At 68.7% G+C, this 55,072-nt stretch carries 54 protein-coding genes and 1 tRNA gene (2 of these 55 running past the window's edge); 19 read left to right on the plus strand and 36 right to left on the minus strand.

The window, feature by feature from the left end:
- The 19 genes from AC27L4_RS29590 to pdxY all read right to left on the minus strand — a co-directional run.
- Window positions 1–325, minus strand: partial view of an IS701 family transposase gene (locus AC27L4_RS29590; protein ID WP_487146215.1) — the start only. It extends 1,091 nt beyond the left edge of the window; the window shows 325 of its 1,416 coding nt (coding positions 1–325); its start codon is at window positions 323–325; the stop codon falls past the left edge of the window.
- A 172-nt stretch (window positions 326–497) separates the two neighbouring features.
- Entirely contained in the window at window positions 498–1,613 is a 1,116-nt protein-coding gene (locus tag AC27L4_RS29595) for a branched-chain amino acid ABC transporter substrate-binding protein (RefSeq protein ID WP_487146216.1), read from the minus strand.
- Between the two features lie 144 nt (window positions 1,614–1,757).
- A complete protein-coding gene (locus tag AC27L4_RS29600; protein ID WP_487146217.1) occupies window positions 1,758–2,105 on the minus strand; it encodes a DUF6867 family protein in 348 nt (115 codons plus the stop codon).
- Window positions 2,105–2,842, minus strand: a complete 738-nt coding sequence (locus AC27L4_RS29605) for an ABC transporter ATP-binding protein (RefSeq protein WP_487146218.1) — start codon at window positions 2,840–2,842, stop codon at window positions 2,105–2,107. The genes AC27L4_RS29600 and AC27L4_RS29605 overlap by 1 nt, the downstream gene beginning before the upstream one ends.
- Window positions 2,839–3,753: an ABC transporter ATP-binding protein gene (locus AC27L4_RS29610; protein ID WP_487146219.1), complete on the minus strand. Its 915-nt coding sequence runs from the start codon at window positions 3,751–3,753 to the stop codon at window positions 2,839–2,841. Before AC27L4_RS29610 ends, AC27L4_RS29605 begins: the two co-directional genes overlap by 4 nt.
- Complete coding sequence (gene livM / locus AC27L4_RS29615) at window positions 3,750–5,273, minus strand: high-affinity branched-chain amino acid ABC transporter permease LivM (RefSeq protein ID WP_487146220.1); 1,524 nt, start codon at window positions 5,271–5,273, stop codon at window positions 3,750–3,752. The genes AC27L4_RS29610 and livM overlap by 4 nt, the downstream gene beginning before the upstream one ends.
- Before the next feature lies 1 nt (window position 5,274).
- Window positions 5,275–6,192, minus strand: a complete 918-nt coding sequence (locus AC27L4_RS29620; RefSeq protein WP_487146389.1) for a branched-chain amino acid ABC transporter permease — start codon at window positions 6,190–6,192, stop codon at window positions 5,275–5,277.
- A 595-nt stretch (window positions 6,193–6,787) separates the two neighbouring features.
- On the minus strand, window positions 6,788–8,416 hold the full coding sequence (locus AC27L4_RS29625) for an NTP transferase domain-containing protein (protein ID WP_487146221.1): 1,629 nt from the start codon (window positions 8,414–8,416) through the stop codon (window positions 6,788–6,790).
- Window positions 8,417–8,419: 3 nt separating this feature from the next.
- Window positions 8,420–9,124: an XdhC family protein gene (locus tag AC27L4_RS29630; protein WP_487146222.1), complete on the minus strand. Its 705-nt coding sequence runs from the start codon at window positions 9,122–9,124 to the stop codon at window positions 8,420–8,422.
- Window positions 9,125–9,127: 3 nt separating this feature from the next.
- The gene (locus tag AC27L4_RS29635) at window positions 9,128–9,454 is read right to left on the minus strand and encodes an XdhC family protein (RefSeq protein WP_487146223.1); all 327 of its coding nucleotides are present in this window, start codon (window positions 9,452–9,454) and stop codon (window positions 9,128–9,130) included.
- Window positions 9,455–9,489: 35 nt separating this feature from the next.
- Window positions 9,490–10,695 (minus strand): vWA domain-containing protein, encoded by a 1,206-nt coding sequence (locus AC27L4_RS29640; protein WP_487146224.1) that lies wholly within the window; start codon window positions 10,693–10,695, stop codon window positions 9,490–9,492.
- A complete protein-coding gene (locus tag AC27L4_RS29645) occupies window positions 10,695–11,618 on the minus strand; it encodes an AAA family ATPase (RefSeq protein ID WP_487146225.1) in 924 nt (307 codons plus the stop codon). The genes AC27L4_RS29640 and AC27L4_RS29645 overlap by 1 nt, the downstream gene beginning before the upstream one ends.
- 6 nt (window positions 11,619–11,624) lie before the next feature.
- Window positions 11,625–12,404: an O-acetyl-ADP-ribose deacetylase gene (locus AC27L4_RS29650; RefSeq protein WP_487146226.1), complete on the minus strand. Its 780-nt coding sequence runs from the start codon at window positions 12,402–12,404 to the stop codon at window positions 11,625–11,627.
- Window positions 12,405–12,420: 16 nt separating this feature from the next.
- Window positions 12,421–13,218, minus strand: coding sequence for an FAD binding domain-containing protein (locus AC27L4_RS29655; protein WP_487146227.1), 798 nt, complete (start codon window positions 13,216–13,218; stop codon window positions 12,421–12,423).
- Between the two features lie 92 nt (window positions 13,219–13,310).
- Window positions 13,311–15,680: a xanthine dehydrogenase family protein molybdopterin-binding subunit gene (locus tag AC27L4_RS29660; RefSeq protein WP_487146228.1), complete on the minus strand. Its 2,370-nt coding sequence runs from the start codon at window positions 15,678–15,680 to the stop codon at window positions 13,311–13,313.
- A gap of 67 nt (window positions 15,681–15,747) precedes the next feature.
- Entirely contained in the window at window positions 15,748–16,242 is a 495-nt protein-coding gene (locus AC27L4_RS29665) for a (2Fe-2S)-binding protein (protein WP_487146229.1), read from the minus strand.
- 293 nt (window positions 16,243–16,535) lie between these two features.
- On the minus strand, window positions 16,536–17,243 hold the full coding sequence (locus tag AC27L4_RS29670; RefSeq protein ID WP_487146230.1) for an NUDIX hydrolase: 708 nt from the start codon (window positions 17,241–17,243) through the stop codon (window positions 16,536–16,538).
- On the minus strand, window positions 17,236–18,192 hold the full coding sequence (locus tag AC27L4_RS29675; protein WP_487146231.1) for a PhzF family phenazine biosynthesis protein: 957 nt from the start codon (window positions 18,190–18,192) through the stop codon (window positions 17,236–17,238). Before AC27L4_RS29675 ends, AC27L4_RS29670 begins: the two co-directional genes overlap by 8 nt.
- 23 nt (window positions 18,193–18,215) lie before the next feature.
- Window positions 18,216–19,064 carry a pyridoxal kinase PdxY gene (gene pdxY, locus AC27L4_RS29680; RefSeq protein WP_487146232.1) on the minus strand — a complete coding sequence of 283 codons (849 nt, stop codon included), beginning with the start codon at window positions 19,062–19,064 and terminating at the stop codon, window positions 18,216–18,218.
- A gap of 210 nt (window positions 19,065–19,274) precedes the next feature.
- Here pdxY and AC27L4_RS29685 point away from each other — a divergent pair, with 210 nt between their 5' ends.
- Window positions 19,275–20,291: a S1C family serine protease gene (locus AC27L4_RS29685; RefSeq protein WP_487146233.1), complete on the plus strand. Its 1,017-nt coding sequence runs from the start codon at window positions 19,275–19,277 to the stop codon at window positions 20,289–20,291.
- An 11-nt stretch (window positions 20,292–20,302) separates the two neighbouring features.
- Here the strand turns inward: AC27L4_RS29685 and AC27L4_RS29690 are convergent, their stop codons facing one another.
- The 6 genes from AC27L4_RS29690 to AC27L4_RS29715 all read right to left on the minus strand — a co-directional run bounded on the left by AC27L4_RS29690 (window position 20,303) and on the right by AC27L4_RS29715 (window position 28,249).
- A complete protein-coding gene (locus AC27L4_RS29690; protein WP_487146234.1) occupies window positions 20,303–21,808 on the minus strand; it encodes a calcium-binding protein in 1,506 nt (501 codons plus the stop codon).
- A gap of 211 nt (window positions 21,809–22,019) precedes the next feature.
- Entirely contained in the window at window positions 22,020–22,352 is a 333-nt protein-coding gene (locus AC27L4_RS29695; protein ID WP_487146235.1) for a rhodanese-like domain-containing protein, read from the minus strand.
- A gap of 256 nt (window positions 22,353–22,608) precedes the next feature.
- Window positions 22,609–23,406 (minus strand): 5-deoxy-glucuronate isomerase, encoded by a 798-nt coding sequence (gene iolB / locus AC27L4_RS29700; protein ID WP_487146236.1) that lies wholly within the window; start codon window positions 23,404–23,406, stop codon window positions 22,609–22,611.
- 68 nt (window positions 23,407–23,474) lie between these two features.
- Window positions 23,475–24,359, minus strand: coding sequence for a myo-inosose-2 dehydratase (iolE, locus tag AC27L4_RS29705; RefSeq protein ID WP_487146237.1), 885 nt, complete (start codon window positions 24,357–24,359; stop codon window positions 23,475–23,477).
- Between the two features lie 56 nt (window positions 24,360–24,415).
- Entirely contained in the window at window positions 24,416–26,263 is a 1,848-nt protein-coding gene (iolD, locus tag AC27L4_RS29710) for a 3D-(3,5/4)-trihydroxycyclohexane-1,2-dione acylhydrolase (decyclizing) (protein WP_487146238.1), read from the minus strand.
- 69 nt (window positions 26,264–26,332) lie between these two features.
- Window positions 26,333–28,249: a bifunctional 5-dehydro-2-deoxygluconokinase/5-dehydro-2-deoxyphosphogluconate aldolase gene (locus AC27L4_RS29715; RefSeq protein WP_487146239.1), complete on the minus strand. Its 1,917-nt coding sequence runs from the start codon at window positions 28,247–28,249 to the stop codon at window positions 26,333–26,335.
- Window positions 28,250–28,556: 307 nt separating this feature from the next.
- Between AC27L4_RS29715 and iolG the strand changes: the two genes are divergently transcribed.
- Window positions 28,557–29,543 carry an inositol 2-dehydrogenase gene (iolG, locus tag AC27L4_RS29720; protein WP_487146240.1) on the plus strand — a complete coding sequence of 329 codons (987 nt, stop codon included), beginning with the start codon at window positions 28,557–28,559 and terminating at the stop codon, window positions 29,541–29,543.
- A 69-nt stretch (window positions 29,544–29,612) separates the two neighbouring features.
- On the opposite strand, the gene AC27L4_RS29725 is transcribed toward iolG, so the two are convergent.
- Together AC27L4_RS29725 and AC27L4_RS29730 are read right to left on the minus strand one after the other, a co-directional pair.
- Window positions 29,613–30,197, minus strand: a complete 585-nt coding sequence (locus AC27L4_RS29725) for a PRC-barrel domain-containing protein (RefSeq protein WP_487146241.1) — start codon at window positions 30,195–30,197, stop codon at window positions 29,613–29,615.
- A 115-nt stretch (window positions 30,198–30,312) separates the two neighbouring features.
- On the minus strand, window positions 30,313–31,158 hold the full coding sequence (locus tag AC27L4_RS29730) for a MurR/RpiR family transcriptional regulator (RefSeq protein ID WP_487146242.1): 846 nt from the start codon (window positions 31,156–31,158) through the stop codon (window positions 30,313–30,315).
- Window positions 31,159–31,550: 392 nt separating this feature from the next.
- Here AC27L4_RS29730 and AC27L4_RS29735 point away from each other — a divergent pair, with 392 nt between their 5' ends.
- From AC27L4_RS29735 to AC27L4_RS29745, 3 genes are all read left to right on the plus strand, one after another.
- The gene (locus tag AC27L4_RS29735; protein WP_487146243.1) at window positions 31,551–32,489 is read left to right on the plus strand and encodes a sugar ABC transporter substrate-binding protein; all 939 of its coding nucleotides are present in this window, start codon (window positions 31,551–31,553) and stop codon (window positions 32,487–32,489) included.
- 283 nt (window positions 32,490–32,772) lie between these two features.
- Window positions 32,773–33,909: an ABC transporter permease gene (locus AC27L4_RS29740; RefSeq protein ID WP_487146244.1), complete on the plus strand. Its 1,137-nt coding sequence runs from the start codon at window positions 32,773–32,775 to the stop codon at window positions 33,907–33,909.
- 2 nt (window positions 33,910–33,911) lie between these two features.
- Complete coding sequence (locus AC27L4_RS29745) at window positions 33,912–34,724, plus strand: ATP-binding cassette domain-containing protein (protein WP_487146245.1); 813 nt, start codon at window positions 33,912–33,914, stop codon at window positions 34,722–34,724.
- A gap of 22 nt (window positions 34,725–34,746) precedes the next feature.
- On the opposite strand, the gene AC27L4_RS29750 is transcribed toward AC27L4_RS29745, so the two are convergent.
- On the minus strand, window positions 34,747–34,905 hold the full coding sequence (locus AC27L4_RS29750; RefSeq protein ID WP_487146246.1) for a DUF1127 domain-containing protein: 159 nt from the start codon (window positions 34,903–34,905) through the stop codon (window positions 34,747–34,749).
- A 147-nt stretch (window positions 34,906–35,052) separates the two neighbouring features.
- On the opposite strand from AC27L4_RS29750, the gene AC27L4_RS29755 reads away from it, so the two are divergent.
- Window positions 35,053–36,177 (plus strand): Gfo/Idh/MocA family protein, encoded by a 1,125-nt coding sequence (locus AC27L4_RS29755; protein WP_487146247.1) that lies wholly within the window; start codon window positions 35,053–35,055, stop codon window positions 36,175–36,177.
- A gap of 192 nt (window positions 36,178–36,369) precedes the next feature.
- Here AC27L4_RS29755 and AC27L4_RS29760 read toward each other — a convergent pair whose 3' ends face one another.
- Window positions 36,370–37,392, minus strand: a complete 1,023-nt coding sequence (locus AC27L4_RS29760) for a substrate-binding domain-containing protein (RefSeq protein ID WP_487146248.1) — start codon at window positions 37,390–37,392, stop codon at window positions 36,370–36,372.
- A 408-nt stretch (window positions 37,393–37,800) separates the two neighbouring features.
- On the opposite strand from AC27L4_RS29760, the gene AC27L4_RS29765 reads away from it, so the two are divergent.
- From AC27L4_RS29765 to AC27L4_RS29790, 6 genes are all read left to right on the plus strand, one after another.
- Window positions 37,801–39,060, plus strand: a complete 1,260-nt coding sequence (locus AC27L4_RS29765) for an ABC transporter substrate-binding protein (protein WP_487146249.1) — start codon at window positions 37,801–37,803, stop codon at window positions 39,058–39,060.
- A gap of 213 nt (window positions 39,061–39,273) precedes the next feature.
- Window positions 39,274–40,197: a carbohydrate ABC transporter permease gene (locus tag AC27L4_RS29770; RefSeq protein ID WP_487146250.1), complete on the plus strand. Its 924-nt coding sequence runs from the start codon at window positions 39,274–39,276 to the stop codon at window positions 40,195–40,197.
- Window positions 40,197–41,030 carry a carbohydrate ABC transporter permease gene (locus AC27L4_RS29775; RefSeq protein ID WP_487146251.1) on the plus strand — a complete coding sequence of 278 codons (834 nt, stop codon included), beginning with the start codon at window positions 40,197–40,199 and terminating at the stop codon, window positions 41,028–41,030. Before AC27L4_RS29770 ends, AC27L4_RS29775 begins: the two co-directional genes overlap by 1 nt.
- A 4-nt stretch (window positions 41,031–41,034) precedes the next feature.
- Window positions 41,035–42,123 (plus strand): ABC transporter ATP-binding protein, encoded by a 1,089-nt coding sequence (locus tag AC27L4_RS29780; protein WP_487146252.1) that lies wholly within the window; start codon window positions 41,035–41,037, stop codon window positions 42,121–42,123.
- Window positions 42,124–42,280: 157 nt separating this feature from the next.
- The gene (locus AC27L4_RS29785; protein ID WP_487146253.1) at window positions 42,281–43,066 is read left to right on the plus strand and encodes a ThuA domain-containing protein; all 786 of its coding nucleotides are present in this window, start codon (window positions 42,281–42,283) and stop codon (window positions 43,064–43,066) included.
- A gap of 90 nt (window positions 43,067–43,156) precedes the next feature.
- The gene (locus AC27L4_RS29790; protein WP_487146254.1) at window positions 43,157–44,215 is read left to right on the plus strand and encodes a Gfo/Idh/MocA family protein; all 1,059 of its coding nucleotides are present in this window, start codon (window positions 43,157–43,159) and stop codon (window positions 44,213–44,215) included.
- Between the two features lie 17 nt (window positions 44,216–44,232).
- Here AC27L4_RS29790 and AC27L4_RS29795 read toward each other — a convergent pair whose 3' ends face one another.
- From AC27L4_RS29795 to AC27L4_RS29805, 3 genes are all read right to left on the minus strand, one after another.
- Window positions 44,233–44,508, minus strand: coding sequence for a helix-turn-helix domain-containing protein (locus tag AC27L4_RS29795; RefSeq protein WP_487146255.1), 276 nt, complete (start codon window positions 44,506–44,508; stop codon window positions 44,233–44,235).
- A 62-nt stretch (window positions 44,509–44,570) separates the two neighbouring features.
- On the minus strand, window positions 44,571–45,131 hold the full coding sequence (locus AC27L4_RS29800; protein WP_487146256.1) for a DUF4337 domain-containing protein: 561 nt from the start codon (window positions 45,129–45,131) through the stop codon (window positions 44,571–44,573).
- Between the two features lie 168 nt (window positions 45,132–45,299).
- The gene (locus AC27L4_RS29805; protein WP_487146257.1) at window positions 45,300–45,782 is read right to left on the minus strand and encodes a hypothetical protein; all 483 of its coding nucleotides are present in this window, start codon (window positions 45,780–45,782) and stop codon (window positions 45,300–45,302) included.
- A gap of 304 nt (window positions 45,783–46,086) precedes the next feature.
- Between AC27L4_RS29805 and AC27L4_RS29810 the strand changes: the two genes are divergently transcribed.
- A tRNA-Lys gene (locus AC27L4_RS29810) sits at window positions 46,087–46,162 on the plus strand.
- 248 nt (window positions 46,163–46,410) lie between these two features.
- On the opposite strand, the gene AC27L4_RS29815 is transcribed toward AC27L4_RS29810, so the two are convergent.
- On the minus strand, window positions 46,411–47,427 hold the full coding sequence (locus AC27L4_RS29815; RefSeq protein WP_487146258.1) for a M23 family metallopeptidase: 1,017 nt from the start codon (window positions 47,425–47,427) through the stop codon (window positions 46,411–46,413).
- Window positions 47,428–47,525: 98 nt separating this feature from the next.
- Between AC27L4_RS29815 and AC27L4_RS29820 the strand changes: the two genes are divergently transcribed.
- Window positions 47,526–48,602 (plus strand): LLM class flavin-dependent oxidoreductase, encoded by a 1,077-nt coding sequence (locus AC27L4_RS29820; RefSeq protein WP_487146259.1) that lies wholly within the window; start codon window positions 47,526–47,528, stop codon window positions 48,600–48,602.
- A 9-nt stretch (window positions 48,603–48,611) separates the two neighbouring features.
- Here the strand turns inward: AC27L4_RS29820 and AC27L4_RS29825 are convergent, their stop codons facing one another.
- Both AC27L4_RS29825 and AC27L4_RS29830 read right to left on the minus strand, forming a co-directional pair.
- On the minus strand, window positions 48,612–48,923 hold the full coding sequence (locus AC27L4_RS29825; RefSeq protein ID WP_487146260.1) for a hypothetical protein: 312 nt from the start codon (window positions 48,921–48,923) through the stop codon (window positions 48,612–48,614).
- 1 nt (window position 48,924) lies between these two features.
- On the minus strand, window positions 48,925–49,449 hold the full coding sequence (locus tag AC27L4_RS29830) for a hypothetical protein (RefSeq protein ID WP_487146261.1): 525 nt from the start codon (window positions 49,447–49,449) through the stop codon (window positions 48,925–48,927).
- 260 nt (window positions 49,450–49,709) lie between these two features.
- On the opposite strand from AC27L4_RS29830, the gene AC27L4_RS29835 reads away from it, so the two are divergent.
- On the plus strand, window positions 49,710–50,063 hold the full coding sequence (locus tag AC27L4_RS29835; RefSeq protein ID WP_487146262.1) for a hypothetical protein: 354 nt from the start codon (window positions 49,710–49,712) through the stop codon (window positions 50,061–50,063).
- A 95-nt stretch (window positions 50,064–50,158) separates the two neighbouring features.
- Here AC27L4_RS29835 and AC27L4_RS29840 read toward each other — a convergent pair whose 3' ends face one another.
- Window positions 50,159–51,292 (minus strand): iron-containing alcohol dehydrogenase, encoded by a 1,134-nt coding sequence (locus tag AC27L4_RS29840; protein ID WP_487146263.1) that lies wholly within the window; start codon window positions 51,290–51,292, stop codon window positions 50,159–50,161.
- Window positions 51,293–51,554: 262 nt separating this feature from the next.
- Between AC27L4_RS29840 and fabD the strand changes: the two genes are divergently transcribed.
- The 4 genes from fabD to fabF all read left to right on the plus strand — a co-directional run.
- Window positions 51,555–52,499 carry an ACP S-malonyltransferase gene (fabD, locus tag AC27L4_RS29845; protein WP_487146264.1) on the plus strand — a complete coding sequence of 315 codons (945 nt, stop codon included), beginning with the start codon at window positions 51,555–51,557 and terminating at the stop codon, window positions 52,497–52,499.
- A gap of 23 nt (window positions 52,500–52,522) precedes the next feature.
- Window positions 52,523–53,260, plus strand: a complete 738-nt coding sequence (gene fabG / locus AC27L4_RS29850; RefSeq protein ID WP_487146266.1) for a 3-oxoacyl-[acyl-carrier-protein] reductase — start codon at window positions 52,523–52,525, stop codon at window positions 53,258–53,260.
- 360 nt (window positions 53,261–53,620) lie between these two features.
- The gene (locus tag AC27L4_RS29855) at window positions 53,621–53,857 is read left to right on the plus strand and encodes an acyl carrier protein (RefSeq protein ID WP_307269346.1); all 237 of its coding nucleotides are present in this window, start codon (window positions 53,621–53,623) and stop codon (window positions 53,855–53,857) included.
- A gap of 69 nt (window positions 53,858–53,926) precedes the next feature.
- On the plus strand, window positions 53,927–55,072 hold the 5' portion of the coding sequence (gene fabF / locus AC27L4_RS29860) for a beta-ketoacyl-ACP synthase II (protein ID WP_487146267.1). Its footprint extends 114 nt past the window's final position; the window shows 1,146 of its 1,260 coding nt (coding positions 1–1,146); it begins with the start codon at window positions 53,927–53,929; its stop codon lies beyond the right edge, outside the window.

Raw genomic sequence — 55,072 nt, forward strand, 5'->3', positions numbered from 1 at the left:
CCGTGTCATCGATGATCCAGGCTTCGATCGGCCCACTGCGCTCGATGGCCGGCAGAACCTGCTCGCGCACCTTGGCCAGCACCGGCTCATCCGACCACGGCGCATTGCCGACAAAATGCAGCAGCGCCTGATGCTGCGCCGCCACCCGGGACGGCGCCGTCACCGCCGCCATCGGCTCCACGCTCTTGCGCTCGCCCGGCAGCAGCAGCCCGAGACAATAAGCGCGCAGCGGCTCCGCCCGGTCCGCATGCCCGATCACCCCGACAAGACCCTCGACATAGCTCGAAAAGCGCGCTTCACTCTCCCGGCTCGCCAAACCGTCCATCCCACCCTCCGATGATGCCGGCCAAATCAGTCCAACACCATACGCCGGCGGCTCGCCCCAAAATACCGATCCAATCCGCGGCTTTCTGACTCAGTAAGACTAAGGACCGCCGGCCCAATAGAAAAGCCCGCCCCGGATGCCGGGGCGGGCCTGTCGAAGCGATCCGCAGGGATCAGTTCTGAATGTAGGTGATCTTGCCGTCGGCGCCCTTCTGCCACGTGTACATCACGTAGTCGACGGTCGTGCGGTCACCCTTCTTGTCGTAGGAGATGTCGCCGAGCACGGTCTTGAACACCTTGCCCGAATGCATCACATCGGCCAACTTCTTGGGGTCGGTCGACTTGGCTTCCTCCGCGGCCTGGGCGAAGATCTGCGTGGCGGCATAGGAATAGAGCGTGTAGCCCTCGGGGTTGATCCCCTTGGCCTCGAAGGCCTTGACCACCTCGGCCGCCGCCGGGTTCTTGCGCGGATCGGGGCCGAAGGACATCAGCGTGCCGATGACGCCCTCGCCGCCGATGGTGGCGAACTCGTCGGAGGTGATGCCGTCGCCCGACATCATCACCGTCTTGAGGCCCTGGTCGCGCATCTGGCGGATGATCAGGCCGCCTTCGGTGTGCAGGCCGCCCCACATCAGGAGGTCGGCGCCCGACGCCTTGATCTTCGAGACCAGCGCCGAATAGTCCTTCTCGCCGGTGTTGACGCCTTCATACAGCACTTCCTTGACACCGCCGGCATTGAGGAAGCCCTTGGCGGCATCCGCCAGGCCCTGGCCGTAGGTGGTCTTGTCGTGGGCGATGGCGATCTTCTTGTCCTTGAAGTTGGCGATCGCATAATCGGCCCACAGCTTGCCCTGCTGGTCGTCGCGGCCGCAGGTGCGGAAGGCGTTCCACAGGCCGCGCTCGGTCACCTTCGGGTTGGTCGCCGCCGGGGTGATGAACAGGATGCCGTTCTCCGCATAGACCTCGGAGGCGGGGATGGTGACGCCCGAGTTGAAGTGGCCCACCACCAGGGTGACGCCGTCGCCGACGAACTTGTTGGCGACCGACACGCCCTGCTTGGGATCGGACACGTCGTCGCCGGCCTGCAGCGACACCTTCTCGCCGTTGATGCCGCCCTTGGCGTTGATATCGGCCACGCCCTGCTCGGCGCCGTTCTTGAGCTGGGCACCGAAGGCGGCGTTGGGGCCGGTGATCGGACCGGCGACGCCCATCTTGATCTCAGCCTGGGCAACGCCACTGAAGGCGAGGCCGGCTGCCAGCACGACACTGGTCAACCAAAGTTTTTTCATGTGACTCTCCCTGGTGGTGTTCCGGCGCCGTGACGACGGCTCCGGTGTAGCGGAGGCAGTGACGCCTGGGCGAACATTCTGCGCAGTTTGGCGTCCTTGTCATCCGGTTTCGAAAAATTCGTCTGATGTTCCCTGATGTTGGCGTCAACGTTTCGCGCGCCAGGCAAACGGCCCGGCCGGCTCGAACAGCCATGTATACTTGGATACCATCTGGCGGACCCGCGTCCGGCGATAGCCGAGGGCGCCGATGACCTGCACGACGATCAGGTCGACGAGAAAGTAGTGTGGAGACAGCAGCGTGCCCTGGAACAGCGCCATGTGAATGAAGCGCACGGCCGCGGCCAGGAGGACGAGATAAAGGACGAGCACGGGATAGGGCCGCCAGGTCTGCGCGCAGGCGCGGCCGGTCATCCAGGCCCCGGCGCCCCCGAGGATCACCGTGACCAGCACGAACAGCCATGCCGAGGATTCTTCGTAGAGGACGCCCTGCATCAGTGCCTCCCGCCTTCCAGATAGGCCGCCCGAACCTCGGGCCGCGACAGCAGGTCCTTGCCGGTGCCGGACATGGTGACTGCGCCGTTGACCAGGACATAGCCGCGATGTGCGAGCTTCAAGGCGTGGAACGCGTTCTGCTCGACCAGGAACACGGTCAGATTCTGGGTGCGGTTGAGGTTGCGGATGGCGTCGAAGATCTGCTTGACGATCAGCGGCGCCAGGCCGAGCGAGGGTTCGTCGAGCATCAGGAGCCGTGGCCGGCTCATCAGGGCCCGGGCGATGGCGAGCATCTGCTGCTCGCCGCCCGAGAGCGTGCCGCCGCGCTGGGCGATGCGCTCCTTGAGGCGCGGAAACAGCTTGAACATCGCCTCCAGATCCTGCTCGAAATGGGCATAGCCGTCGATCGACGCGCCCATCTGCAGGTTCTCCATCACGGTCATGCGCGGGAAGATGCGCCGGCCCTCGGGAGACTGGGCGATGCGCAGGCGGGCGATCTCGTGCGGCGCCATCCGGGTGATCTCGCGGCCTTCATAGAGGATCTGGCCGTGGCGCGCCCGCGGCGAGCCGAAGATGGTCATCATCAGCGTCGACTTGCCGGCGCCGTTCGCCCCGATCAGGGTGACGATCTCGCCCTCGTGCACATCGACGTCGACACCCTTCAGGGCACAGATATTGCCGTAGAAAGTCTGGACGCCGCGCACCGAGAGCAGCGGGGACGTGGACTGTTCGCTCATAGCCCGACCTCCGCCTCGACCTTCTCGACCTCGTCGTCATCGACGCCGAGATAGGCGGCGATGACCTTGGGATCGTTGCGGATCTCCTCGGACGTGCCGTCGGCGATCTTGGTGCCGTAGTCGAGCACCACGACATGGTCGGAAATTTCCATCACCACCGACATGTCGTGCTCGATCAGGAGGATGGCGGTGTCGTGCTCGGCCCGGATCAGGCGCAGGAGCGTGTTCAGCTCGTTGCTTTCCCTCGGGTTGAGGCCGGCCGCCGGTTCGTCCAGGCACAGCAGGGCCGGCTCGGTGCACATGGCGCGGGCGATCTCCAGGCGGCGCTGGTCGCCATAGGGCAGGTCGCCGGCCGGGTCGTCGGCGCGATCGGTCAGCCTGATCCTGTCGAGCCAGTACTTGGCCCGCTCGATCGCCGCATGCTCCGCCCGGGTGTAGACCGGCAGGCCGAAGATGCCGAGGATGGAGAAGCCCGAAGCCTTCAGCAACGGATTGTGCTGGGCCACCAGCAGGTTTTCCAGCACGGTCATGCCGGCGAACAGGCGGATGTTCTGGAAGGTGCGCGCCACACGGGCCGACTGCGACACCAGGAAGTCGGGCATGCGCTCCAGCAGGAACAGCCGGTCGGCGCCGACGGCGGCGGACCGGCCGGCCATGTTGGTCAGGGCGTCGAGGCCGTTCCAGGCGCTCATCCCGCCATGGCGAAGGGCGATGCGGCCGCCGGTCGGCTTGTAGAAGCCGGTGATGCAGTTGAACACCGTGGTCTTGCCGGCGCCGTTCGGTCCGATCAGGGCGGTGATGTCGCCGCGGCCGACCTGGAAGGCCAGGTCGTTGACCGCGACCAGGCCGCCGAAGCGCATGGTCAGATGGTCGACCTTGAGGATAGGATCGTCGATCCAGCGGGCGCTCATCCGTGACCCTCCTTCACGAGGTCGCCGGACACGGTTTTTCGCTCCTTGAGGAAGGCCGTCGGAGTTCGGTGCGAGATCAGGCCGCGCGGCTTCCACAGCATCATCAGCACCATGCCGGCCCCGAAGAGCAGCATGCGGTACTTGGTGGCGTCGAAGTCGGGGCCGAAGATCTGCTTGAGGAAGTCGAGCTCGCGCATCACCTCGATGCCGCCGATCATCACCACGGCGGCGATGACCACGCCGGCCAGGCTCCCCATGCCGCCGAGCACGACGATGGCCAGGATCATCGCCGATTCGTTGAAGATGAAGCTCTCCGGCGAGATGAAGCCCTGGCGCGCCGCGAAGAAGGCGCCGGCAAAGCCGCCGAACATGGCGCCGATGGCGAAGGCCGTGAGCTTGGTCTTGGTGGTGTTGATCCCCAGCGACCGGCAGGCGATCTCGTCCTCGCGCAGTGCCTCCCAGGCGCGTCCGATCGGCAGGCGGCGCAGGCGCACCGTCACCGCCGCGGTGACGAGCGCCATGGCCAGGATCAGGTAGAACAGGAAGATAGTGCGATAGATCGGCGAGAACGGCAGGCCGAAGAAGGCGGCGAAGCCGGTGTCCGAGGCGTTGAAGGGCAGCCCGAAGAAGCTTGGGCGCGGAATGCCGGAAATGCCCTCGTAGCCGTTGGAGAAGTCCTTCCAGTTGATCAGCACCAGGCGGACGATCTCACCGAAGGCTAGGGTGACGATGGCCAGGTAGTCGCCGCGCAGGCGCAGCACGGGAAAGCCGAGGATCACGCCCCAGAACGCCGCCAGGATGCCTGAGAGCGGCAGCAGCACCCAGAACGACAGGCCGAACTGGGTCGAGAGCAGGGCGTAGGAATAGGCGCCGACGGCGTAGAAGGCGACATAGCCGAGGTCGAGCAGGCCGGCGAGGCCGACGACAATGTTAAGGCCCCAGCCCAGCATCACATAGATCAGGATCTGGATGCCGTAATTGTCGATCCACTTGATCGATCCGCTCGGGCCGTGGATCGCGACCATGACCAGGGGGTAGGCGAGGGCGGCACCGAGCAGCACATAGGCGGTCGCGGGCTGGCGCAGCACCGTGGCGATGCCGCTGCCGAAGTCGCGGGCGACGGCCCTGCGCCGATCGGTGAAGAGGTCGGCGGCGATGGCGATGACCAGGCCGACGGCGACCAGGGCGGTGCGCGCCTTCATCGACACGGCATCCTCGGCGGTGAGGATCTGGAAGGCGCCGTAGAGCGCGACGCCGATGCCGACGACCGAGATCAGCCACCATCGCCGGTCGCCGACGAAGGAGAGCAGGAAGCGGCCGAAGGCGATGATGAGCACCAGGGCGATCAGCAGCGGGATCGCCGTCGTCAGGACCACCTTGTTGGAGATGTCCTGGACCGTGACCAGGCCGACCGTCGGCAGGAACAGGCCGAGGGCGACAAGGCCGGTGGCCGCGGCCTGCTTCAGGCCGCCATAGACGTCCGCCGAGGCCTCGGCGTCGTTGTGATCGACTGCCGCCATGTCACACCTTCTCGACTTCGGGTTTGCCGAGCAGACCTTGCGGCAGGAAGATCAGGGTGATCGCCAGGATCGAGAACGCTGCCACATCCTTGTAGTCGATCGAGAAATAGGCCGACCACATGGTCTCGATCAGGCCGATCAGGATGCCGCCCAGCACCGCGCCGGGCAGGGAGCCGATGCCCCCGAGCACCGCGGCCGTGAAGGCCTTCACACCGGGCACGAAGCCGTCGGAGAAGCTGACGACGCCGTAATAGGTAAGGTAAAGCACGCCCGCCACCGCAGCCAGCGCCGCGCCCATGACGAAGGTGAGCGAGATGGTGCGGTCGACGTCGACGCCGAGCAGCGCCGCCATCTTGCGATCCTGCTCGCAGGCGCGCTGGGCCCGGCCGAGCGGCGTCTTGGCGACGAGGTACCAGAAGCCGGCCAGCAGCACGCCGGTCACCAGGAAGATGATGATCTGCTTGTAGGAGATCACGGCGTCGAAGGTCTCCGAATGCATGACCGTGATGGTCTCGGAGAACATCGGCGCGATCGCCTTGTTGCGCGGCCCCTGCGCCACCTGCACGAAATTGGCCAGGAAGATCGACATACCGATGGCCGAGATCAGCGGCGCCAGGCGGAAGGAGCCTCGCAACGGTCGATAGGCCACTCGCTCGATCGCCCAGCTCCACAGGCCGGTGAGCGCCATGCCCAGGATCAGCACCACCAGCAGCGCAAGGGCCACCGAGGAAATCCCGAGCCAGGTCGTGAGCAGCAGGAAGATGATGAGCGCGATGAACGCGGACAGCATGAACACGTCGCCGTGTGCGAAGTTGACCATGCCGATGATGCCGAAAACCATCGTGTAGCCGATGGCTATGAGCCCGTATATGGACCCGAGAGTCAGCCCGTTGATGAGCTGCTGGACAAAAACTTCTATCGACACCGGACTTTCCCCTTGTGAACGCCGCCGTTTTTTTTCCGCATGGCGCCTCTTGCCGAGACAGTTCTACATGCGGGGAAAAGCGGTCGTCCGAACCCGTCCCCTCCTTAGCAAGGGACTTGGAACGTGACAATCGCGCGCCTGCGTCGACTTGTCAAAAGAACGATATGAGACGGAAACAGCGACGGGAGAGTCGAAAAGCAGACAGTGAATACGAAGTCAGCGCACGAAGATTTCGCGGCGCGGGCAAGAGCGGGGCGTGAACAAGCAGTCGACAAGTTCAGGAGATATCACAAATTCGTGGGCTCGGCGGGACACGCCGGGATCGAGGCTTTGTTCGGCCGGCTTTCCGCAACGATCGCCGTCGATCTTCACCGATGGAACAGCTTCGTCAGCGGCAAGGCCCGCGGCGCCGGCCGCCGGGGACGGCTCGTGGCCGCCGCCTGCCGCGGCTCGACTTCGCCCAATCCGGCCGGGAACCAGGCGACCATCGTCGGGATCGGCGCCGACGGGTCGCTCGGAGAGTCCATGCCGTCATGCGCAGGCTGTCCATGCCGTGTCCGCGAGCCGGGCTCGGACCGGCATGCCGGGATCAGCGCGCGGGCGATGCACCGGTCCCGGGCGATCCGGCGCGGGACCGGGCCAGCGCCTCGGGCGTGTCGACGTCGAACAGCGCCGCGTCGCCCGTGGTCGCCACCTCGACGACGGCATCGGCGTGGGCCTTGAGGATCTGGCGCGCGCCGGAATCCCCCTCCAGCGCCTTGAGGTCCTCGAAGAAGCGCCGCGCCCACAGCACCGGGTTGCCGCGCCGGCCCTCGACCGTCGGCAAGGCCACCAGCGCTCCCCTGGCGGGCTCGAAGGCGCCGATCAGCCGGTCGATCAGGCCGGCATCGACGCCCGGCATGTCGCCGAGGCAGATCACCGCCGCGTCCGCCTCGGCCGGCACGGCCGCGATGCCGGCCCGTACCGAGGTCGAAAGCCCCTCGGCATAATCCGGGTTGCGGGTGAAGGTAAGGTCGAGGCCGGCGAGCGCGGCCCGGACCTCGGCCTCCTGGTGACCGGTGACGACGATCACCGGGCCGGCGCGCGAGGCGAGGGCGGCCTCGGCGGCGATTCGCACCAGTGGCCGCCCCTGCACCTCCTGCAGGAGCTTGTTCGGCCCGCCCATGCGCGTCGAGCGGCCGGCCGCCAGCACCACGGCCGCGACCTTCGGCGTCTCGGCCTCGACGGCGCCGGCGCGCGGCTGCGGCCTGGTGACGATCTCCATCAGCAGGCCGCCGACACCGAAACCGGTGATGTCGCCGCGGGTGACGGGAACGCCGGCGAGCAGGCGGTGGAGCACCCAATCGAAGCCGTTCTCCTTCGGGCTGCGGGCGCAGCCGGGAGCGCCGAGCACGGGCCGGCCGCCGAGGTCGCCGAGCAGCAGCAGGTTGCCCGGGTCGACCGGCATGCCGAAATGCTCGATCTGCCCGCCCGCCGCCGTGATCGCGGCAGGAATGACGTCGCGGCGGTCGGCGATGGCCGAGGCACCGAACACGATGGCCATGTCGGCATTGTCGACGGCGCGCAGGGCCCGGGTCAGCGCGCCGGCCTCGTGCGGCACGCGGGTGTCGGCGACGATGGTGGCTCCGGCCGGCGCCAGGCGCTCCGCCAGGACACGCAACGTCTTGGCGACGACGCTGTCCTTGAGGCCGGGCAGCAGGGTCGAGACCACGGCGACGCGCAGTGGCCGGAACGGCGCCACCGTCAGCACGGGCGCATCGAGCGCGTCGAGCGCCGCCGCCAGCACCGGGCGGTCCACGGCGAAGGGAATGATCTTCACCGTGGCGATCATCTCGCCCGGCTCGACGGTGGCGAAGGCCGGCAGCGTGGCGAAGGTGATGCTCTCATGGACGCGGTTGAGCGCATCGATGCGGAGCCGATCGACCACCAGCACGCCGGCCGTCTCGGCGAAGAGGTTGACCCGGCCGGTGAAGGGGGCCTCGACATGCACGCCGCCGTCGGCGACGCGCGCGGCGATCCGGGCGGCCGCCTCGTCCTCGGAGACGTCGTCGGCCGTCAAGCGCGAGACGACGATCTCGGCGACGCCCTCGCGCTTGAGCGCTGCGATCTCGGCGGCGCCGATGCGGGTGCCCTTGCGCAGGACGAGCTCGCCCTTGCGGATGGAGTGAGCGGCGACGCCGCCTGCCGCCTCGTCGACGGGAACCGAGCCGAAGAACATCGCTCAGGCCGCCCTTGCCCGCTTCTCGCCGCTCTCCAGCCTGAGCGCCGCGGTGATCTCGGCGACGATGGAGACGGCGATCTCGGCCGGGCTGATCGCGCCGATGTCGAGGCCGATCGGCGCGCGGATCCGGGCGAGGGCGGCATCGGAGAAGCCGGCCTCCCGCAGCCGATCGAGCCGGCGGGCATGGGTCTTCCGCGAGCCGAGAGCGCCGATGTAGAAGCACTCGCGCTCCAGGGCATGGTGCAATGCCGGGTCGTCGATCTTGGGGTCGTGGGTCAGCGCCACGAAGGCGGTGTAGCGGTCGATGCCGAGCGGAGGCAGGGCGACGTCGGGCCATTCGGCGATCAGCGTGCCGTCGGGAAAGCGCTCGGACGTCGCAAAGGCGGTACGCGGGTCGACGACGACGGGCTCGTGTCCGAGCAGGCGGGCGAGCGGCACCAGGGCCTGGCTGATATGCACCGCGCCGATCATCACCAGCTTCACCGGCGGCACGTGCACGGTCAGGAAGAACGACCGCCCGTCATGCTCCACGGTGGCCGACTTGCCCTTGCGGACCTGCTCGGCGATGGCGGCGGCAAGGGGATCGCCCGGCAGCGGCGCCCCCTCCACGACCCGCTCCTCGCCCGTGCCGATGTCGGTGACCAGGACGACGGGACGCCGGGCGGCGCGCGCCGCGTTGACGGCCTTGAGAGAGGCGAGCTTCATGATTCAGTCCAGCTTCTCGACATAGACCTTGATCGAACCGCCGCAGGAGAGGCCGACCCGCCAGGCCGTCTCGTCGGCGACGCCGAACTCGAGCATCCTGGGCTGGCCGGAGCCGATCACCTCCACGGCCTCGGCCACGACCGCGCCCTCGACGCAACCGCCCGAGACCGAGCCGAGGAAGTTGCCGTCCTCGTCGATGACCAGGCTGGAGCCGACGGGGCGCGGCGCCGAGCCCCAGGTCTCCACCACGGTGGCAATGGCCACGCCCTTGCCGGACTCGCGCCAGGCTTCGGCCCTGGCCAGGATGTCGCTGTCGGATGCCAGATCCATAGCTCGTGTCTCCTATCCCTCTCCCGGCGGGGCGGTCAGGCCACCTTCCTCAGCCACGCCGCCGGATCGGACGCGGCGTCGGCCTCGCGCCCCAAGGCCTGGACCAAGTCGCCCATGCTCCTGAGATTGTGCATGGTCCTGAATTCGTCCACATGCGGCAGCATCGCCTTGATGCCCGCCGCCCGCGCCTCGAAGGCCTGGAACCGCAGCAGCGGGTTGAGCCAGATGAAGCGCCGGCAGGACCGGTGCAGCCGGTCCATCTCGTGCACCAGCCCGGCATCGACATGCCGCTCCAGCCCGTCGGTGATCAGCAGCACGATGGCGCCCTGGCCGAGCACCCGGCGCGACCAGTCCTTGTTGAAGCGCTCGAGGCAATGGGCGATGCGCGTGCCGCCGTCCCAGTCCTTCACCATCTTGCTGCACTGCTCCAGCGCCACGTCCGGATCCTTGGTACGCAGGGCCCGGGTGATGTTGGTGAGGCGCGTGGCGAAGACGAAGGCATGCACCCGCCGGCCCTGCTCGGACACGGCGTGGAGGAAGTGCAGGAACAGCCGGGAATAATCGGCCATCGAGCCGGAAATGTCGCACAGCGCCACGATCGGCGGGTGCTTGCGCGCCGGGGCGCGGAAGGCGATGTCGACCACGTGGCCGGCATTGCGCATGGCCGAGCGCAGGGTGCGGCGCAGGTCAATGGTCCGGCCGTCGCCGGGCACCAGGCGCCGGGTCTCGACGAGGTCGACCGGCATGCGCAGCCGCGCCATCTCGCGCTTGGCCTTGGCGATCTCGGCCGCGCTCATCTGCGCGAAGTCCTTGTCCTTGAGCACCTCGCGCTCGGACACGGTCAGCTTGGCGTCGAGCTCGAGCACCTTGTCCTCGGCCACGTCCTTCGGCGCCTGCTTGAACATCGCATCGTTGACGCGCTGGCTGCCCGCCTGCGGCTTGGAGCGCTTCTGCGACCGGTCGATCGCAGCCGGCGACAGCATGGCGATGAGCTTCTCCATCAGGGCGCGCTTGCGCCAGAAGATGGCGAATGCCTGCTCGAACAGCAGGGACTGCTCGTGCCGCTTCACGAAGACGGCATGCAGCGTCCAGTAGAAGTCCTCGCGGTTGCCGATCCGCGCCGTCTCGACGGCGGCGACGGCGTCGAGCACCGAAGCGGGCCCCACGGGCAACCCGGCTTCGCGCAGGCACCGGGCGAAGTAGACGATGTTCTCGGCAAGGCGCCCGGTGGGTTCGCTCATCACTGCGCCGCCTGCAGCTCCGCGCGCATGCCGTCGATCAGCCGCTTGGCCTCGGCGCCGGAGATGCGCGCAATGTCGTCCTGGTATTTCAGCAGCACGCCGAGCGTGTCGGACACCAGCGCCGGGTCGAGTGCCACCGCGTCGAGCTCGGTCAGGGCCGTCGCCCAGTCGAGCGTCTCGGCGACGCCGGGCGCCTTGAACAGATCCTCCTTGCGGATGGCCTGGACGAAGCCCACCACCTCGCGCGACAGGCGGGCGGCGACGCCGGGCACCTTGCGGCGCAGGATCTCCAGCTCGCGCTCGGCGCTGGGATAGTCGACCCAGTGGTAGAGGCAGCGGCGCTTGAGCGCGTCGTGGATCTCGCGGGTGCGGTTGGAGGTGATGATCACGATCGGCGGCTCGGGCGCCCTGATGGTGCCGAGCTCGGGGATGGTCACCTGGAAATCGGAGAGTACCTCCAGGAGATAGGCCTCGAAGGCCTCGTCGGTGCGGTCGAGCTCGTCGATCAGCAGCACCGGCGCGCCGCCGATGCCCGGCGTCAGCGCCTGCAGCACCGGCCGGCGGTTGAGAAAGCGCTCGGAGAAGACCTCGCTGCCCAGCGCGGTGCGGTCGACGTCGCCCGCCGCCTCGGCGAGGCGGATCTCGACCATCTGCGCCATGGTGTTCCACTCGTAGACGGCGGAGGCGATGTCGAGGCCTTCATAGCATTGCAAGCGGATGAGGGGGCGGCCGAGCACCTTGGACAGGACCTTGGCGATCTCGGTCTTGCCGACCCCGGCCTCGCCCTCCAGGAACAGCGGCCGCTTCATCCGCAGCGCCAGGAACAGCACGGTGGCAAGGTCGCGCCCGGCGACATAGTCCGCGCCCGCCAGGAGCGTGGTCGTCGCGTCGATCGAAGCGGGAAGGGCAGGCGCAGCAGTCATGAAACCTCAACCTCTTGTCGTGCGGCGCCTCGGGCGCCGCGTCGGGATTTGGCGAAGACCCGGCGACCCGCTCTCGGCTCCCCGAGCGGAACTGCCGGGCTCTCTCGCGGAGCGACCCTGACAGTCCGCGGATTCTGAAAGTCCGAGCAGGGCGTCCCGGGCCGGAACCGCGCTCCGGTCCGGGACGCCCTGCTCGATATCGTCCGATGATATAGGCCTTCGCGGCCCGGACGTCAGGGGGGCCGCGCGCAAATCCAGCCCCGCTTCGGCGAGCGCCCGCTCGTAGGTTGCGGCATTCGCGGCGTCGAAGCAGCAGAAGATCACGCGTTCCAGCCGGCCGGGCCGGCCGAGGGCCTCGACCGTGGTGCGGACCGCGATGGCGGCGGCCCGGTCGACGGGGAAGCGGTAGATGCCCGTGGAGATCGCCGGGAAGGCGATCGACCCGAACCCGTGGCTGCGGGCCATGGCGAAGCAGCTGGCATAGCAGGCGGCAAGCACGTCGTCCTCGCCGCCGCTGCCGCCGTTCCACACCGGGCCGACGGTGTGGACGACATGGCGCGCCGGCAACCGGTAGCCTGCGGTGACCTTGGCCTCCCCCGGCTTGCAGCCGCCGAGCATTCGGCACTCCATCACCAGCTCCGGACCGGCGGCGCGATGGATCGCGCCGTCGACGCCGCCTCCGCCGAGCAGCGAGGAGTTGGCGGCGTTGACGATGGCGTCGACGGCGAGCCTGGTGATGTCGCCGGTGACGAGATCGACCTTGACGCCGCCGACCAGGGCCGCCATCGCCCGGCCAGCCGGGCTACTGCGCCGCCGCGACCGCGCGGCGGGTCATCACGCCGATCAGGTGGGCGCGATAGTCGGCGCTCGCATGGATGTCGCCGTTGAGGCCGTCGGCCGAGAGGCTGACGCCGTCGAGCGCCTTGGGCGAGAAGCGCTTGGACAGGGCCTCCTCCGCGGCGGTGTGGCGGAACACGCCGTCCGAGCCGGCACCGGTCACCGCGACGCGCACGCTGGCGCCGCGCTTGGCGACGAACACGCCGACCAGGGCGTAGCGCGAGGCGGGATTCGGGAACTTGACGTAGCCGGCCCGGCCCGGGATCGGGAAGGTGACGCGGACGATGACCTCGCCGTCCTCCAGCGCGGTGCTGAACAGGCCGGTGAAGAACTCGTCGGCCGGGATGCGGCGGCGGTTGGTGACGATGGTGGCGCCGAGGGCCAGGGCCGCGGCGGGGTAGTCGGCCGCCGGGTCGTTGTTGGCGATCGAGCCGCCGATCGTGCCGCGCGCGCGGACCGCGGGATCGCCGATCAGGCCGGCGAGATGGGCGAGGGCGGGGATCGCCTCGGCCACGGCCGGGCTGGTGGCGACCTGGCCGTGCGGCGTCATCGCGCCGATCACCACGGCGCGGCCCTTGACCTCGATGCCGACGAGTTCGGCGGCGCCGCCGAGATCGACGAGGGTGCCGGGGCTGGCCAGGCGCTGCTTCATGGTCGGGATCAGCGTGTGGCCGCCGGCGAGCAGCTTGCCGTCCTCGGCCTTGGCGAGCGCGGCGACGGCGGCGCGGAGCGAAGCCGGGCGCTGATAGTTGAAGGCGTACATGGGGGTCCTCCTGATGGAGCGTGGGTCGGGCCCACGAGAATCCGGGCGAAGATCGGCCGGAAGGCGGTGGCCGCCTCCCGGCTGGGTCCGTGCTATTCCGCGGCCTTGCGCAGCTTGTTGGCGCGCTGCACGGCCAGCCAGAGCGCCTGGGGCGTGGCCGGCATGGGCACGTCCTCGCTGCCGATGGCGTCGGTGAGGGCGTTGATCACCGCCGGAGGCGCCGCGATCGCGCCGGCCTCGCCGCAGCCCTTGATGCCGAGCGGGTTGGAGGGGCAGCGCGTCTTGGTCATGCCGACATTGAAGGACGGCAGGTTGTCGGCGCGCGGCATGCAGTAGTCCATGTAGGAGGCGGTCAGGAGCTGGCCGTCGGCATTGTAGACCGTGCCTTCCAGCAATGCCTGGCCGACGCCCTGGGCGATGCCGCCATGGACCTGGCCCTCGACGATCATCGGATTGATCAGCTCGCCGAAGTCGTCGACAGCGGTCCAGCGATCGATGGTGGTGACGCCGGTCTCCGGATCGATCTCCAGCTCGCAGATATGCACGCCGGCCGGGAAGGTGAAGTTGGTCGGGTCGTAGAACGCGCCCTCCTTCAGTCCCGGCTCCAACTCCTGGCCGGAGAACTTGTGGGCGATATAGGCCTGCAGCGCCACCTCGCCGAATCCCAGGCCCTTGTCGGTCCCGGCAACGGTGAAGCGCCCGTCCTTGAACTCGATGTCGCCCTCGGAGGCTTCGAGCACGTAGGACGCGACCTTCTTGCCCTTGGCGATCACCTTCTCGACCGCCTTGACGATGGCCGACATGCCGACCGCGCCGGAGCGCGAGCCGTAGGTGCCCATGCCGAACTGCACCTTGTCGGTGTCGCCGTGGACGATGGAGACGGAGTTGATGTCGATGCCGAGCCGGTCGGAGACGAGCTGGGCGAAGGTGGTCTCGTGGCCCTGGCCATGGCTGTGCGAACCGGTGAGCACTTCGACGGTGCCGACCGGGTTGACCCGGATCTCCGCCGACTCCCACAGGCCGACGCCGGCACCGAGCGAGCCGACCGCTGCCGACGGGGCGATGCCGCAGGCCTCGATATAGGCGGAATAGCCCAGACCCCTGAGCTTGCCGTTGCGGGCGGAGGCGCGGCGGCGGGCCGGGAAGCCCTTGACGTCGTGCAGCTCCATCGCCTTGTCCAGCGAGGCGGCATAGTCGCCCGCGTCATAGGCCATGATCACCGGCGTCTGGTGCGGGAACTTCCGGACGAAGTTCTTCCTGCGGAACTTGGCCGGGTCCATGCCGAGCTCGCGCGCCGCCACCTCGACTAGGCGCTCAACCACGAAGGTGGCCTCCGGTCGGCCGGCGCCGCGATAGGCGTCGACCGGCGCGGTGTTGGTATAGACCGCGTCGACCTCGGCATAGATCGCGGGGATGTCGTACTGGCCCGACAGCAGCGGCGCATAGAGATAGGTCGGCACCGAGGACGAGAAGGTCGACATGTAGGCGCCGAGATTGGCGATGGTCTTCACCCGCATGCCGAGAATCTTGTTGTTCTCGTCCATGGCCAGCTCGGCATGGGTGACGTGGTCGCGGCCATGGGCGTCGACCAGGAAGGCCTCGGTGCGGTCGCTGGTCCACTTCACCGGGCGGCCGGCCCGACGCGAGGCCCAGACGCAGACCGTCTCCTCGGCATAGATGAAGATCTTCGAGCCGAAGCCGCCGCCGACATCGGGGGCGATGACGCGCAGCTTGTTCTCCGGCGCGATGCCGATGAAGGCCGACAGCACCAGGCGGGCGACATGCGGGTTCTGCGAGGTGGTGTAGAGCGTGTAGCTCTCGGTGCCGGCATCATAATCGCCGACGGCCGCGCGCGGCTCCATCGGGTTGGGCACGAGGCGGTTGTTGACGATCTCCAGCTTCGTGACGTGCTTGGCCTTGGCGAAGGCGGCGTCCGTCGCGGCCTTGTCGCCGAGATGCCAGTCGAAGATGGTGTTGTTCGGCGCGACGTCGTGCACCTGCGGCGCGCCCTTGTCCTGGGCCCGCGCGGTGTCGACCACGGCCGGCAGCACCTCGTAGTCGACGACGATCGCCTCGGCCGCGTCCTTGGCCTGGGCCAGGGTGTCGGCGACGACCACCGCGACCTGGTCGCCGACATGGCGAACCTTGCCCTGGGCGAGGGCCGGGTGCGGGCCCGCCCGCATCGGCGTGCCGTCCTTGGAATGGATCATCCAGCCGCAGATCAGCCCGCCGACCTTGTCGGCCGCCAGATCCTCGCCGGTGTAGATGTCGACCACGCCGGGCATGTGCCGGGCAGCCTGCAGGTCGATCGACCTGATCTTGGCATGGGCGTGCGGCGAACGCAGGAAATAGGCATGAGCCTGGCCCGCACGGTTGATGTCGCTGGTGTAGTTGCCTTTGCCGGTGATGAAGCGAAGGTCTTCCTTGCGGCGCACCGAGGCGCCGACTCCGGTCGCGGTCATCGCGATTCCTCCAAATGATGATCTTGTTGGGGTCAACAAAGAGCCGCGCAGTGCGCGGCCTTGGGACTCATTCGGCGGCTTGGCGGACGTCCGACCCTGCCATGGCGGCGGCGCCGGCGGCGATGGCCTTGACGATGTTGTGATAGCCGGTGCAGCGACAGATGTTGCCCTCGAGCTCCTCGCGGATGGTGTGCTCGTCGAGGTCGTGGCCCTTGCGGTTGACGATGTCGACGGCCGACATGATCATGCCCGGCGTACAGAACCCGCACTGCAGGCCATGATGCTCGCGGAAGGCCTCCTGCATCGGGTGCAGGTTGCCGTTGACGGCCAGCCCTTCGATGGTGGTGACCGACTTGCCGCTGGCCTGCACGGCGAGGGTGGTGCAGGACTTCACCGCAACGCCGTCGATATGCACCAGGCAGGCGCCGCATTGGCTGGTGTCGCAGCCGACATGGGTGCCGGTCAGGCGCATGTGCTCGCGCAGAAACTCGACCAGCAGGGTGCGGGGGTCGACATCCGCGTTGACGGTTTTACCGTTGACCGTCAGGGATACGGAAGCCATGGGTGTCCTCCAAACGTTTGCGGGCGGGAACGCCCGGAATTTCTTGGCCGCGGCAGCGCTTAGGAAAGTTCGCGGGATGGGCGGGAAAGGCGCGAAGGAGTTCGCGACCTTGGAAACACTCTGAACTGCCCTGTTTTCGGGGTCAAGGCCGATCGTTCAAAAGTTTACCACCGGATTCGCGGGGGTTTTCAGCCGATTTGCGCGATTTTGCCCCGCCGCGGCCGGCTGCCGTTCGCCCGATCGGGGGGAACCGGGAACAGCTTCGTCCCGCCGGGACCGGGGCTTGCCCGGGCTCAGCGGCCGAGCGCGTGTTCGAGATAGGCGATCTGGAAGGCCGGCATGCGGTCGCGCATCAGGTCGGCCAGGCCGGCGACGACGTGCATCCGCACGAGTTCCGGGTGCTGGTCAGCGGCCAGGAAATCTTCGATTTTTGATTTCAAGTCAATGCCTTGAAGCGGAGAGCGCAAGCGTCGCATCATGGCGATGCGCGGCCCGTGCACCAGGATGGTCCAGCCGGGATCGGCGGCGACGTCGTCCGGGCCGAGGCCGGTTTCCTCCTGCAGCTCGCGCAGCACCGAGCCGGACAGGTCGACCCGCTCGCCGACGATGTCGGAGGGGTCCGGCGTGCCTGCGGCAAAATAGACGGCGCCGGCGTTGGCGGTGTGGGGGGCCATCTCGCCGAGCAGGAAATGGCCCTCGGCCGAGCTCAGCGCTGCCATGGCGAAGCCGTTCCACTTCTCGCGATCGGGATGGCCGAAGTCGCGCCAGGCGAGGAAGCTGGCATAGTCGGTCATGAGGTAGTCGCCGGAGAACACGCCATCGGCGACCGACCAGCGGTGCAGCAGCAGCACCGGGCCGTTGAAAAGGGCCGGCTTGGCTTCGACCAGCGCGGCCCAGTGCGCCGCGATCCGATCGCGATTCTCCTCGGCGAACGGCCAGGGCCGCGGCTCGAATCGGGTATCGAGGGCGTCCACCGCGAGGATGCGAATCTCGTCAGACATTCAGCCTGCCCTCGCTGACGAGCACCGCCGCGCCGCCGATGCTGGCGGCGGCCAGCTCTCCCGCGCTGACGGTCACGGTGAGCTCGATCAGGGACGGGCGTCCCATCTCGAAGCCCTGCTCGATGCGGAAGCCACGCTCGCCGTCGGCGAGCTTCCCGAACGCATGGATCGCCCCGGCGAGTGCCGCCACCGCCGACCCGGTCGCCGGGTCTTCCGGAATGCCGTCGCCGGGGGAGAACATGCGGGCGTGGAAGGCGCTGTCGGGGCGGGCGGTTTCGCGGGTATAGGCATAGGCCGAGCCGAGCCCGTCCTGGCCGAACGCCTCGCGCCAGACCACGGTATCGATCCTGATCCGGCCGATGGCGTCGAGGCTGCGCAGCGGGATCAGGCAATAGGGAAAGCCGGCGCTGTAGACGGTCGGCGTGTGGTCATCGAAGCCGAGATCCGCTGTCGCCAGGCCGAGGGCGCGGGCGAGCAGAGCCGGATCCGCGGCCTCGCCGTGGCGCTGCGGCAGTCTCGGCAGCCAGAACCGGGCAAAGCCGCCGCCCGGAGCGAGCCTGACGGCGCAAGGCACGGTGCCGATGTTCTCCCCCAGACCGAAACGCACCTCCCCGGCGGCATCGTCCGACGCGCCGGCGACATCAGCCGATGCGCCGGCGACATCAGCCGATGCGCCGGGAGAATCGAGCGTGGCGAGGAGCACGGCGGTGCCGACGGTGGGATGGCCGGCGAATGGCATCTCGATGCCGGGCGTGAAGATGCGGATGCGGGCGCGCTGCCCCGGCTCTTCCGGCGGCAGCACGAACACCGTCTCCGACAGGTTGAACTCGCGGGCGATCGCCTGCATCGCCGCGGCGTCGAGGCCCTCGGAATCGAGGACGACGGCGAGGGGATTGCCGGCGAGCGGGGTGTCGGTGAAGACGTCGAGGGTGACGAAACGGCGGGGCATGGCACGCCCTGGGCTGGAGTGACTCAGACCTGCTCGACCGGGAAGCGCCGGGTCGGCGTGACGAACTCGTCCTGCGCCGCGACCAGCAGGATCTCGGTCGAACCGGCCTCGGCGGTGCGCTTGAGCAGGCCGTAGATCGAGGCGGCGGCATTGCCGAGCGCTTCGGCGGCCGAGCCTGTCCGCTTCCAGTGCAGGTTGAACAGGGCGGCGATCGCGTCGCCGGCGCCACTGGCATTGAGGCCGAGCCGGGGCGTGCGCACGCGCCAGAATCCGGTGCCGTCGGAGGCGGCGAGGTCGATGGCGTCGGCCGGCGTCTCCTCGGTGACGAGGGAGGTGACCAGCACCGCCTTCGGCCCCAGCGCATGCAGGCGCGCCACCGCGGCCTTGGCGTCGTCGATGCGCTTCACCGTCCGGCCGGTCAGCAGTTCCAGCTCGAACTGGTTGGGCGTGATCACGTCGGCGGCCGGCACGGCCTTGTCGCGCATGAACTCGGCGATGCCGGGGCGCACATAGACACCGGTGCCGATATCGCCGATCACCGGATCGCAGCAATAGGTGGCGGCCGGATTGGCGGCGCGCACCCGCGCCACGGCGGAGAGGATGGCGGTGCCGATATCGGCGGAGCCCATGTAACCCGACACCACGCCGTCGCAGCGCGGCAGCACGCCGCGCTGGGCGATGCCCTCGACCAACTCGTCGATCATCGGGCCGTCGAACACCCGTCCCTTCCAGGCGCCGTAGCCGGTGTGGTTGGAGAACTGCACGGTGTGGATGGCCCAGACCTCGCAGCCGAGCCGCTGCATCGGGAAGACGGCCGAGGCGTTGCCGACATGGCCGTAGGCGACCCAGGACTGGATGGACAGGATGTTCATGCGCGGGGGACACTGTTGCGGGCGCGCGATAACAGCACGGCGGAGCGTATCGCGCGAACGAGAATTTGTGATGCCAGGCATCAGCGCCTCCGCGGACGGATGCCGGGCCCGCCTGACCGGCATGCCGGCGCCGCGGGGGTGCGGCCCTTCCCCTGCCGCCGGCTCATGCCCACATCAAGGCTCTCCGATCCCCTGCGACGGCCGATCCCAATGCTCGACATCACGCCTCTCCACGTCCTCGACGAGGACCCCACGCCTCTCTCGTCCTCCCAGCCCCAGCCGTCCGCGCACGGTGACGCGGCCCTGCTCGATGCCTATTCCGCCGCCGTCACCGACGTGGCCGAGCGGGTCGGTCCCGCCGTGGTCAAGCTCGACATCCGCCAGAACGGCCGGCCCGCCGGCTCCGGCTCGGGCGTCATCCTGTCGCCGGACGGCCTGGTGCTGACCAACAGCCATGTCGCGCAGGGCGCAGCCCGCGTCGGCGTGCAGACGCCGGACGGCCGCCACTTCGACGCCCGGCTGATCGGCGATGATCCCGACACGGATCTCGCGCTCGTCCACATCGAGCAGCCGGTGAGCCTGCCGACGGCGCGCCTTGGCGACTCGGGGGCGTTGAAGCGCGGGCAGGTGGCGGTCGCCATCGGCAATCCGCTCGGCTTCGAGGCGACGGTGACGGCCGGCGTCGTCTCGGCGCTCGGCCGCTCGCTGCGCGCCAAGAATGGCCGGCTGATCGACGACGTGATCCAGACCGACGCCGCCCTCAACCCCGGCAATTCCGGCGGAGCGCTGGTGTCCTCGCGCGGCGAGGTGATCGGCATCAACACGGCGGTGATCATGGGCGCCCAGGGCATCTGCTTCGCCGTGGCCTCGAACACGGCCAGCTTCGTCATGGGCCAGCTCATCCGCCACGGCCGGGTGCGCCGCGCCTCGATCGGCGTCGCCGCCCAGCCGGCAGCCATCCACCGCCGCGTCCAGATGGCGACGGGCGTCGAGCAGGCGAGCGGCGTGATGATCGCCTCGGTCGAGACCGGCAGCCCGGCGGACAGCACCGGCCTTCTGATGGGCGACATCGTCGTGGCGCTCGACGGCCACGCCGTCACCGGCGCCGACGACCTGATCCGCCTGCTGAACGAGACCCGTATCGGCCGCCGCGTCGTGCTCGATGTCCTGCGCAACGGCCGGGCGCGGGTGTTCGAGGTGACGCCGCTCGAGCGCCGGGGCTCCTGAGGGGCCTTCTCTCAGGCGATCACCTCGAAATCGGTCGCCGCCAGCCCCGGACGGCCGGAAAGTCTGACGAAGACCTGCGCGAGGCCGGCGCCGTCGCCGTCCGCGTCATAGGCGAGAGCGCCCGTCGCGGCGTTGTAGAGGAAGACGCCGCCGGAATGGCCGGCGGGCGTCGGGTTGGCGCCGGAGACCAGCGTGATGCCGCCGCCGGCGACGAGGCCGCCGCCGAAAACGGAGGCGTCGATGCGCAGCCGGTCGGTGCCGGAGACGAAGTCGGTGACGGTGTCGAACTCGGCGCTGTCGGGCCTGGCGTCGAAGGCGAAAGTGTCGGCTCCGGCACCGCCGGTCAGGATGTCGCGCCCGCCACCGCCGATGAGCACATCGTTGCCGGTGCCGCCGATGAGCACGTCGTGGCCGCCGCGCCCATCCAGCACGTCGTTGCCGGCGATGCCGATCAGGCGGTTGAAGCCGTCGTTGCCGGAGAGGACGTCACGATATCCGCTGCCGTGGATCCGCTCGATGCCGGAGAGCGTGTCGATGCCGCCGCCGCCGGTCCGCTGCGGGCCGCTCAGGGCAAGATCGACGGTGACACCGCCGCCGCGAAGGCCTGTGTAGACTACGGTGTCGTATCCAGCGCCGCCGATCAACCTGTCGTCGCCCCATCCGCCGTTCAGCGTGTCATTGCCGCGGCCGCCGACCAAGATATCGTTGGAGTTGCCCCCGTTCAGGCTGTCGTCGCCGATGCCGCCAAACAGACAATCACGGTAAAGGGTCCCGGTCAGGGTCCGAGGCGCCGTGCTGGTATCGAAGATGAAATTCTTGGCGGTGAGCGATGCGGCCGTGACGCCTTTCAGGATGAGGATCTCATCTGAGCTATGGTAGAACGACCGGATGACTAGGTCCGAGCCATGCTGCTCCAGCAACAGCGACAGGGCGCTCATGTCCGGAATCCCGAGAGCGCTGAGATCGATGCGGTCACCCCGGCCGAAATCGGTAATGGTGTCCGCGCTGAATCGGCGGCGGAAGATGTAGGTGTCGTTGCCGCCGCCACCAGTGTAGATGTCTCTTTGATTGCCGCCAATGAACGTGTCGTCGCCGGGGCCGCCGAACAGGACGCTGAATCTGAACACCGGCGCGTCGCCCGTGCCGATCATCGTCCGCGGCCCGCTGCGGGTGTCGAACACGAAGTCTGCGGCGGTGAGGGAGGAGATCGCGATCCCCTTCAGCCTGATCCAGGCTGAGGTGCCGAAGTAGATCAGCGCGTCGGGACCGTCCTGCGATATGAAGGACGCCAGATCCGCGAAGGCGTAGACGCCGAGGTCTGATAGATCGATCCGGTCGCCGGGACTGAAGTCCCGGATAGTGTTGTTGCCGAGGCCAGGGCCGGTGTTGCTGAAGACGAAAATGTCGTTGCCGCCGCCGCCGGTAAGGGTGTCGTAGCCGCCCATGCCGATGATGATGTCATCGCCGGGGCTGCCGGTCAGGACCTCGCTGTACGAGGTACCAGTGTAAGTGGGCATCCCGCCCTCCCTGCTTGACCCGTGCCAACTGCGGCCTGATGGGACAAACGACATCCTCCGCGCTTGAGAGGCTGGAGTATCGCTAACCGCCAGCATAGGACATCTCATGCCTTAGCGTCAATTCTGAAGAGCGGCGGGATTCCACTGCGTAATACTACGGTGCCGTCGTGGGAGGAGTCTGACGGGAAGATGGGCTCGGCCTGCCCCGCTTTCAGCCCCGCTCGACCGGCAGGCCGGCGGCGAGCCAGGCCTTCAGGCCGCCGCCGAGGTGGGTGTCGACGCCGAGACCGGCGGCGCTGGCCAGTTCGAGCGCCTTGAACGAGCGCATGCCCGCGCCGCAGGAGAACACCACGCGGCGGCGCTCGTCGGTGGGCACTTCTTCGGGATCGAAGCGCGACAGCGGCAGGTTGACGGCCCCGGCAATGCGCGCCTGGGCGAACTCGTGGGGCTCGCGCACGTCGACCAGCAGGATCGAGCCGGCTTTGAGCAGGTTCTTGGTTTCCTCCGCGTCCAGGGCGAAGAACGGGCCGTCCGGTGTGGGCATGGGATGGTACTCGACTGTCGCAACACCGCCTTATAGCAGAGCGGTGCGCAGGTCAGAACCTGGAAGCGAGGGCGACCTCGGCCCTTCAGACGCGGTCGCCATGGTGTCGTGCCCGAGCGATGGGCGCATCGACGCCGGCCGGCGCCACCACGGGCTGGGGCGGCACCGGCCCCGTCTCCCCAAGACGCCGCTCGATGATCATGCCGGTCGGGGCCCGCTCTTCGACGGAAGCGCCCGACCAGCCTATCGCCATTTCTCAGCTGCGCATCAACCATTCATGGTCTGGATCGTTGTGGAACCTCCAGGTCCGCTTCGGTCCGGCCATGACGTTGAGGTAGTAGAGTTCGTAGCCATGCGCCGCGCCGACCGGATGGTAGCCGCGCGGCACCAGCACCACGTCGCGGTCGCCGAAGGCCATGGTCTCGTCGAGCGAGCGGTCGTCGGTGTAGACGCGCTGGACGCCATAGCCCTGTGGCGGGGACAGGCGGTGGTAGTAGGTCTCCTCCAGATAGCTCTCCGCCGGCAGCGCATCCCGGTCGTGCTTGTGCGGGGGATAGCTCGACCAGTTGCCCGGCGGGGTGATCACCTCCACAACCAGCAGGCTTTCGGCGTGCGGGCTCGAATCCGGCAGGATGTTGCGGACGTAGCGGGTGTTCGAGCCCTTGCCGCGTATCTCCTGGCCGACCTCGTCCGGGCCGATGACCCGGGCCGGCAGGCGCCCCGTGCCGGGCGCCGCGCAGACGGCGAGCTCGACATCCGTCTCGGCCGTCACCTCGTAGCCCGCCTTGGCCGGCACATAGACTGACCAGGGCGGCCCCTCGAACGGATCGGCGCGCCCGCCGATCACGCCGAAGTCCTGGCCGCCCGCCGAGATGCGCGCCTTGCCGGCGACCAGCACCAGGCAGACCTCGGTATCGCCCGTCCCGGCGCCCAGCGTCTCGCCGGGCCGCAGGTCGTGCACCTCGAAGCCGACATAGGTCCAGCCGGCCGAGGCCGGCGTGACCCGATGGACCGGACCGCCGCCGCGGTTGGGTTTGACGAGAAGCTTGGACATGGGAGCCTCCATGCGGGGGTGCAGCCGGCACCCCGCCGACGGTCAGGGTCTTGAAAGCGGGCGGCGCGTCAGGCCAGCCCGGCTTCCTTCAGGGTCCGGGTCAGGTGGGCATAGCCCTTGAGCGCGTATTGCAGCGGGTTGGCCTTCTTCGGGTCCTGCTCGGCCTCGACGACGACCCAGCCCGAATAGCCCGGCAGCTCGCGGAACACGGCGGCGAAGTCGATCATGCCGTCGCCCGGCACGGTGTAGACGCCGGCGATGACGCTGTCGAGGAAGCTCCAGTCACCGGCCTCGGACGCCTTGCGGACGTCGGCACGGACGTCCTTGGTGTGGACGTGGCTGATGCGGCCGCGGTAGCGGCGGGCCAGATCGGCCGGGTCGGCACCGCCCCAGGTGGCATGGCCGGTGTCGAGCAGCAGGTGGAAGGCCGGGCCGGTCGCCGCCATCAGGGCGTGGATGTCGGCCTCCGACTGGACGATCGTGCCCATATGGTGGTGGTAGACCAGCCGCAGGCCCTCCGCCAGGATCATCTCTGCGAACTCGGTGATGCGGGCGCCGTAGCCGGCCCAGGCGTCGGCCGGCAGCACCGGGCGCTGCGACAACGGCCTGGAGCGGTCGCCGTGGATGGCGTTCGAGGTCTCGGCGACGATGAACACCTTCGAGCCCATGGCTTTGAGCAGGTCGAGATGGGCGCGCGCGGCAGCGAACTCGGCCTTGGCGTCGCGGTCGAGCAGCTCCAGCGAATACCAGCCGCCGACACAGGCGAGGCCGAAGGGCGCGAGCGCCTGCTTGAGCGCCTCCGCCTGACGGGGGAACTTGTTGCCGAGCTCCATGCCCTCGAAGCCGACCTGCCTGGCTTCGGCCAGGCAGGTCTCGAGCGGCGTCTCGCCGCCGAGCTCAGGCATGTCGTCGTTGGACCAGCCGATGGGGTTCGCCCCGATGCGGATTGGCATATGTTCGGTCTCCAGATATCCCGTGGCCCGGACCTCGCCGGGGAAGAAGAACGGCCTCAATCGCCCTGGTGCTGCAGGGTGCGCGCCTCGACATAGCGGCGCCGGGCGGCCTCGACCTCGCCGCGCTGCGACACCTCCGGCACCGCCACGTCCCACCAGGCGCCGCCGGCGTCGGTGGAGGGCAGGGGATCGGTGTCGATGACGATCACCGTGGTGATGCCGGCGCCGCGGGCGGCCTTCAGGGCCTCCTCCAACTCGCCGATGCCCTTCACCTTGACGGCCGAGGCGCCGAGGCTGGCGGCATGTGCGGCGAAGTCGATGGCCGGCAGGGTCTCGTGCCGGGCGTCGCGCAGGAGATTGTTGAAGTTGGCGCCGCCGGTGGCCATCTGCAGGCGGTTGATGCAGCCGAAGCCGCGGTTGTCGAGCACGACGATGGTGAGCTTGACGCCCAGCATCACCGCGGTGGCGATCTCCGAATTGGCCATGAGGTAGGAGCCGTCGCCGACCATGACGACGACCTCGCGGCTCGGATCGGCCATCTTGACGCCGAGTCCGCCGGCGATCTCGTAGCCCATGCAGGAATAGCCGTACTCCATGTGGTAGCCGCCGGGTGCGCCGGCCTGCCAGAGCTTGTGCAACTCGCCCGGCAGGCCGCCCGCGGCGCAGACCACCACGTCCGAGCGGGCGCCGGCGCGTTGCACCGCGCCGATGACCTGGGCGTCGGAGGGCAGTTCGGCGTTGGTCGGGCCGGTGTAGCGGGCGGCGGTCTTCTCCCAGTCCGCCTTGCCGGCCTTGGCCTTGGCGGTCCAGGCGGCGGGGGCCGTCCAGCCGCCGAGCCCGGCCGTGAGCAGCTCCAAGCCGGCGCGGGCGTCGCAGACCAGCGGCAGGGCGCGGTGCTTGCCGGCGTCGAAGGGCTGGGTGTTGAGGCCGACGATGCGCCGGCCGTCGCCCTTGAACAGCGCCCAGGAGCCGGTGGTGAAGTCCTGCAGGCGGGTGCCGACGGCGAGGACGAGGTCGGCGTCCTCGGCCAGCGTATTGGCGGCGCCGGTGCCGGTGACGCCGACGGCGCCCATGCCGAGCGGATGGTCGAAGGCGACCGAGCTCTTGCCGGCATTGGTCTCGCCGATCGGGATGCCGTGCTTGTCGGCGAAGGCGGCGAGGGCGCCCTCGGCCTGCGAGTAGAGGACGCCGCCGCCGGCGATGATCACCGGCCGGCGCGCCGCCTTGAGCGCCGCGATGGCGGCGGCAAGCTCGTCCTCGTCGGGCCGGACGCGGCGCGGCGTCCAGATCCGTTCCTCGAACATCGAGACGGGATAGTCATGGGCCTCGGCCTGGGTATCCTGGCACAGGGCCAGGGTCACCGGGCCGCATTCGGCCGGATCGGTGAGCACGGCCATGGTGCGGGCGAGGGCGGGGATGAGCTGCTCGGGCCGGGCGATGCGATCGAAATAGCGCGACACCGGGCGGAAGCAATCGTTGGGCGAGACGGTGCCGTCGCCGAAATCCTCGATCTGCTGCAGCACCGGGTCGGGCCGGCGGTTGGCGAAGACATCGCCGGGCAGGAGCAGCAGCGGCAGGCGGTTGACATGGGCGACGGCGGCGGCCGTCACCATGTTGGTGGCCCCCGGGCCGATGGAGGAGGTCACGGCCATGAAGCGGCGCCGGCGCGAGGCCTTGGCGAAGGCGGTGGCGGCATGGGCCATCGACTGCTCGTTGTGGGCGCGCAGCGTCGGCAGCGCCTCGCGCACCTGGTAGAGCGCCTCGCCGAGGCCGGCGACGTTGCCATGGCCGAAGATGGCGAAGACGCCTGCGAAGATCGGCAGGGTCTGGCCGTCGATCACCGTCTTCTGCGCGGCGAGGAAACGGACCAGGGCTTGCGCCATGGTGAGGCGGATCGTGTTCATGGACGTTCTCCCGTCGATCATCTTTTCTCGGCCCGATCGGCCCTGCCGGCAAGCCGTTTGCCGTCGATGTTACGCCGCCCGCTCCAGTCCAGCCGCCCGCTGCCAGGCCTCGACCAGCCGGCCGAACTTGGCCGCCATCGCGGCGATGGCGGCTTCATCGTCGATCTCGCCGCGCAGCCAGGCCCGCGCCGCATCGTTGAAGATGGTGCGGCCGACCGCGAAGCCCTTGACCGTGGCCTCGCCCGCGGCGACGGCGAAAGCGGCTTCGAGGTCCGCCTCCGGCGCCTCCAGGCCGAGCAGCACGATGCCGCGGCAGAGCGGATCGTTGCGCTCGATCACCTGCCCGACGGCGCGCCAGGCCGCGGCGCTGGTCAAGGGCTCGAGCTTCCACCAGTCGGGCTTGATGCCGAGGCCGTAGAGCCGCTCGACGATGGAAGAGACGGTGTCGTCCTTCAGCGGGCCGTGCTTGCCGGCGATGATCTCGACCAGGAGCTCGCGGCCGACGAGGCGCGCGGCGGCGTGGAGGCGCGTGAGCTCGCGCTCCTGCCGCGCCTTCAGCTCCGGCGGGTCGTCCGGGTGATAGAAGCACAGGCATTTGATGGTGTGGCCGACCGGCCATTCGATCAGCCCGCTGCCGAGGTCGGCGGGGCCCTCGAACTCCAGCGGCCGCGAGCCCGGCAGCTCGACCGGGCGGCCGATCCAGAACGGATGGTCGGCGGCGCGGAACAGCGCCTCGCGGCCATGGGTGCCGTCGATCAGCATGCCGAAGCCAGGCCGCCCGCCGGCGACGCGCGCCGCGGCCTCGACCGCCAGCACCTTGAAGGGGGCGATGCGCTCGCGGCCGACGCCGGCCTCGTCGGCCATCGCCTCCATCTGCATGCGATGGTCGATCGCGAACGCCATCAGGCCAGGCGGACCGGGACGGCGGGTGGTGGCCCAATGGAGGTGGTTGATGGTGGCGTCCTTGCGCAGCGCCTTGTGGGGGCTGCCGTTCTCCAGGAAGTAGTTCAGCTCCCGGAAGGTCGGGATCTCGGGCGAGCAGAGCAGGCGGGAGACGGCGAAGGCGCCGGAGGCGTTGGCATAGGCGCAGCAGGTCTCCAGCGGCTCGTCGCGCAGCCAGCCGCGCAGGAAGCCGGACATGAAGGCGTCGCCCGCCCCGAGCACGTTGTAGACCTCGACCGGAAAGCCCGGGCCGCGCACGCCCTCGTCGAGCGAGGCGGGGATGGCGCCGGGGAAGACGACGCAGCCCATCGGTCCGCGCTTGCACACGATGGTGGCCTTGGTGACGGCGCGGATGCGGCGCAGCGTCTCCAGCGTGTCCTCCGAGCCGCCGGCGATGTGCAGCTCTTCCTCGGTGCCGACGATCAGGTCGCAGTCGGGCAGGATGGCCATCAGGTGCCGGGTGACGTGCTCGGCGCGGATGTAGCGGCCATCGCCGGCATCGTGCCCAGCCAAGCCCCAGAGATTGGGGCGGTAGTCGATGTCGAACACGACCCTGCGGCCATGCGCCCGGGCGATCCGGATGGCCTTGCGCTGGGCGGCATCGGTGTTGGGCTTGGAGAAGTGCGTGCCGGTGACGACGACGGCGGCGGCCGAGGCGACCAGCGCCTCGTCGATGTCCGACTCGTCCAGCGCCATGTCGGCGCAGTTGTCGCGGTAGAAGATCAGCGGGAACTGCTTTTCGTCGCGCACCCCGAGGATGACCAGGGCGGTCAGGCGCTCCTTGTCGGTGCGGATGCCGCGGACCTCGACCCCCTCGCGCAGCATCTGCTCGCGGATGAAGCGGCCCATGGCCTCGTCGCCGACGCGGGTGATCAGCGCCGAGCGCAAGCCGAGACGGGCCGTGCCGATGGCGATATTGGCAGGGCAGCCGCCGACGGCCTTGGTGAAGGAGGCCATGTCCTCCAGGCGCCCCCCGACCTGCTGGCCGTAGAGGTCCACCGAGGAGCGGCCGATGGTGACGACGTCGAGCTGCGACGGTTGCATCGAAATCCTCCCCCGCCGCTGATACGGCGTCGTTTTGCCTTTGACGGCGTACCGATCCCACCCGGGATCATACCGATCCCGCCCGGCGTGTCGCCGCCGGACTGGCGGAACGAGGCCGGAGGCTGCGAACCTGCGATGCGATACGATGGCAATACGAAACATATATTCTATTCTGTTGTCAATGTGGAATTAAAATGCCATTTGTGGGCATCGACATGACGGTGTCCTCTCGCGCGAGCGGCGGAGGCCGGCAGGATCGACAGGCTTGGCGCCCGGCCGGCGCGACAGCAACCCAAGGGAGAGAGACATGGTGCGGTTGGCGGTGTTGGGGGCGGGACGGATCGGCAAGATCCATGGGCGCAATGCGGCGCTGCATCCCAAGGCGAAGCTGGTGTCGGTGTCGGACCCGCATGCGCCCTCGGCCGAGGCCCTGGCGGCCGAGACCGGCGCCGAGGTGCGCGCCCTCGACGCGGCCGTGACCGCGTCAGATGTCGATGCGGTGCTGATCTGCACGCCGACCACGACCCATGCCGATCTGATCGAGCGGGCGGCCGGAGCCGGGAAGGCGGCATTCTGCGAGAAGCCCGTGGATCTCTCGGCCGAGCGCATCCGCGCATGCCTCGCCATCGTGGAGAAGGCGGGAACGCCGCTGATGATCGGCTTCAACCGCCGCTTCGACACCAATTTCGGGGCGTTGAAGCGCCGCATCGGCGAGGGCGCGATCGGCGCCGTCGAGCTGGTCTCGATCATCTCGCGCGATCCGGGCCCGCCGCCGGTCTCCTACATCCAGTCCTCCGGCGGCCTGTTCCGCGACATGATGATCCACGATCTCGACCTTGCCCGCTTCCTCCTCGAGGAGGAGCCGGTGGAGGTGCATGCGGTCGGCTCGTCGCTGGTCGATCCGGCGATCGGAGCGGCCGGCGACGTCGACACCGCGGCAGTGCTGCTGAAGACCGCCTCGGGGAAGATCTGCCAGATCACCAATTCGCGCCGGGCGACCTATGGCTACGACCAGCGCATCGAGGTGCACGGCCAGAAGGGCATGATCCGCGCCCATAACGTGCCGCGCACCACGGTGGAGCTCGCCACATCGGCCGGCCTGCTGGCCGATCCGGTGCAGGACTTCTTCCTGGAGCGCTATGCCGAGGCCTACAAGGCGGAGATGACCGCCTTTCTCGATGCCGTCATCGGCGGCGCCGCGCCGAGCCCCTCGGGCCATGACGGCCTGAAGGCGCAGATCCTGGCCGATGCCGCAACGGAATCGGCAAAGACCGGCCAGACCGTTCGGATCTAGCCGGCCTGATCTCCGCGACTGCGGCCGGAAGGGGCAGGGCCGCCCCTCCCGGCGCCGGTTGCATTCCGCTCACTTTGCGGCTTGCGACGCGAACTTGAAGTCCGGGGCCGCCATGAGCTGGTCCTTGGTCATGTCGAGAATGCCGTGGTCGGGGTAATCGCGCACGGTGTTGTCGACAGCCGGCACAGCGGCCGTCGAGCCGCCGGCACCGTCCGGCGCGGCCGGCACCCCCGGCGCGGCGGGAGCACCGGGCGCCATGCCGACCGCCGCGCTCTGCTTGGCCTTATCCTCCCACTTGATCGCCGTATAGGGCAGGGCGACATTCTTCTGGCCGATGCCGAGGAAGCCGCCGACGCCGATGACGACAGCCTTGATCGCTCCGCCTTTGTCGACCAGCAGCTCGGTCACCTCGCCGATCGATTCATCGTTGGAATTGTAGATGTTGACGCCGGCGAGCTGGCTGGCCCGGTACTCGCCCTTCTCGGCCTGAGTCAGGAAGCTGGCCGCGCCGGCCGCGGCGGGGGTCTTGGCGGGCGTCATTTCCGCCGGTGCCGGAGCCTGGGCTGCCGGCGTGGTCGTATCGGTCTGCGCCAGGGCTGGGGCGGCCGCGAGCATGGCGGCGGCGAGGGCCCATGCGAGGTCGGAACGGGACATCCTATCCTCCTGTGTCCAATGGTCCGCACACGGAGGCAAACGGCTCGATCCTGCCATTGTTCCCGTTCGGGCAGCCGCGGCAGCGGCTCGGCAGTCGGCGCAATGGCCGAAAACTCTATTCCAGGCCCTTCCTCTCGGCCGTGCCGACCGCCAGCGTCATGGCCAGGGCGAAGGTGGCGGCAAGGGAGCGGAAGGCGCCGTGGTCGGCCTCGACCACGTCGAGGCGTACGGTGGCCAGGGCCGAAAGCGGGCTGAAGGGACTGTCGGTGACGGCCAGGATCGGCAGGCCGCGCCTGGCCGCCGCCTGGGCAAGGTCGAGGGTCACCGGCGAATAGGGCGTGAAGCTCAGCGCCATGACCACGTCGCCGGGACCGGCGAGCGCCATCTGCTCGGGGGCGAGCTGGGCGACATGGTCGACCAGGGAGCAGCGCACGCCGAGCTTGCCGAAGGCATAGGCGAGATAGGCCGCCACGGGAAAGAGCCGGCGGGCACCGAGCAGGTGGATGATGTCGGCACCGGCGAGCAGGTCGATCGCCCTGTCGATCACGGCGGTGTCGGCGGTGCCGCGCAGCCGGTCGATCGACACCGCCGCGGCATGGGCGAACCCCTCGAGCAGGGGCGCCGAGATCGAGCCTTCGCTGCCCGAGCTGCGCAGCAGGGCGACGCGCTGGCGATAGTCGGGAAAGCGTTCCTTCAGGCGGCTGCGGAAGATCTGCTGCAGCTCGGAAAAGCCGTCATAGTTCAGGGCCTTGGCGAAGCGCACCAGCGTGGAGGGCTGGACGCCGGCGCGCGCCGCCACCTCCGCCGCCGTGCCGAGGGCGATCTCGTCGGGGTGCTCGGCCGCATAGGCCGCCACCTGGCGCAGGCGCTTGGGCAGGCTCGCGGCCTGGGCCGCCAGCCGGGCCGCGAAGTCGTCATAGTCCGTCGGCGCAGCCTCCGCCGGCGCTGAAGTTATCGTCATGGGACCCGTCGTCGTTCCATCCGAGAGCGTTTCGACCATGGCTGCAACCTACTCCATCCGTCCGATTTCGCGAATGCCGGTGTCCGGACAGACGGCGAACCCGGTCCGCCGCGGAGCCTCGTTCCGGCCTCGCATGGTCCCCCGGCCGCGTTTCCCTCGGGGCGCTTCAATGCGCCCTTGACACGTCTCCGTCAAAATGGAATAAGAATTTCGTTAATGCAATAAAAAGAACTGATCATTCCATTTTTGGTCTGACAATAGGGACGGAGGTGACCCGGGAGCGGCAGTCCGAGCCGCTTCGGCCCGCCGCCCCCACCTCCCGGGAGGCCGCCCGCGCCATGCCTTCGGCCGCGCCCGGAAACAACCGGACCCAAGACTTGTGGAGGAAACCCATGAAACGTCTCTTCGCCGGGCTCGCGGCTGCCGTCGCGCTGGCCGCCGTCGCGATCACGCCGGCCGTCGCCGAGGACATCCATCTCATCGTCGTCAGCCACGGCCAGGCCAATGACCCGTTCTGGTCGGTGGTCAAGAACGGCGTGGCCGCCGGCGCCAAGGATGTCGGCGTGCAGGTCGACTATCGCGCGCCCGAGACCTTCGACATGGTGGCGATGAGCCAGCTGATCGATGCGGCCGTGGCCCAGAAGCCCGCGGGCCTGATCGTCTCGATCCCCGACGCCTCGGCGCTCGGCGCCTCGATCAAGAACGCGGTGGCGGCGGGCATCCCGGTGATCTCGATGAATTCCGGCTCAGACGTCTCCAAGTCGCTCGGCGCCCTGCTGCATGTTGGCCAGGACGAGTATCCGGCCGGCAAGGCCGCCGGCGAGAAGCTCAAGGAGATGGGTGGCAAGGTCGGCCTGTGCGTCAACCAGGAAGTCGGCAACGCCGCGCTCGACGCCCGCTGCAAGGGCTTCGCCGATGGCTTCGGCGGCAAGGTGACGGTGGTGCCGGTGTCCAACGAACCGGCCGACGTCCAGGCCAAGGTCCGCGCCGCCCTGGCGGCCGACACCTCGGTCGACACCATCATGGCCCTCGGCGCCGGCACGGCGGGCGAGCCCTCGCTGGCGGCGGTCAAGGAGGCGGGCCTCACCGGCAAGATCAACGTCGCCACCTTTGACATGTCGGCGAACTTCCTCAAGGCGATCGCCGCCGGCGAGGCGGCCTTCGCCATCGACCAGCAGCAGTTCCTCCAGGGCTATCTGCCGGTGGTCTTCCTGGCCAACTACGCCAAGTACGGCCTGATCCCCGGCGGCAACGTGCCGTCCGGCCCGAACCTGATCACCAAGGACAAGGCGGCCCAGGTGGTCGAGCTCTCGGCCAAGGGCATCCGCTGACGCCCGGGCGGCTTCCCGCCCGCGGGGGCCGGAAGCCGCTCCGACTGCCGCCGCCTCGGCCGCGGTTTCCGTCCCGGTGCACCTGCCCCGATGCGGCCCGAAGGCCAGCATCGCCCGGCACGGCAAGCCGGATGCGGGCGGCCTCTATCCGGCGGCGCCGTGCGCGAAGGCGCCGCTGCGTTCCCGTCGGGGGTGAGGGGCAGCCGCTCCGGCAGGCGCGCAAGGCAGTCGCACGTTGCAATCCCGGGGTCCTGGACCCCTCACGCAGATTGGGGAGGGCGCAATGACGCATATCAAGGATGCAGCCGGCGTGGGCACGGCCCCTGCCGCGGCAAGGGCGGACGAGCGGGTCAAGCAGGTCTCCGCCCTGACGCAGATGATGCGCCGGCCGGAGCTCGGCGCCGTCGCGGGCCTCGTCTTCGTCGTCATCTTCTTCGCGCTCACGGCGCGGCCGGGCATGTTCACCCTCAACGGCATGCTGGTGATCCTGGATTATTCGGCGACGCTCGGCATCGCCGCCATCGCCGCCGCCCTCCTGATGATCGGCGGCGAATTCGATCTGTCGATCGGCTCCATGGTCGCCTTCACGGGCCTCGTCTTCGGCACGGCGATCACGGCCATGGGCCTGCCGCTGATCCTGGCCATCCCGTTCACCTTCGTGGTGGCGATGGCGCTGGGCGCGCTCAACGGGCAACTGGTCATCCGCACGCGGCTGCCGTCCTTCATCGTGACGCTGGCTTTCCTGTTCATCCTCAGCGGCGCCACCCTGGTGGGCCTGAAGAAGGTCACGGGCGGCAACACCCAGCTCAGCGGCATCAAGGATGCGATCGGCGACGGCGTGCTGGTGTCGCTCTTCTCGGGCAGGGCCTTCCCCGGCCTGTTCGTCTGGATGGCGGACAAGGGCTGGGTCACCAAGTTCGCCGACGGCACTCCCTCGATCAAGGGCGTGCCGGTCTCGATCCTGTGGTTCCTCGGCCTGACGGCGATCGCCACCTGGGTGCTGCTGCGCACGCAGGTCGGCAACTGGATCTTCGCCTCCGGCGGTCATCCCGACGCCGCGCGCAATTCCGGCGTGCCGGTGACCAAGGTGAAGACCGGCCTGTTCATGCTCACCGCCTCGGCGGCGGCGCTGACGGCGATCATCACCGTGCTCAACACCGGCTCGGCCGACGCCAAGCGCGGCGACCTCCTGGAGTTCAAGGCGATCATCGCGGCGGTGATCGGCGGCTGCCTGCTCACCGGCGGCTACGGCTCGGCGATCGGCGCCTTCATCGGCGCGCTGATCTTCGGCATGGTCTCGATCGGCCTGGGCTTCACCACCTTCGACGCCGACTACTTCAAGGTGTTCCTGGGGGCGATGCTGCTGATCGCTGTGCTGCTGAACAACTATATCCGCAGGAAAGTGACGGGGGAGCGCTGACCATGGCCCATGACGCACCGCAAGGCGCAGCCGCAGGTTCGACGCCGATCATCGACGTGCGCAACATCGTCAAGCAGTTCGGCTCGGTGATCGCCCTGTCGGGCGTGTCGATGTCGGTCGGGGCCGGGGAGGTGCTCTGCCTGCTCGGCGACAACGGCGCCGGCAAGTCGACGCTGATCAAGACGCTTTCGGGCGTCCACAAGCCGACCTCGGGCGAGTTTTATGTGGAGGGGAGACCGGTGACCTTCGAGAGCCCGCGCGACGCGCTCGATGCCGGCATCGCCACGGTCTACCAGGATCTGGCGATGATCCCGCTGATGTCGATCACCCGGAACTTCTTCATGGGACGCGAGCCGAAGAAGGGATTCGGGCCGTTCAAATATTTCGACTTCGAGTTCGCCAATCCGGTGACGCGCGAGGAGATGAAGAAGATCGGCATCGACATCCGCGACCCGCACCAGGCGGTGGGCACGCTCTCCGGCGGCGAGCGCCAATGCGTCGCCATCGCCCGGGCGGTCTATTTCGGCGCCAAGGTGCTGATCCTCGACGAGCCGACCTCGGCGCTCGGCGTGGCCCAGACCTCGATGGTGCTGAAATACATCAACCTGGTCAGGCAGAACGGCCTGGGAGTGATCTTCATCACCCACAATGTCCGCCATGCCTATGCGGTCGGCGACCGGTTCACCATCCTCAACCGCGGCAAGACGCTCGGTACCTATGCCAAGAGCGAGATCCCGATGGACGAACTGCAGAACCTGATGGCCGGCGGCAAGGAACTGGCCCAGCTCTCCAGCGAGCTGGGGGGAACGATCTGAGCGGCGTGCCTCGCCGGGGCGTTCAGCCCTGGCGAGCGATCCGGGGGAAGTCGGCGCGCGAGATGCCGAGCTCGGTCATCTCGCGGTCGTCCAGCGAGTCCAGCTCGCGCAGGCACTGGCGATAGGCCTTGTCGGCACGATAACGGGCGATGATCGAGGCGATGAAGCTGGCGAAGATCATGGTCTTGATCCCTCTGCTCTGAACTGTTCGTACCGGACTATATGCACCGCAATATATGTCGAATCTGTGCTGCATTGCACAATCGCAGGGAATGGCGGCCATGACGCGATTGCATGGCGCAAACGTTTGGCTAGCGAGGAATCCAAAATGAGCATCGGTGTCGGGCTGATCGGCACGGGATATATGGGCAAATGCCATGCCCTGGCCTGGAATGCGGTGGCGCCGCTGTTCGGCGACGTCGAACGGCCGCGGCTGGCGGTGCTGGCCGAGGCGACGGAAGACCTGGCGCGCCGCAGGGCCGGCGAGTTGGGCTTTGCCCGCGCGACGGCGGACTGGCGTTCCCTGGTGACGGACCCGGCGGTCGACGTCGTCTCCATCACCACGCCGAACCAGTTCCATGCCGAGATGGCGATCGCGGCCCTGCAGGCCGGCAAGCACGTCTGGTGCGAGAAGCCGATGGCGACCTCGCTGGCGGACGCGCAGGCCATGCACGCGGCCTGGAAGGCCAGCGGCCGGCACGCCGTGCTCGGCTACAACTACATCCAGAACCCGGTCATGCGCCTGATCCGCCGCCTGGTGGGCGAGGGGACGATCGGCGTGGTCAACCATGTCCGCCTCGAAATGGACGAGGACTTCATGGCCGATCCGGCGGCGCCGTTCAGCAGCCGCAACCAGGCGGCCTCGGGCTATGGCGCGATCGACGACTTCGCCGTGCATCCGCTCAGCCTGCTGCGCTCGATCTTCGGCGGGGTGGAGCGGGTCTTCGGCGACATGTCCAGGCCCTATGCCGAACGGTCGACGGCGGATGGCGGCCGCCGCGCTGTGGAGAACTACGACACGGCGACCGCGCTGATCCGCCTGGAGAGCGGCGCCTCGGGCTTCATCGCCGTCAACCGGGCCGCGTGGGGTCGCAAGGGACGCATCCAGCTGCAGATCTTCGGCGACAAGGGCACGATCGCCTTCGACCAGGAACGGTTCAACGAGGTGCAGATCTTCACCCGCGACGGGCCGGTGGCGACGCAAGGCTTCCGCAGCGTGCTCGCCGGCCCGGTGCATCCGCCCTATGACAGGTTCATCCCGGCCCCGGGCCATGGCCTCGGCTTCAACGACCTCAAGGTCATCGAATGCCGCGAGTTGATCGGCCGGATCCGGGGCGAGGCGTCGAACCTGCTCGACTTCGACGACGGACTGGCGATCGAGCGCACCGTGCACGCGATCGCCCGCAGCTTCGAGGCCGGAGGATGGGTCGAGGTCCGCGACGTCGAGGCGTAGGAGGCCAGCGGCTGACGGCAAGCCCGCCCCGGAGCCGGCTATGCACAGAAAATCTGAAGCAACCATGGCCGAATCCCGATGAACTCGGGTACCATGGTGCCGTTCGACGAGATAACCTCGTCTCACCGGCCCGCAGGCCCCTCCCGCTGCAATGGGTCCGATGAGGCCGCGCCCCAAGGGGCGCGGTTTTTTTTAGGCGCCGCGCGGCGGCGGCAAGGACGAGCTGCGGAACACGAGGTCGACCGGCCAGACCTCGCGCAGCGTGCCCGGGTCGGCGCCGCGGGCCAGATCCTGGGCCATTTCGGCGATGCGCTGGCCGGCGGCTCGGATCGAGGAGAAGGTGGTGGTGAGCGCCGGGGTCAGCGTCTCTGGCCGGATCGCGGCGAGGCCGTCGTCGTGGGCGACCAGCGACAGGTCGCGGCCAATAGCCCGGCCGGTGTCGCGGGCGGCGCGCATGGCACCGAGCGCGGCGAAGATCGACGAGCAGAGCAGGGCGGTCGGCGGCCCCTCCTGCTCGAACAGGGAGCGCGTCAGCCGGTAGCCATTCTCTTCGGTCATCGGGCCGCTCGCCGCCAGCGACGGCGGGGCGGGCAGGCCGCGCGCGGTCAGGGCCTCGCGCCAGCCGCGCTCGCGGTGCAGCGCGAAGGTGAAGCACGTCTCGCCATTGATCAGGCCGATGCGGCGATGGCCGAGATCGGCGAGCATGCCGGTGGCGTTGCGGAACGCCTCCTCGTTGTCGATGTCGAGCGAGGCGCAGGCGGTCTGGCTCCTGGTGCGGCCATGCAGCACGAAGGGCAGCTGCAGCCGCTGCAGCATCGTCACGCGCCCGTCCTCCAACAGGGGCGAGGACAGGATCACCGCGTCGACCGAGCGGCCGCGCGCCATGCGGCGATAGGCTTCGGTCTCGTCGCCGCGCGGGGAGGAGACCAGCACGTCGGTGTCGCTGGCGGCGCTGCCATCGACGACGCCGGCAAGGAAATCGGTGAAGATCGGGTCGAGCAACGGGTTTCGGCCGGTCGACAGCACGATGCCGATGGCGCCGGCCCGCCCGGTGGCCAGCTTGCGGGCATTGGCGTTGGGCCGGTAGTGGAACTGCCTGGCCGCCTCGGCGACGCGGCGGCGCGTCTCCTCGCCGACTTCCGGATAACCGTTCAGCGCCCGGCTGACAGTGGTCTGCGACAGGCCGAGATGCTCGGAAAGCTCCTTCAGATTCACCGCGACGAACCTCCCGATCGTGGCGACGGCGGCGCGGGCCGGTTGGCTCCGGCCACTGCTTGGCGCCGAGTTTGTCAAAGCGCTTTGACGCTGGCAAGTGAAATTCGATGTCGCAGGCAGGGCCACGGCTGAAACCAAGCCGCAGCCGCTGGGACGATTTTGTTGCGCAAAGCCATGGAGTTGGCTGGCCTCGGCAGACGCGCGGCCTCAAGGTCGAGCCAAACGCTCACTGCGGTGAGCGTTTGGCTCTTGACAAAAAACCAAGGTCTGCGCATGAATATCCAAAGCGCTTTGAGTGCTGCTTTCACGACCTCCGGCAAGGGGGCGTCGCCGAGGAACGCAATCGTCCGGGCCTGTCCGTCTCCTCGCGCGAGGCGCCGCCGCGGACTCATGAGGGAGGAGCACTGTATGTTTCGTCGCCTGTTGCTTGCCGCCGGTGCGACCATCGCGATGACCGGTTATTCCCATGCCGCCGAGATCGGCCTGTCCTGCGGCGCCGTCGGCCAGGAGCTCGCCCTGTGCAAGGAGGGGGCGGAGGCCTGGGCCAAGAAGACCGGCAACACGGTGAAGATCGTCTCGACGCCGAATGACACCAATGAACGCCTGGCGCTCTACCAGCAGCTGCTTTCGGCCGGCGCCGGCGACATCGACGTCTTCCAGGTCGACGTGATCTGGCCCGGCATCCTGGGCAACCATTTCATCGATCTCGCCCCCTATTCCAAGGGAGCGGAGAAGGAGCACTTCCCGGCGATCATCGACAACAACACCATCGACGGCAAGCTGCTGGCCATGCCGTGGTTCACCGATGCGGGCGTGCTCTACTACCGCAAGGACCTTCTGGAGAAGTACGGCCTCCAGCCCCCGACCACCTGGCAGGAGCTGACCGACACCGCCGCCAAGGTGCAGGACGGCGAGCGCAAGGCGGGCAACGACAAGTTTTTCGGCTTCGTCTTCCAGGGCCGCGCCTATGAGGGGCTGACCTGCAATGCGCTGGAGTGGATCGACAGCCATGGCGGCGGCACCATCGTCGACGGCCAGGGCAAGATCACCATCAACAACCCGAAGGCCCTCGAGGCCGTGGCGCTGGCAGCGGGCTGGATCAACACGATCGCGCCGGGCGGCGTGCTGAACTACGGCGAGGAGGAAGCGCGCGGCGTCTTCCAGGGGGGCAATGCCGCCTTCATGCGCAACTGGCCCTATGCCTGGACGCTGGCCAACAACGCCGACTCGCCGATCAAGGGCAAGGTCGGGGTGGTCGCGCTGCCCAAGGGCGGCGCCGACGGCAAGAATACCGGCACGCTCGGCGGCTGGCAGCTTGCCGTGTCGAAATACTCCAAGAACCAGGACGCGGCGGCCGACCTCGTCATGTACCTGACCTCGAAGGACGAGCAGAAGCGCCGGGCCATTGTCGGCTCCTACAACCCGACCATCGCCGCGCTCTACGAGGATCCGGACGTGCTGAAGGCGGTGCCCTTCTTCGGCAGCCTGAAGGCGACCTTCACCAGCGCCGTGGCGCGCCCGTCCAAGATCACCGGCGACAGGTACAACAAGGTGTCCAACGCCTTCTGGAACGCGGTGCACGCCGTGCTGTCCGGCAAGGAAAAGGCGGATGCTTCGCTGGCCTCGCTCGAGAGCGAGCTGAAGAAGATCAAGCGCAACAAGTGGTAGGCGCGCGGTCGTAAGGGTCTCCTCCCGACTGGGCGCCGCGTGACGCAAATGTCCGCGGCGCCGCTTTCCCTCCTCTCCGACGATGTCCGCCGGCCCGCCCGCCCTGGGGCCGGCAGGCCCGGTTTCGTGCGTGAGCAGTCCCGGCCGGGACGCGCGGCACAAGTCCGGTGCCGGCCGAACCGGCCCGATCATCCGCCTTTGGGGGCAGAGACAATGGCCAATCGTTCCGAACTGACGCGCGCCAGGCTGCGCTCCGCCTGGCTGTTCCTCGCGCCGATGCTGGTGGTGCTGGCGCTGGTGGCCGGATGGCCGCTGATCCGCACCATCTGGCTCGGCTTGACCGATGCGAACCTCTCCGACCTGACCAAGGCCGAGTTCATCGGCTTCGACAACTACATCGCCAATTATGACGGCGAATGGGCCGGCCTGCTGGTCGACCCGCTGTGGTGGCGCGCGGTCTACAACACGCTGTGGTTCTCGATCGTCTCGGTCGTGCTGGAGACGATCCTCGGCACGATCGTCGCGCTGGTGCTCAACGCCGACTTCAAGGGCCGCGCCATCGTCCGCGCCGCCGTGCTGGTGCCCTGGGCGATCCCCACCATCGTCTCGGCCAAGATGTGGGGCTGGATGCTGCACGACCAGTTCGGCGTGCTCAACGACATGCTGATGCACCTGCACATCATCTCCGCGCCGATCGCCTGGACCGCCAATTCCAACACGGCGATGTGGGCGGTGGTGATGGTCGACGTCTGGAAGACGACACCGTTCATGGCCCTGCTGATCCTGGCGGCGCTGCAGATGCTGCCCTCCGACTGCTACGAGGCGGCCAAGGTCGACGGCGTCCATCCGGTGAAGGTGTTCTTCAAGGTGACGCTGCCGCTGATCCGGCCGGCACTGATGGTGGCGGTGATCTTCCGCGCCCTCGACGCCCTGCGCATCTTCGACCTGATCTACGTGCTGACCTCGAACAGCCGCGACACCATCTCGATGTCCGGCTTCGCCCGCCAGCAGCTGGTCGACTTCCAGGAGGTCGGCGTCGGCTCGGCCGCGGCGACGCTGCTGTTCGTCATCATCGCGGTCATCACCGCCATCGCCCTGACCGCCGGCAAGGTCCGCCTGACCGAGGAGGCTCGCTGATGAAGCCCACGGACATTCTCAAGGCGATCGGCTTCTGGGCCCTGGTCGCCGTCATCGTCCTCTATGCGGTGTTCCCGTTCTACTATGCCATCCTGTCGTCGCTGAAGTCGGGCTCCGAGCTGTTCACGGTGACCTACCTGCCGCACAGCTTCGACTTCGGCAACTACGTCTCGGTGTTCCGCGAGCAGCCCTTCGCCCGCAACATCCTCAACTCGATCGTGGTGGCGGTGACGGTGGTGATGATATCGCTGTTCCTCGGCGTCACCGCGGCCTATGCCCTCGGCCGGGTGCACTTCCGCGGCCGCGGCGTGCTCCTGATGACGGTGCTGGCCGTGTCGATGTTCCCGCAGGTGGCGGTGCTCTCGGGCATGTTCGAATTGATCCGCATCCTCGGCGTCTACAACTCCATGCCCGGCCTGATCCTGGCCAACCTGATCCTGACGCTGCCGTTCACGGTGTGGGTGCTGACCACCTTCATGCGCGAATTGCCGCGCGAACTGGAGGAGGCGGCCTTCGTCGACGGCGCCACGCCCTGGGTGGTGGTGCGCCGGGTGTTCCTGCCGCTGATGTGGCCGGCCCTGGTCACCACCGGCCTGCTCGCCTTCATCGCCGCCTGGAACGAGTTCCTGTTCGCCCTGACCTTCACCCTCACCAACGAGCAGCGCACCGTGCCGGTCGCCATCGCCCTGATCACCGGCGCCACCCAGCACGAGCTGCCCTGGGGCAACATCATGGCCGCGTCGGTGATCGTGACGCTGCCGCTCATCGTCCTCGTCCTGGTCTTCCAGAGAAAAATCGTGGCGGGCCTGACCGCCGGCGCCGTGAAAGGCTGATCCCATGGCCACCGTGACCTTGAAGAACATCCGCAAGTCTTTCGGGCGCATCGAGACCGTCCACGGCGTCAACCTCGAGATCGAGGACAGGGACTTCGTCGTGTTCGTCGGCCCCTCGGGCTGCGGCAAGTCGACCCTGCTGCGCCTGATCGCCGGGCTGGAGGACATCACCTCCGGCGATCTCCTGATCGACGGCCGGCGCGTCAACGACAAGACGCCGAAGGACCGGGGCATCTCCATGGTGTTCCAGTCCTACGCGCTCTACCCGCACATGACGGTGATGGAGAACATGGGCTTCGGCCTGGAGCTGGCCAAGGTCTCCAGGGAGAAGGCCGAGGCCAAGGTGCGCGAGGCGGCCCGCATCCTGGAGCTGACGCCGCTGCTCGACCGCCTGCCCAAGCAGCTCTCGGGCGGCCAGCGCCAGCGCGTCGCCATCGGCCGGGCGATCGTGCGCGAGCCGAAGGTGTTCCTGTTCGACGAGCCGCTGTCCAACCTCGACGCCGCCCTGCGCGTGCAGATGCGCATCGAGATCGCCAAGCTGCACGCCGAGATGGGCGCGACCATGGTCTATGTCACCCACGACCAGGTCGAGGCCATGACGCTGGCCGACAAGATCGTCGTGCTCAATGCCGGGAATGTCGAGCAGGTCGGCGCGCCGCTGGAACTGTATCACCGGCCCAAGAACTTGTTCGTGGCCGGCTTCATCGGGTCGCCGCAGATGAACTTCATCGACACCGAGGTGCTGGCGGCGGATGCGTCCGGCGTCAAGGTGTCGCTGCCCGGCGGCGGCTCGGTGGTGGCCAGGGTCAATGGCGGCGGCGTCTCGGCCGGCGAGGCGGTCAAGCTCGGCGTGCGGCCCGAGCACCTGTCGGACGGCCAGTCCGACGGCTCGATGCCCGGCGACGTCGACGTGGTCGAGGAGCTCGGCGAGAGCCACTTCCTCTATGTCCGCACGCCGGACGGCAAGCTCGTCACCATCCGCGCCGGCGGCGACGCGCCGGTGCGGGCAAAATCTCGCCTCAATATCGGCATACCCGGCGAGGCCTGCCACGTCTTCAGGAAGGACGGTCTGGCCTTGCCGAGGCTGCAGTGAGAGGTCGGCCCCGCCCGCGGGCTGCCTGGATCGAAGGATCGACCGGCGCTGTCCGGCCCGCGCGCCGCGGGTCGGAGGGCGCCGTCCGGCGCGGGAGGGGGCGGCCCGCCAGGCCGCGCACCCGCGCAGTGAACCACGGCATCGAAAAGGAAACTCCATGACCATTCGCGCGCTTGTCTGGAACGAGAACCGCCACGAGCAGACCAACAAGCTGGTCCGGCAGCTCTATCCGCGCGGCATTCACGGCGAGATCGCCGGCGTGCTGCGGGAGGCCGGCGGCATCGCCGTCGAGACAGCGACCCTCGACGAGCCCGAGCACGGGCTCACCGCCGAGCGGCTGAAGAACACCGACGTGCTCGTGTGGTGGGGCCATACCGCCCATGGCGAGGTCAAGGACGAAATCGTCGAGCGGGTGCAGGAGCGGGTCTGGGAGGGCATGGGCCTGATCGTGCTGCATTCCGGGCATTTCTCGAAGATCTTCAAGCGGCTGATGGGCACGCCCTGCGCCCTGTCCTGGCGCGAGGCGGGCGAGGTCGAGCGCCTGTGGGTGCTTAACCCCAACCATCCCATCGCCGCCGGCCTGCCGCCCTATTTCGAGATAGAGCACGAGGAGATGTACGGCGAGCCCTTCACCGTGCCGGAGCCCATGGAGACGCTGTTCATCTCCTGGTTCGAGGGCGGCGAGGTGTTCCGGTCGGGCCTCACCTATCACCGCGGCGCCGGCCGCATCTTCTACTTCCGCCCCGGCCACGAGGCCTATCCGACCTATCACAACGCCCTGGTCCGGCAGGTGCTGGTGAACGCCACGCGCTGGGCCCACAACCCGGCCTCCGCCTGGAAGCGCGTCAACGAAGCCCCGAACGTGCCGCACGACAAGGCGCCGGTGCCATTGGAAGTGAAGGGCCCCCGCCTGCACCAGGACGGCGAGGAAGGGTATCGCTGAGCCGACGCGGGGACGCGCCGGAGCCTTCCGGCCGCAGCCCCCGCGGGCGCCTCGCGTCGTGTTTCGCTCCCGCAACAGACATCCCCGCACATGAGCAAAGTTCGCATCCTGGTGCTCGGCACCGGCAACATGGCCGCCAACCATGTCAGGGCCTTCCAGGCCGACCCAGGCGCCGAGGTGGTGGCGGGCGTCGACGTCGACGAGACGCGCGCGCGCCTGTTCTGCGAGCAGAACGGCATCGCCCATCCCTTCGGCGACCTCGACGAGGCGATCGCCTGGGGCGAGTTCGACGCGGCCGCCAACGTCACGCCGGATTCGGCCCATTACCCGACCACGATGAAGCTGCTTGCCGCCGGCAAGCACGTGTTCTGCGAGAAGCCGCTGGCCGAGACCTTCCCGCTGGCCGACGCCATGGCCGGCGCGGCCGAGGCCGGCGGCCTGGTCAACATGGTCAACCTGACCTACCGTAACGTGCCGGCGCTGCAGAAGGCGAGGGCCCTGATCGCCGCTGGCGAGATCGGCGAGGTGCGCCACGTCGAGGCGTCCTATCGCCAGAGCTGGCTGGTCGGCAATCATTGGGGCGACTGGCAGACCCTGCCGATGTGGCTGTGGCGCCTGTCCGAGGCGCACGGCTCCAAGGGCGTGCTCGGCGATGTCGGCATCCACATCCTCGACTTCACGCAACATGCCGTGGGCATGGCGCCGGTGTCGCTGCAGGCGCGGCTGAAGACGTTCCACAAGGCGCCCGGCGACCGCATCGGCGAGTATCCGCTCGACGCCAACGACAGCGCGCTGATGTCGGTGTCGTTCGACAACGGCGCCCTCGGCGTCATCCATGCCAGCCGCTTTATGACCGGCTACGCCAACACGCTGAAGCTCTCGGTCTACGGCACCCACGGCGCGATCGAGCTCGACCACGGCGCAGCCTTCACCACGATTCGCATGTGCTCGGGCAATGACGTCCACACCCAGGCCTGGCGCGACGTGGTCAGCGAGCCGGTGCGCACCAACTACCAGAAGTTCGTCGCCGCGGTCGCCGCCGGCGTCAACGACGATCCGTCCTTCCGCCACGCCGCCGACCTGCAGCGGATGATCGATCTTTGCTACGACGAGCAGAGCCAGCGCTCGATCGGCATCGGCGCAGGGTAGCGCCCGCCGGAGCGGGCTCAGTCGTCGTTCTCGGCGTTCAGATCCTCCGGGCGGATGCCTTCGCCGGACTGGCCGCCGAAATGCACGCCGATGCCGCCGTCATGGGCGAAGAACTCGGTGCCGGCCGCCTCCAGCACGCGCCGCAGGATGTCGGCCGTCGCATGGTCGTGCGGCGGCTCGCCATCCTCGAATCGTCGCACGATCGCAGGGCTGACATGGGCCGCCTCGGCGAGGCGATCCTCCGACCAGCCCAGCAAGGCGCGCGCGGCCCGGACCTGTTCGCCTGTCAACATGACGCTCATCCCTGCAAACCCGACTTGCGGTTGAACGCCGGCCGGCCTCGGTAGGTTCCGGCTCAGGTCAGGAACGCCACCAGCCAGTCGGGGTGAAGCTGCCAGCCGGCGAAGCCGGCCAAGGCCATGATGATGCCGCCGGCGCCGAACATCCATGAAATTCCGAGCAGCCACCACAGGCCTGTCAGGGCTGCGACGGCCGCGAGCGAGAGGGCGATGGCAAGGCTGGCATCGGACAGGTCGAACTGATCGTCGCGGGTGTTGAGCGCGTCATAGTCGCCCTGCAGCGCCCGGGCCTTGTCGGCGAGGTCCTTCGACTTGCTGTCGTAATCAGCGATCTTGGCCGGCAGGGCTGCCGTCGCGGCGGCAGCCTCCTCCGACGCCGGGCCGGCCTTCAGCCTGGCCAGCATCAGGGTCTGCTCGGCGAAATGCATCTTCAGGCGTTCGGCCTGATATTCGTCCCAGGTGTCGAGCGCATCGGCCTTGGCGGCCTGCATGGCCTGGACGATGTTGTCGTCCTTGATCTTCGAGACCGCCATCACCACGGAGATGGCGACGACCGTGATGGCGACGGCGCTGTTGAGCGCCTTGGCGCTGCCCTCGGTCTTGAGCTCGACTTCCATGACGATTGTTCTGTTCCGGCCGGGCGGGCTCCCGGCCTCAAGTCGAACTGTCGGGCCTTGCGTGAAGCACAGGCCGGCAATCCCCGCGCGGCCGCGGATCGGTGTCGTTGCAAGCGAACGGCCGTCGGAGGTCCGGCGGCCGCGTCGCAGAGCTCGGCCGGCGAAGGCTCAGCCCGCCTTCAGCTTGGCGTTGCACTGGCTGTAGTAGCCGCCGCCCTTCTGGATCCACTTCAGGTCGCCGTTGCCGCCGTTCGCCTTGTTGGCGCGCCACTGGTCGACGCAGGTGTGCATGCGGGCCTTGCCGGGCGACTCATTGGCATATTGCTTGGAGATTTCGGTCGGGAACACCACCTTGCCGCTCTTCACGGTCGGCACGGGCGCGGCGGGCTCCGCCGGAGCGGCCGTCGTGGTCGTCGCGGGGGCGGGCGCCGGTGCGGCCTCGGCAGCCGCCGCGTCGGCCGGGGAAGCATCCTCGTCGCCGCACTGGGCCTTGCGGAAGTCGTTCCACTTCATGCCCTTGAGCGTGCCGGCAGTCTTGGCCTCCTGATACTTGGTGCTGCACTCTTTCATGGTGAGCGCCTGCGCCGGCATGGCGAATGCCAGGCCGGCGGCAACCGCCAGGATGGAGCAGATCGATACGGAACGAAGCATATTCTGTCTCCCTTGCGGACCGGCCTTCGCCGATCTCGTTTGCCGACCGCCGGCCCGCCGGGCCGACTTGCCGATCTGATAGCATAATTCTTGTGAGAATTGGGGCGAACGTGCGGCGCAATACCTCTCGGGAAGCGGCCCTGAACGCGCATTTTCCGCTGGGAAGCCGGCATCGGGACGACCCGTGCGCCGCGCGCATCGTGGTCATGTCGGAAAAAACGATCTGGGTGCTGGACAGGGCCGATTCCCTTTGCTACATCGCCCCCCGTCAGCGCGGCCAAGCCGCGCTGCGGTTTTTCCCGATGGGCGCATAGCTCAGTTGGTAGAGCAGCTGACTCTTAATCAGCGGGTCCTAGGTTCGAGCCCTAGTGCGCCCACCATCGGGAAGCCTCTGATATCTCGGAGAAATCGTAATCGGTTTTTTGGCGCTCACCCGCAGTGGGGGCGTGTCCCGAGACCTTACGCCACTGCGAAGGCGTAGCGTCGGGTCCGACAGCAGCTCTCGATCACAATCCCGGCCTGGCCTCTCGACAGGCTCCGAATCGGGCCTGCGCGGTCAGTGGAGACCGGCGCGACGATTCGCATTGCCGGCGACGCTCGGCCGGCGGGAACACCGAATCGGAGCGCGTCAGTTCTTCAGCTCGTAGCTGGACTCCTTGCTCTCCACCGGCTGGCCATCCCGCACCAACTCGGCACGGCCGACATAGCGGCCGGCCGGCCAGGAGGGCAGCGTCCGCTTCTTGCCGACGAAGGACACATACGTGGCCTTGTTGCGGTCCAGCGGATCGGACAGGTTGGAGAGAGCCAGCCCTTCGGGGCCGAGCAGCGACAGGCGCACCCGGTCGCCGGTCCGCAGGTTGATGAATCGGCCGTAGAACACGAAGGCAGGGCTGTCGGGCCTCGGCCCCTCCAGCGAGCCGCCGCTTTCCTCCAACTGGTCCAGCGTCACCGGCAGGGGCGAAAAGCTCGCCTCGATGATCTCGCCCGCATGATAGGGCAGTTGGGTCCTGGTCTCGTCGTTCCAGAACGTCGCGGCCGGCGGCCCGGCCTCGCAGGCCGGCTTGTCGGTCATCGGGGTTGCGGTGAACGGGTCGAACACCTGGCGGCCGCGCCGGATCGTCATATGGACGTGGGCGAAGGCGGCGAGACCGGAATAGCCCACCAAGCCCACCGGCGTGCCGGCCTGCACTTCGTCGCCGACATTCACGGCGACGCTGCCCCGGCGCATGTGGCAGAGCTGCGCTTCCCAGCCGTCCGACCCCTCGATCACCACGCCGTTGCCGCATTCCCGGTTGGCGACCGCGTTGCGGTCGTCGCCGGTGCGCACCAGCCGGTCCGGCATGTCGTTGCGCAGGGCCTTGATCCGGCCCGCCATCGGCGCCAGCACCCGCACGCCCTGCTCGGCGGCCCGGGTCGACAGCAGGCGGATGTCGACGCCGTCATGGCCGTCATAGGTCTCGCCGCCGCAGCGATAGTCGAGGGTCTGCGGGCCGGGATCGCGGTCGAGATATTGCTGGACGAAGCAGGACTGCCCCACCTTGCAGTCGAGCGGCAGGGCGAGGGGCGGAGGCGGCTTGCCGTCGAAGGCGGCAAGACCGGCGGCGAGCGGCAGGAGGCCGAGGAGGCGTCTCGAAAACTGGTGCATCAGCGCGTTCCCACCCTGCAGGAGATCCGTCGCCACCCTATATAGACCGAAATCCTGACATACGGATCCCGGGGGCCTGGACAGCAGGAGATCTTGCCGTGGAGTTCGGCATCTACACCTTCGTGGAGGCGACCCCCGATCCGCTGACGGGCGTCGCCCTTGCCCCGGCGCGGCGCATAGCCGACCTGATCGAGGAGATCGAGCTGGCCGACCAGCTCGGCCTCGACGTCTTCGGCATCGGCGAGCACCACCGCCCCGACTTCATCGCCTCGGCGCCGGCCGTCATCCTGGCCGCCGCCGCGGTGCGCACCCGGGCGATCCGGCTGACCAGCGCGGTCACCGTGCTGAGCTCGGACGACCCCGTGCGCGTCTTCCAGCAGTTCGCAACGGTCGACCTCCTTTCCAACGGGCGCGCGGAGATCATGGCCGGTCGCGGCTCCTTCATCGAATCGTTTCCGCTGTTCGGCTACGACCTCGGCGACTACGACGCGCTCTTTGCGGAGAAGCTCGACCTGCTGCTGGCGCTGCGGGAGAGCCGGGAGGTGGCCTGGGCGGGGCAGTTCCGGCCGATGATCCGGGGGCTGGGCGTCTATCCGCGCCCGGTGCAAGCGCCGCTGCCCGTCTGGATCGCGGTCGGCGGCACGCCGCAATCGGTCGCGCGGGCCGGTTCGCTCGGCCTGCCCCTGGCGATCGCGATCATCGGCGGGCAGCCCGAGCAGTTCGCGCCGCTGGTCCGGCTCTACCGCCAGGCGGGGGCAAAGGCAGGACGTGACTCGGCCGGCATGGCACTGGGCATCAACTCGCACGGCTTCATCGCCGACGAGTCGCAAGTGGCCTCCGACTTGGCATTCCCGCCCTACGCCGAGACCATGTCCCGCATCGGGCGCGAACGCGGCTGGCCCCGCGCGACGCGGGCGCAGTTCGAGGCGTCGCGCGAGCTGCGCGGCGCCCTGTTCGTCGGCAGCCCGGAGCAGGTGGTGGAGAAGATTCTCTTCCAGCACGAGCACTTCCGCCACGACCGCTTCCTCATGCAGATGAGCGTGGGCACGATGCCGCACGCCGCCCTGATGCGGTCGATCGAGCTGTTCGGCACCCGGGTCGCGCCGGCCGTCCGGAAAGCGCTGGACGCCGCTGCCGTCGCGTCCCCGCAGACGCAGGGGGTTCCCGCTGGATGAGCGCGCCGGTCAGGCCGCCGGATAAGCCCAGTAGATGCGGCCGCCGGCAGGGTCGACGAAGCGCAGCAGGCCACGGTCGACCTGCTTGTCGCGGACGGGATGAGAGGCCTGGAACACCTGGCAGCCGCCGCTCGCCATCTCGTTGTCGGCGACACGCTGGAAGCGCGGGCCGGCGGCCTGGAGCGCCGCCACGGTCTCGGGGCTGCGGCAGGCGAGGGCATTGCGGCCGAGCGTCGCCGCGGGCGGCTTGACGGCTGCGGACTGGCAGGCGGCAAGCGCCAGGGACAGCGCCAGCGCCGCCGGGCCATGCGGGCGTTTCATGTCATTTCCTCGATTGTGTGCGGGATCGGATCAGGGCGAGCCAGGATGTGGCGACGGTCCGGGCGCGCCGGACCAGCGCCCAGGCCGCGGTGGCCTTGAGCCAAGCCGTCATGGCGTCGCGCACTGCGGTGATCAGACCGATCAGCCAGGCGAACCAGCCGATGGTCATGAGCTTGGACCGGCCGGCGTGGTAGATCCGCTCCACCAGGATGAAGGTGGCGAGATGGCCGAGTGCCGTGACGGCGAGGCCGGGCAGGAACAGGCCGCGGCCGATCCAGAACAGGCCGAGGATCTTCAGGGGCTCGGCGATGGCGAAGGGGATGGCGAGCAGGACGAGGATGGCATAGCGCGGCAGCCCGGCCACGGCCGATTCCATCGTCGCCATGATTCGCCACGATGCGATCCAGCGGGCGAGCGGGCGGTAGATCGGCCGGACGATCTCGTCGATGATGACGAGGACGGCGACGAGCGCGTCGAGGGGCCATAGCAGGATCCGGACGAGGCGGCCCCTGGGCGGCTGGGTCATGGCGCCACACCGGATGCGCGGCAGCCCGTGACCGGTCCCGGCGGAGGGAGGCGGCGGCTGGTCTGGGAGGAGGGAACGGACCGAAGGACCATGGGCCGGTCATAGCGCAGGGCCATGGGCTTGCATACCGTGTCCTGCCCGCAGCAGTTGTGGCGGATCGGCCACATCTCAGTCCATCTTTCGCCCCGATCTTTGCTGACACTCCTCTTGATCCGGGCGCTCCGGATGGCAATGCGCCCGGTCCCTTTCGGAGGATGACGATGGCGACCAGAACATCCCTTGCCGCGACTCTTCTCGTGGCCGGCCTGCTGAGCTGGCCTGCAATGGCCCAGACCACGCCGGCGCCGGCCGCACCGGCCGCACCGGCACCGGCTACCCAGCAGCCCGCGCCGGCGGCAACCACGCCGGCTGTGGCGAAGAAGCCGCCGGCTTCCGGCAAGCGGCTCGCCTGCCAGGAAGAGACGCGCAAGAGCGGCGCGAAGGGGCCGGACAAGATCGACCAGATGCAGCTCTGCGTCGCCCAGGCGCGCGTCGACTGCCTCAAGGAAGCGATCAGCAAGAAGATCCCGCGCGGAACCGAGCGGGCGACCTATGTCAAGCAATGCGTCGGCTGAGGCGCCGGCCTCTCTTCCCGCGTAACGGAGCCGCCTTCGGGCGGCTTCGCCTTTTTGGCCCTCGGCCTCTCGCCGGCCGATCTTCGGTCAGGCCCTCAGGCCCAGGCTTCCTCCAGCATGACCGCGAAGTCGAGCTCCGTCGCCGGGCGCGGGTTGGTCGCGGTGGAATGGTCGGCGACCGCGGCCTTGGCCATGTCGGCGAAGACCTCGTGCGGCGTGCCCATCTCCTTGAGCGTGCGCGGCAGGCCGAGCTGGGCGTTGAGGGTCTCGACCCATTGCGCTAGGTCGGCGCCGGCCGGCAGGCCGAGCGTCTTGCGCAATTCGACATATTTGGGGCGTGAGAAGCTCTCGTTGAAGCGCAGCACCGCTGGCAGGAGCACCGCGTTGAGGGCGCCGTGATGCAGCGACGGGGACTTGAGGCCGCCAAGGGCATGCGACAGCGAGTGCACGGCGCCCAAGCCCTTCTGGAAGGTCAGGCCGCCCTCCAGAGCCGCCATCATCATCTCGCGGCGGGCGTGCCGGTTCATGCCGTTCTCCACCGCTTTGGGCAACCAGGCCGCGGCGCGCGCCAGGCCGTCGAGGGCGATGGCCTCGGCCGGCGGGTTGTCGCGCGGGGAGAGATAGGTCTCGATGCAGTGGGTGAGGGCGTCCATGCCGGTGGCGGCAGTGAGGCGCGGCGGCAGGCCGACGGTGAGGTCGGGGTCGCAGACCGCACGCTTCGGGATGAGGTGGGGCGAGATGAAGCCGAGCTTGCGTCCGCTCGCCAGCGTCACCAGCGCGGCGCGGCCGACCTCGCTGCCGGTGCCGGCCGTGGTCGGCACCGCGATCACCGGCGCGACCGCCGCGGTGATGCGCGGCAGGCCGCCATGGATGGCGGCGAAGGTCTCGAGCGGCCCCTCGTGGGTGGTCAGCAGCGCCACCGCCTTGGCAAGGTCGATCGGTGAGCCGCCGCCGATGGCGACCAGGCCGTCGCGCCGTTCCGCCCGGTAGAGCGCGGCGGCGGCGAGAGCTGCCTCCTCGGTCGGGTTGGACGGCACGGCATCGAACAGGGGCGCCGAGCGCAGCGGCGGCGCGGCATCGCGCAGCTGCTCGACAAGGCCGGCGGCGACGACGCCGGCGTCGGCCACGATCATCGGGCGGGTGATGCCGAGATCGACGAGGTCCTGGCCGAGGCCCGCCACCGCGCCGAACTCGAAACGGATGGTCGTGAGATAAGCGATGAGGCTCATGGCATGGTCCTGAAATCCCCATATATTCTGGCGCTTGTCGGCGGTTTGAGTCCAGACGGGATCGGGGGTGCTTGACTTCGCAGGCGGAGCGTTGTCTCAACGCGCCCGTTCCCATCCCGGGAGCTGCGCAGGGCGGCTCCCGTCCCGCTCTCCCTTCGTCGCGGTCTTCCGATCCGTGGCGGAACCGGGGGAGCGTCATGCGTTGTTCAACGGCCGGATGCCTGGGCATCGTCGGCCGACGATGTCACGAGGCAGGATCGCGATGAGCGTTGCTTTCACCTTTCCCGGACAGGGCAGCCAGGCCGTCGGCATGGGCAAGGCCCTCGCGGAGGCCTTTCCGGTGGCGCGGGCCGTGTTCGACGAGGTCGACGCGGCCCTGGGGCAGGCCCTGACCGCAGTGATGTGGGAGGGACCGGAAGCGGATCTTACGCTGACCGAGAACGCCCAGCCCGCCCTGATGGCGGTGTCGCTCGCGGCATTCCGGGTGCTGCAGGCCGAGGCGGGGCTCGATCTGCGCACGCGGGCGGCTTTCGTGGCCGGCCATTCCCTCGGCGAATATTCGGCCCTGGCGGCGGCCGGGGCGCTGACGATCGGCGACACGGCGCGCCTGCTGCGCATCCGCGGCCGCGCCATGCAGGCGGCGACGCCGGTGGGCACCGGCGCCATGGCGGCGCTGCTCGGCCTCGACTTCGAACAGGCCGCTGCGGTCGCGGCCGAGGCGGCCCAGGGCGATGTCTGCCAGGCCGCCAACGACAATGCGCCCGGCCAGGTCGTGGTGTCCGGCTCCAGGGCGGCGGTCGAGCGGGCGCTGGAGATCGCCAAGGCCCGCGGGGCCAAGCGGGCGATCCTGCTGCCGGTGTCCGCCCCCTTCCATTGCGCGCTGATGCAGCCGGCGGCCGAGGTCATGGCCGAGGCGCTGGGCGAGGTGGCGGTCGAGGCTCCGGCCGTGCCGCTGGTCGCCAACGTGCTGGCCCGGCCGATCACCGATCCGGCGGAGATCCGGGCGCGGCTGGTCGAGCAGGTGACCGGCACGGTGCGCTGGCGCGAGAGCGTGGCGTTCATGGCGCAGGGTGGCGTCACCCGCCTCTACGAGGTCGGCTCGGGCAAGGTGCTGACCGGGCTGGTCAAGCGCATCGTCGCCGGCGTCGAGGGCGTGGCCGTCGGCACGCCGGAGGACGTGGCGGCCTTCAAGGCGGCGCAGGGCTGAACGGGAATCGAGGGAGGAACCGCATGTTCGACCTGACAGGCAAGTCTGCGCTCGTCACCGGCGCAACCGGGGGCATCGGCGCCGCGATCGCCTCGGCCCTGCACGGGCAGGGCGCGACGGTGACGCTGTCCGGCACGCGCGCCGCCGTGCTCGAGGAGCTCGCCGGCGGGCTGGGATCGCGGGTGCATGTGCTGCCGTGCAATCTCGGCGACAGGGCCGAGGTGGACGCTCTGGTGCCGGCAGCGGAGGCCGCGATGGGCCGGCTGGACATCCTGGTGAACAATGCCGGCGTGACCCGGGACAATCTCTTCCTGCGCATGAAGGACGAGGAGTGGGATCAGGTGCTCGCCGTGAACCTGACGGCAGGCTTCCACCTCGCCCGTGCGGCGATCAAGGGCATGATGAAGCGCCGGTCGGGACGCATCGTCGGCATCACCTCGGTGGTCGGCGTGACCGGCAATGCCGGGCAGGCCAACTATGCCGCCTCCAAGGCGGGCATGATCGGCATGTCGAAATCGCTCGCCGCGGAAGTCGCCAGCCGCGGCATCACGGTCAACTGCATCGCCCCCGGCTTCATCCGGACGGCGATGACCGACGTCCTCAACGACAAGCAGAAGGAATCGATCCTCGGCGCGGTCCCGGCGGGCCGGCTCGGCCAGGTGGAGGAAATCGCGGCTGCGGCCGTGTATCTGAGCTCCGACGAAGCGGCCTACGTCACCGGACAGACCCTGCACGTCAATGGCGGAATGGCAATGATTTGAAGGATTTATCGACGTTGCCGAACCCTGCCGCGGGCTTCGCGGCTCTGTTGGCAATGGCCGGAGAAGTGTGTTAAGCACCGCTCAAGTGGGGTCTCCGGGCTTCAAGGCCAGACAAGGTCGCGCCCGGATCATTGCGAATATTCGGTTCTTTGCCGGTTCTCCGGTTTCGCGCCGCGGGTGCGACACGGAGCAGGCCGGCGGAAAGCCGATGACAACATCCGGGGGGAATCATGTTTCTTCCGGCACGACGCTGGAATGCTTGTCGACAGACGGGAGCCGGCGAATAAACCATGTCGATGCCGCTCTGACACACAGACGGTGTCGGCGCCGTCAGGCATTCAGTGCATCAAGGAAAGAACGATGAGCGATATCGCGGAGCGCGTGAAGAAGATCGTGGTGGAGCATCTCGGCGTCGATGCCGACAAGGTGACGGAGAATGCGAGCTTCATCGACGATCTCGGCGCGGACTCCCTCGACACCGTCGAGTTGGTCATGGCGTTCGAGGAAGAGTTCAGCTGCGAAATCCCGGATGACGCTGCGGAGACGATCCTGACGGTCGGGGATGCCGTGAAGTTCCTCACCAAGGCCACCGCCTAAGAGCGTCAGTCGGCATTGCAGGACGCAGGAGCCGGGGAGCTTGCCGCTTCCCCGGCCGCAGGAGGTTTTATGAGGCGCGTTGTCGTTACCGGTCTGGGCATGGTCACGCCGCTCGGCGGCGATGTCGCATCGACGTGGTCGAACATCCTTGCCGGCAAGAGCGGCATCGTCCGGATCGGCCGCTTCGAGGTCGATGATCTGGCGGCCAGGATCGCCGGCCTGCTGCCGCCGGGCGACGGCACCAACGGCACCTACAATCCCGACCAGTGGATGGAGCCGAAGGAGCAGCGCAAGGTCGATGACTTCATCGTCTATGCCATGGCTGCCGCCACCCAGGCGCTCGACGACGCCGGCTGGCATCCGAAGAGCTATGACGACCAGGTCATGACCGGCGTGCTGATCGGCTCGGGCATCGGCGGCCTGCAGGGCATCGACGAGGCCGCGATCACCTTGCGCGACAAGGGCCCCCGGCGCATCTCGCCCTTCTTCATCCCGGGCCGCCTGATCAACCTCGCCGGCGGCCAGGTCTCGATCCGCCATGGGCTCAAGGGCCCCAACCATGCGGTGGTCACCGCCTGCTCGACCGGCGCGCATGCGATCGGCGATGCGGCGCGGCTGATCCAGTTCGGCGACGCCGACGTCATGGTGGCGGGCGGCACGGAATCACCGGTCTGTCGGCTGGCGCTCGCGGGCTTCGCGGCCTGCCGGGCCCTGTCCACGGCCTACAACGACGATCCCACGCGGGCCTCGCGCCCCTACGACAAGGACCGTGACGGCTTCGTCATGGGCGAGGGGGCCGGCTGCGTCGTGCTGGAGGCGTATGAGCACGCCAAGGCGCGCGGCGCCAAGATCTATGCCGAGGTCATCGGCTACGGGCTCTCGGGCGACGCCTACCACATAACCGCCCCGTCCGAGGACGGCGACGGCGCCTATCGCTGCATGCAGATGGCGATCAAGCGGGCGGGCATTTCCGTAGCCGATATCGATTACGTCAACGCGCACGGCACCTCGACCATGGCCGATACCATCGAGCTCGGCGCGGTGGAGCGGGTGATGGGCAATGCGGCGGCGGGCCTGTCGATGTCGTCGACCAAGTCCGCCACAGGCCATCTGCTCGGCGCGGCCGGCGCGATCGAGGCGATCTTCTCGATCCTGGCCATCCGCGACCAGATCGCGCCGCCGACGATCAACCTGGAGAATCCGGAGGTGGAAACC

It is taken from the genome of Labrys sp. Lb11 (assembly GCF_057554225.1).

Excerpts from the sequence above, each read along its gene's own strand:
- AC27L4_RS29595 (WP_487146216.1), bottom strand. The coding sequence starts at position 1,613 with ATGAAAAAACTTTGGTTGACCAGTGTCGTGCTGGCAGCCGGCCTCGCC.
- AC27L4_RS29600 (WP_487146217.1), bottom strand. The coding sequence starts at position 2,105 with ATGCAGGGCGTCCTCTACGAAGAATCCTCGGCATGGCTGTTCGTGCTG.
- AC27L4_RS29605 (WP_487146218.1), bottom strand. The coding sequence starts at position 2,842 with ATGAGCGAACAGTCCACGTCCCCGCTGCTCTCGGTGCGCGGCGTCCAG.
- AC27L4_RS29610 (WP_487146219.1), bottom strand. The coding sequence starts at position 3,753 with ATGAGCGCCCGCTGGATCGACGATCCTATCCTCAAGGTCGACCATCTG.
- livM (WP_487146220.1), bottom strand. The coding sequence starts at position 5,273 with ATGGCGGCAGTCGATCACAACGACGCCGAGGCCTCGGCGGACGTCTAT.
- AC27L4_RS29625 (WP_487146221.1), bottom strand. The coding sequence starts at position 8,416 with ATGTTCTTCGGCTCGGTTCCCGTCGACGAGGCGGCAGGCGGCGTCGCC.
- AC27L4_RS29630 (WP_487146222.1), bottom strand. The coding sequence starts at position 9,124 with ATGAAGCTCGCCTCTCTCAAGGCCGTCAACGCGGCGCGCGCCGCCCGG.
- AC27L4_RS29635 (WP_487146223.1), bottom strand. The coding sequence starts at position 9,454 with ATGGATCTGGCATCCGACAGCGACATCCTGGCCAGGGCCGAAGCCTGG.
- AC27L4_RS29640 (WP_487146224.1), bottom strand. The coding sequence starts at position 10,695 with ATGAGCGAACCCACCGGGCGCCTTGCCGAGAACATCGTCTACTTCGCC.
- AC27L4_RS29645 (WP_487146225.1), bottom strand. The coding sequence starts at position 11,618 with ATGACTGCTGCGCCTGCCCTTCCCGCTTCGATCGACGCGACGACCACG.
- AC27L4_RS29650 (WP_487146226.1), bottom strand. The coding sequence starts at position 12,404 with ATGGCGGCCCTGGTCGGCGGCGTCAAGGTCGATCTCGTCACCGGCGAC.
- AC27L4_RS29655 (WP_487146227.1), bottom strand. The coding sequence starts at position 13,218 with ATGTACGCCTTCAACTATCAGCGCCCGGCTTCGCTCCGCGCCGCCGTC.
- AC27L4_RS29660 (WP_487146228.1), bottom strand. The coding sequence starts at position 15,680 with ATGACCGCGACCGGAGTCGGCGCCTCGGTGCGCCGCAAGGAAGACCTT.
- AC27L4_RS29665 (WP_487146229.1), bottom strand. The coding sequence starts at position 16,242 with ATGGCTTCCGTATCCCTGACGGTCAACGGTAAAACCGTCAACGCGGAT.
- AC27L4_RS29670 (WP_487146230.1), bottom strand. The coding sequence starts at position 17,243 with ATGTCTGACGAGATTCGCATCCTCGCGGTGGACGCCCTCGATACCCGA.
- AC27L4_RS29675 (WP_487146231.1), bottom strand. The coding sequence starts at position 18,192 with ATGCCCCGCCGTTTCGTCACCCTCGACGTCTTCACCGACACCCCGCTC.
- pdxY (WP_487146232.1), bottom strand. The coding sequence starts at position 19,064 with ATGAACATCCTGTCCATCCAGTCCTGGGTCGCCTACGGCCATGTCGGC.
- AC27L4_RS29685 (WP_487146233.1), top strand. The coding sequence starts at position 19,275 with ATGCTCGACATCACGCCTCTCCACGTCCTCGACGAGGACCCCACGCCT.
- AC27L4_RS29690 (WP_487146234.1), bottom strand. The coding sequence starts at position 21,808 with ATGCCCACTTACACTGGTACCTCGTACAGCGAGGTCCTGACCGGCAGC.
- AC27L4_RS29695 (WP_487146235.1), bottom strand. The coding sequence starts at position 22,352 with ATGCCCACACCGGACGGCCCGTTCTTCGCCCTGGACGCGGAGGAAACC.
- iolB (WP_487146236.1), bottom strand. The coding sequence starts at position 23,406 with ATGTCCAAGCTTCTCGTCAAACCCAACCGCGGCGGCGGTCCGGTCCAT.
- iolE (WP_487146237.1), bottom strand. The coding sequence starts at position 24,359 with ATGCCAATCCGCATCGGGGCGAACCCCATCGGCTGGTCCAACGACGAC.
- iolD (WP_487146238.1), bottom strand. The coding sequence starts at position 26,263 with ATGAACACGATCCGCCTCACCATGGCGCAAGCCCTGGTCCGTTTCCTC.
- AC27L4_RS29715 (WP_487146239.1), bottom strand. The coding sequence starts at position 28,249 with ATGCAACCGTCGCAGCTCGACGTCGTCACCATCGGCCGCTCCTCGGTG.
- iolG (WP_487146240.1), top strand. The coding sequence starts at position 28,557 with ATGGTGCGGTTGGCGGTGTTGGGGGCGGGACGGATCGGCAAGATCCAT.
- AC27L4_RS29725 (WP_487146241.1), bottom strand. The coding sequence starts at position 30,197 with ATGTCCCGTTCCGACCTCGCATGGGCCCTCGCCGCCGCCATGCTCGCG.
- AC27L4_RS29730 (WP_487146242.1), bottom strand. The coding sequence starts at position 31,158 with ATGACGATAACTTCAGCGCCGGCGGAGGCTGCGCCGACGGACTATGAC.
- AC27L4_RS29735 (WP_487146243.1), top strand. The coding sequence starts at position 31,551 with ATGAAACGTCTCTTCGCCGGGCTCGCGGCTGCCGTCGCGCTGGCCGCC.
- AC27L4_RS29740 (WP_487146244.1), top strand. The coding sequence starts at position 32,773 with ATGACGCATATCAAGGATGCAGCCGGCGTGGGCACGGCCCCTGCCGCG.
- AC27L4_RS29745 (WP_487146245.1), top strand. The coding sequence starts at position 33,912 with ATGGCCCATGACGCACCGCAAGGCGCAGCCGCAGGTTCGACGCCGATC.
- AC27L4_RS29750 (WP_487146246.1), bottom strand. The coding sequence starts at position 34,905 with ATGATCTTCGCCAGCTTCATCGCCTCGATCATCGCCCGTTATCGTGCC.
- AC27L4_RS29755 (WP_487146247.1), top strand. The coding sequence starts at position 35,053 with ATGAGCATCGGTGTCGGGCTGATCGGCACGGGATATATGGGCAAATGC.
- AC27L4_RS29765 (WP_487146249.1), top strand. The coding sequence starts at position 37,801 with ATGTTTCGTCGCCTGTTGCTTGCCGCCGGTGCGACCATCGCGATGACC.
- AC27L4_RS29770 (WP_487146250.1), top strand. The coding sequence starts at position 39,274 with ATGGCCAATCGTTCCGAACTGACGCGCGCCAGGCTGCGCTCCGCCTGG.
- AC27L4_RS29775 (WP_487146251.1), top strand. The coding sequence starts at position 40,197 with ATGAAGCCCACGGACATTCTCAAGGCGATCGGCTTCTGGGCCCTGGTC.
- AC27L4_RS29780 (WP_487146252.1), top strand. The coding sequence starts at position 41,035 with ATGGCCACCGTGACCTTGAAGAACATCCGCAAGTCTTTCGGGCGCATC.
- AC27L4_RS29785 (WP_487146253.1), top strand. The coding sequence starts at position 42,281 with ATGACCATTCGCGCGCTTGTCTGGAACGAGAACCGCCACGAGCAGACC.
- AC27L4_RS29790 (WP_487146254.1), top strand. The coding sequence starts at position 43,157 with ATGAGCAAAGTTCGCATCCTGGTGCTCGGCACCGGCAACATGGCCGCC.
- AC27L4_RS29795 (WP_487146255.1), bottom strand. The coding sequence starts at position 44,508 with ATGTTGACAGGCGAACAGGTCCGGGCCGCGCGCGCCTTGCTGGGCTGG.
- AC27L4_RS29800 (WP_487146256.1), bottom strand. The coding sequence starts at position 45,131 with ATGGAAGTCGAGCTCAAGACCGAGGGCAGCGCCAAGGCGCTCAACAGC.
- AC27L4_RS29805 (WP_487146257.1), bottom strand. The coding sequence starts at position 45,782 with ATGCTTCGTTCCGTATCGATCTGCTCCATCCTGGCGGTTGCCGCCGGC.
- AC27L4_RS29815 (WP_487146258.1), bottom strand. The coding sequence starts at position 47,427 with ATGCACCAGTTTTCGAGACGCCTCCTCGGCCTCCTGCCGCTCGCCGCC.
- AC27L4_RS29825 (WP_487146260.1), bottom strand. The coding sequence starts at position 48,923 with ATGAAACGCCCGCATGGCCCGGCGGCGCTGGCGCTGTCCCTGGCGCTT.
- AC27L4_RS29830 (WP_487146261.1), bottom strand. The coding sequence starts at position 49,449 with ATGACCCAGCCGCCCAGGGGCCGCCTCGTCCGGATCCTGCTATGGCCC.
- AC27L4_RS29835 (WP_487146262.1), top strand. The coding sequence starts at position 49,710 with ATGGCGACCAGAACATCCCTTGCCGCGACTCTTCTCGTGGCCGGCCTG.
- AC27L4_RS29840 (WP_487146263.1), bottom strand. The coding sequence starts at position 51,292 with ATGAGCCTCATCGCTTATCTCACGACCATCCGTTTCGAGTTCGGCGCG.
- fabD (WP_487146264.1), top strand. The coding sequence starts at position 51,555 with ATGAGCGTTGCTTTCACCTTTCCCGGACAGGGCAGCCAGGCCGTCGGC.
- fabG (WP_487146266.1), top strand. The coding sequence starts at position 52,523 with ATGTTCGACCTGACAGGCAAGTCTGCGCTCGTCACCGGCGCAACCGGG.
- AC27L4_RS29855 (WP_307269346.1), top strand. The coding sequence starts at position 53,621 with ATGAGCGATATCGCGGAGCGCGTGAAGAAGATCGTGGTGGAGCATCTC.